Here is a 55,622-nt window from a genome sequence, read left to right as displayed (position 1 = left end):
TTCGCCTCACCCGGCTGGGGGACGTCCTGCGGGTGGAGGTCGGCGACGGCGACCCGAGCCCGCCGCGCGTCCTGCGCGCGGAGGTCAGCGACGTCGGGCACCGCGGCATGTTCTTCGTGGAACGGATCGCCACCCGATGGGGCGTGAGTCCCCGGGCGGAAGGAGCAGAAGGAAAGGTCGTCTGGGCGGAGGTCGACCTCACACCCGCACCGGGCCGAGCACAGTAGGACGAATGACCACGAAGGCAGAGCAGACCACATGAAATCCCCCGACGAACCGCAGGGGTCCACCCCTTCGCCGCTCGGCCCGCAGTGGGAGATGAACATCTCCGAGGAACGTCGCGGCGACGTGCGCGTGGTCTCCGTGTCCGGCGCGACCGACTACCACACCGCGCCCCGCCTCGGCGCCTATCTCGCCCAGCGCTTCGCCGACCCGGAGGTCCGGCACGTCGTCCTGGAGATGAGCGGCGTCGAGTTCTGCGACTCCAGCGGCATCGGCGCCCTGGTCATGGCCTACAAGCAGAGCCGGTCCGCCGACGCGACCTTCCGCGTCGCCCGCGTCCACCCCAACGTCCGCCGCATCCTCGAACTGGCCCAACTGACCTCGATCCTCCCCATCTACCCGACCGTAGAAGCCGCCCTGACCCCGTAGGCCACGGCGCCTGATCCGAACTTCGCCCCCTCCACACACGCCGTAACCGCCTGGCGCGACGCCGGCGAGCCTCCCGAGCGCGAATTCACCGTCCACATCAGGCCGGACGAACAGACCGTCCGCCTCGACGCCCCAGGTCGGCAAGCCATCTGGAACCTACCGGCCACTCGGGTGACCTGACTCGCGCCATAGCAGGGGCGGTGACCTCCCGCTGAACTGGCCGGGGGTGCTCAGCGGCCTTCGGCCTTGGCGAAGTCGTCCAGGGCCTCGGTGTCGGAGTAGGTGGCGGTGACGAACTCGGCGACCCACTGCTCGATGTCGTCGAAGCCGCTCTCGGCCACCAGCCGGCTCGCCGCGGCGGCGGCGTCGAACGGAGTGCGGCGGAGGGTGACCGCGCCAATGCCGGAGTCCAGCAGGGCCCAGTGGGCGCCCGAGGTCCCGTACGGCATGCCGACCGACCCGGGGTTGACCACGAGCCTGCGGTCCACCAGCCGGACGAACGGCATATGGGTGTTGCCCAGCACCACGGTGTCGGCGGTGACGCCGTCGAGCACCTCGGCCCACCGGGCGAGCGCGCTGTCCACGAGGATCATCTCGTCGTCCCGGCGCGGCGTGGCGTGGACGAAGAGGGTGGTGCCGAGCCTGCCGAGGTCCAGCACCTGCCGGTCGGGAAGGGCGGCCAGCAGGTCGACCTGGTCCGGGCGAAGCCGCTCGCCTGCCCATCGGGAGATCTCGTACTCGCACGGCCCGCCCCTGGCGACCTCGACCAGCTCGCGGTCGGCGTTGCCGTTGACCCACAGCACGCGTTCGCCGAGGCCGGTCAGCAGATCGAGCGTCTCCACAGGCTGGGGGCCCGCGGCGATGTCCCCGGTGAGGACGAGCAGGTCGGCCGCCGCCACGTCGGGGTCGGCGAGCACCGCTTCGAGGGCCGGCAGCACGCCGTGGATGTCGGAAAGTACGGCTATTCGCATGCCTCCCACCCTGCACGGCCGCCCCCCGCCACGCTACGGCGTTCGCGATGCGCGATCGAATGCCGGTCGAGAACCGTAGGATCCGGCCTGACCGCAACAGGCCCACGCACGGAGGTGGGGACCATGTCACTGCCGACGCGTAGGCATCAGCGTGGAGTCCGCGGGCATCAGAGCTGGCGGCGCAGGGTCCACAACAGCCAGTTGCCGGCGGCCGCGCACGTGGCCACATCCCAGCCCTGACCACCGAACTCGGAGAGCAGCGCGACCACCTCGTCGTGGCTGCCGGCCAGGACGCGCTCGTTTCCCCCGGGCATGTTGACCCGGATGGCCTCCTGGTCCCACAACCACTCGACGATGGCGAACTCGTAAGTGAAGATCACTGCCCCCGCTCCGCTCGACCGCATCAGGAACTTAGCACGCGACGACGATTCGCGATCACCACCGCGGTCGGCATCACATGGATGATCAGCGGTAGAGCCCGACCAGGCGGGAGTGCGGCGCGGGACCGAGGGCGGGCGGTCAGAAGAACGGGGGGAAGGCGTGGCCGCGTTGGAGGCGGAGGCGGTTGAGTTGTTGCTGGATCAGCTCGCGGACCTGGTCGGTGAGGTTGAAGACGAGCATGGGGTCGTCGGCCTCTTCGGGGTCCAACGTGTCGGTGCGGATCGGTTCGCCGAACTCGATCATCCACTTGGACGGCAGGGGGACGAGGCCCAGGGGGCCGAGCCAGGGGAAGAGCGGGGTGATGGGGAGGTACGGGAGGCCGAACAGGCGGGCGAGGGAGCGCAGGTCGCCGATCTTGGGATAGATCTCCTCGGCGCCGACGATCGCGCACGGGATGATGGGCACGCCGGCGCGGATCGCGGAGGCCACGAAACCGCCCCTGCCGAAGCGCTGTAGCTTGTACCGCTCGGAGAACGGCTTGCCGACGCCTTTGAAGCCCTCGGGGAAGACGCCGACGAGTTCGCCCTTGCGCATCAGCCGGTCGGCGTCCTCGGGGCAGGCGAGGGTGTGGCCGGACTTGCGGGACAGATGGGCGAGGACGGGGAGCTGGTAGACGAGGTCGGCGCCGAGCAGCCGGAGCGGCCGGTGGGCGGGGTGCTCGTCGTGCAGCGCGACCTGGAGCATGAGGGCGTCGACGGGGATCGTGCCGGAGTGGTTGGCGACGACCAGGGCCCCGGCCTCGTCTGGGACGTTCGCGAGGCCGATGGTCTGGACGCGAAACCAGTGCCGGTACAGGGGGCGGATCAGCTCCAGGAGCACCTTGTCGTTGAGCTCGGGGTCGAAGCCGAACTCGTCGACCTCGTACTCGCCGGCGAGGCGCCTGCGCAGGAAGTCCAGGAACTCGGTGAGACGGTCCTCGACGTTCTTGGGCGCGCCGTCCTCCGTGCCGCGCCGCGCGGACGTGATCGGGATGACCCGCGCGGTCTCGCCCTCTTCGTCGTGAAAGTCTGAGAATGCGTCTGTCTGCTTCACTGTTTCCCGCCCCCACCGAGCACTGTTCCCAACCAGTCGATCACAGGGAGTGGCGTGCCGCCAAACAGGCCACGCGAGTGGAGGAAATCCGCGAACGCGGTCGCGGTGGTGAACTTCGGCCGCCATTCGAGCTCGGCGACGATCTTGTCGCTGTCGACGGCGCGCCCGTAGCTCATCAGGGCGAGCTGCTCGGGAGAGAAGTCGACGCGCCCGGCGCGCCGGGCGAGCTCGCCGAGGACGCGGAAGGCGGGGGACGGGACGGGGACGGTGGGCCGGCCGCTTCTGCGCACGCACTGCGACAGGAGCATGACGCCCTCCCCGGCGACGTTGTACGTGCCGGGGTGGTCCTCGACGGCCATGCGGCGCAGGACCTCGACCCCGTCGTCCTCGTGGACGAACTGCAGGCGCGGGTCGAAACCGAAGACGGTCGGGACGACGGGCTGGGTGAAATACCGCGTCAGCGGCGAGTCCACCCCCGGGCCCATGAAGTTGGCGAAGCGCAGCGTCGAGACCGTGATGTCGGGGCGCCGCCGGGCGAAGCCGCGGACGTACGCCTCGACCTCCGAGGCGTCCTTGGCGTACCCGGAGACGGGGACCTCGACCGGCTCGGCGTCCTCGGTGAAGACCGCCGGGTCGTGCGACGAGGAGCCGTACACCGCCGTCGTGGACCGGACCACCACGCGGCGTACCGTGGCGGACCGCTGGCACGCCCCGAGCAACTGCATGGTGCCGATGACGTTGTGCTCCTTCATCGAGGACCGGCCGGTGGTCTTCGAAGGAGCGCTGACGAGGCTCATGTGGACGACGGAGTCGACGTCGGCCGCGGCGATCACGCGCGCGATGTCAGGGCTGCGCAGATCGACGCGGACGAACTCGGTGCGGCCGAGCGCGGGGCCGCCGCCGCCCCGCGTGAGCGATGGCGGCGGCACGGTGTCCACACCAATGACCCGGTCGATCTCCGGATCGGCTGCGAGGGCGCTCGCCACGCGCGCGCCGATGTGCCGGGAGACCCCCGTGACGAGCACTGTGTGGGTCATCGGCGCCTCGCAGGATCACGTGCTGTGGGTACCGCTCTGCTCGGGTGCTCGCCGGGCGCCTCGTCGCACCCGGCCCGCCGCTCCGCGTCGTCGGTCCGCGCTGCTACTTCTTGTTACGCCGCTGGATGCGGGTCTTCTTGAGAAGCTTGCGGTGCTTCTTCTTCGCCATGCGCTTACGACGCTTCTTGATCACAGAGCCCACGGGACCCCCAGGTGAAGGTAGGTTTTGTCAAATCAGCGAGTGCCGTCCGGCGAGTGACGCACCGCCCGGAGTCATGGGGACACGCCGCTCTCACGGCACGCCCGCAACCCGGATCGGTGCTTCGCCATGAAGCACACCGACTCAACAGCCTACCGGCGATTCGCGGTCGCTCGCTCCCTGGGGGGAACGGCGCTCCCTGGGGGGATCCCGCGTACCACTCCAGGGGACGCCCGCGACCGGCCACGATGCGGGCGGCGAGCCGCCCGCCACGCTCCGGTTGGGGTGTTCGCCCCCTGGCAACCTGATGCGCTCGTTATCTAACGGTTGCCGGCCAATAACCGCCGATGTCGCTACTGGTCAGTTCAACCCGCTTCGATGAACGCATCCCTCAGGTAGTCGTGCACCGCCTGCTCGGGCACCCTGAAGGATCGCCCGACCCGGATGGCCGGTAACTCCCCCGAGTGCACGAGCCGGTACACCGTCATCTTGGACACCCGCATGACGGTGGCAACCTCTGCCACCGTCAGGAACTTCACCTCGCTGAGAGGTCTTTCGCCTGCAGCCATCGGACGCCTCTTCCGCACGTGTTTCCGGGTTATCCCCACTGGTGCCATTGCTCACGCACGTGTACTGCTGTCAGCGTAGAGCGCGCCTCGGATCGCGCAAACCCCCTATTCCACCAGTCAGAGGAGACGCCTGCCACCAGAATGGGAAAAGTCGCTGGCCAGCAGCCAGGCCGAGCCCTGTTCCCGATCTTGCGAACGGTCTGACCACGTCTCATTAGAGCCACCCGGGATCAGAAAAAAGTTGGCAAACGGTCGATGCCGAGCTCAGATGGCACGTTGGAAACGGACGTTAGGGCACGACCGGATTACGCGACAGGCGCCTCACATGCCACTCGTGACCCTTGAGACCAAGTAGTCGGTCATCGGACCGTAATGGCGCGGCAACACGTTGTCGTCAAGGGGGACGGTCACCGAGATCTTCCCCTCGGCCTCTCCGACGAAGAGCCCGGGGTCGTTGCTGTCGGCGAACCCGACGGTCTCGATGCCCGCCTCCCCGGCCGCGCCCGCCCAGCCGTGGTCGGCGATCACCAGGTCCGGCCGCTCCTCCCCGGCCTCGTCCAGCTCGGCCAGCATCGCCTGCATCGGGGCGGGGTCGTGGGTGTGGACGAGGGCGCCGCCGTCGTCCAGCATCGCCACATCGTCCAGGTACCGGATGCGGCGCCTGCGGCCCAGGCCGCCGTGGGTGAACGCCCGCGTCTCGCCCGGGGTGAGCAGCCGCGCGCCGTGCCGCCGGGCGAGGCGCGCGAGGGCGAGGTGGGTGGTGAGCAGGCCGGTCGGGTGGCCGGTCGCGATGAGGATGCGAGGGTTCTCGCGCTTCAGCGCGGCGGCGATCCGGTCGCCCATGGCGTCCAGGGCGTCGATGGTGCGGTCCGGGTCGATCGTGTCCTGGCCCGTGCGGAACCCCGGGTCGGGGACGACGCCCGCGGACTTGGCCATCAGCGCGAGGATGTCCCGGAAGGTCCAGTCGCCCTCCATGCTGAGGCCGAACATGTAGTGGGGGTCGCGTACGGCGAGGGAACGATAGTGGTCAAGGTTGTTCTCCCGGCTGGTCGCCACGTCGCCGGCGATCCTCGTCCGGACGAGATGCTCGCGCAGCTCTTCCCGCGAAGGAGGGGTCGCGGTCTCCATCGTTCACTCCGTCCACTCGGCAGGTCGTGCGACCCTCGCGCGACCTTCACAACGCCACGCACGGGCGGCCACCTCGCCGTGCGGGATCAGGGCTGGGGGTCCAGCCCGTGAAAAGGGAAGATCGCCTTCCGCGTCGCCATGATCGCCCGGTCTATGGAGTCACCCGGGTCGTAACCTCGCGACAGATCCTGAAATTCCGGGTTCCGTCCGTCGGTCATGGTGAGCGGGGGCACCTCTCCCGTGCGTTCGCTGACGAACGCGCGCCAGCTCGGCGGCGTCTCGGTGGCCGGGTCGATCGGCGCGCCCGCCGCCTCGGCGATCAGGTGCGTCCACGCCCGCGGCACCACCCGGACCAGCTCGTACCCGCCGCCGCCCGTGGCCAGCCACCGGCCGCCCGCGGTCTCGTGCGCCAGCGCGTGCAGCGCGGCGTACGCCCGGCGCTGGCCGTCCAGGCTCAGCATGAGGTGCGCCAGCGGGTCCAGGGCGTGGCTGTCGCAGCCGTGCTGGGTGACCAGCACCTCCGGCTGGAACTCGCGCAGCAGCGGCGGGACCACGGCCTGGAAGGCGCGCAGCCACCCGGCGTCCCCGCATCCGGCCGGCAGGGCGACGTTGACCGCGGTGCCCTCGGCGCCGGTCTCGCCGGGGAAGCCGGTGCCGGGGAACAGGGTCTGCGGGTTCTCGTGCAGGCTGATCGTCAGCACGCGCGGGTCGTCGTAGAACATCGACTGGACGCCGTCGCCGTGGTGGACGTCCACGTCCACGTACGCGACGCGCCGCGCCCCCTGCGCGAGCATCCAGGCGATGCCCAGCGCCGGGTCGTTGTACACGCAGAAGCCGCTGGCCAGGCCCGGCATCGCGTGGTGCAGGCCACCGGCGACGTTCAGCGCGTGCTCGGCCTCGCCCGTCCACACCGCGCGGGCGGCGGCCAGCGTGGCCCCCGCGACCAGCGCGGACGCCTCGTGCACGCCGGCGAAAGCGGGGTTGTCCGGGGTGCCGAGCCCGTGGAAGACGTCGGGCGCGCCGAAGACGGACACGCGTTTGACGGCGTCGATGTAGTCGCGCGTGTGCACCAGGGCGAGCTCGTCGTCGGTCGCCGGGGCGCACCCCGCGACGCGCACCTTGTCGAGCACCCCGAGGTCGCGGGCGAGCGCCATGGTCAGCTCGACGCGGATGGGGGCGAGCGGGTGCCCGGGGCCGAAGTCGTAGGAGATCAGCTCGTCGTCCCAGATCACCTGAACCGAACGGCTCACGCGTTCACCTCGCCCATGACGCATCGGCCATGCCCTCGGGGCCCTCGGGTCTCCGGGCCCGCCGGGGGGCGCCCTGGGAAGCCGGACGAACGGTCACACGAGGGGCGCGAGGTCACCGGCTCGCCGCGCACGCTCATGAAACCGACCGTACCGCACCGCTTACCGGCTTCCGGCGACGGCCACGGCCGAAGGGGCGTCCGGCGGCGCCGTAGGGGGCCTGTACGGGCAGGCAGCGGTCGCTCCGGGGTATGAGCGCCGACAGCGGTCGCTCCCGGGTACGGGCGGGCAGCCGTCGTCCAGGTCACGGGCGGACGGCGGTCACCCTGGGGTATGGACGGAGGTCACTCCAGGAGCGGGGACTCGCTGCCCGTCACTCCGCGCGCAGGGCGATCACCGGGTCCAGGCGGGCGGCCCTGCGCGCCGGCGCCACGCCGAAGAAGACGCCGACCCCGGCCGACACCCCGAAGGCCAGCGCGATCGACCACCACGTGATCGCGGCCGGCACCGGCGACAGCGCCTGGATCAGCAGGGAGCCGCCCACGCCGAGCAGGATGCCGATCACCCCGCCGATCGTGGTGAGCAGCACGGCCTCGATCAGGAACTGCCCCAGCACGTCGCGCCCGCGCGCGCCGAGCGCCTTGCGCAGCCCGATCTCGCGGGTGCGCTCGCGCACGCTGACCAGCATGATGTTCGAGACGCCGACCCCGCCGACGAGCAGCGAGATGCCCGCGATGGCCGCCAGCACGCCGGTGAGCATGCCGAGGACGCTGCCGATCGTGCCGAGCAACTGCGTCTGGGTGACGGCGCTGAACCGCTCGCCGGGGTAGCGCCCGCTCAGCCCGTCGACGACGCGCTGCCGCAGCGGCTCGATCTCGTCCGGGCCGGAGGCGCCGACCGCGATGCCGTTGATCCGCGACAGGCCGATGAGCCGCTGGGCCGTGGTGACCGGGATGTGCACCTCCTGGTCCCTGGCCACGCCGAACGTCGCGCCGACGGACTCGTACAGGCCGATGACGCGGAACCGCACGCCCGCGATCGTCACCTGGCGGCCGATCGGGTCGACGTCCCCGAAGAGCTTCTCCCCGACCTCCGCCCCGAGGACGGCCACCCTGCGCCGCGTGTCCACGTCGGTGCCGCTGAGGTACCGGCCCCGGCGCAGCGGCCGTTCGAAGATGTTGGGCATGTACTCGTCGGTGCCGGTGATCGTGGCGAACACCTCGGTACGTCCCACCCGTACGGACTCGCCGGAGTTGACGGCGACCGTCACCTTCGCCGGATCGCCGACGACGCGGCGGACGTACGCGACGTCGTTCAGGTCCAGGCGGCTCTGCGTGGGTGCCGCGCCGAGCCCGACCTGACCGGGGACGACCAGGATGATGTTGCTGCCCAGCCCCGCGATCTCCCCCTCGATGGCCTCCTTGGCGCCGGTGCCGATCGCGACGAGGATGACCACGGCCGACACGCCGATCACGACGCCGAACATCGTGAGCGCGCTGCGCAGCCGGTTGACACGCAGGGCCTCCAGCGCCATCCGGGACGCCTCGGCGGTCCTCACCGCGGGCCCGTCCCCGAGACGGTGTCCCGCTCGATGAGGCCGTCGCGGACGTGGATCTGACGGCGGGCCGCCTCGGCGACCTCCCGCTCGTGTGTGACGAGGACGACGGCGACGCCGCGGGCGGTGTTGAGGTCGGCGAGGATGCCCATCACCTCCTGGCCGTTGCGGGAGTCCAGGTTGCCGGTCGGCTCGTCCGCGAGCACGACCTTGGGGTCGCCGACCAGGGCCCGCGCGATGGCGACCCGCTGCTGCTCGCCGCCGGACATCTGGGACGGCCGGTGGTCCAGGCGGTGCGCGAGCCCGACCGCCTCCAGGGCCCTGCGGGCGCGCTCGCGCCGCTCGGCCCGTCCGACGCCCCGGTAGACCAGCGGCAGCGCCACGTTGTCCAGCGCGGAGGTGCGGCCGAGCAGGTGGAAGGACTGGAAGACGAAGCCGATGGCCTTGTTGCGCAGCTCGGCGAGCCCGGCGTCGTCGAGTGTGGAGACGTCGGCGCCGTCGACGCGCAGCGTGCCGGAGGTCGGCCGGTCGAGGCAGCCGAGCAAATGCATGAGCGTTGACTTGCCCGACCCGGAGGGCCCGACGATCGCGACGGACTCGCCGTGGTGGATGCGCAGGCTGACGCCGCGCAGCGCGTCCACCGACACCCCTTCCAGCCGGTAGGAGCGGGTCAGGTTCACGGCCTCGAACGCGGGGACGCCGGCCTCTTCGAAGATCATGAGAGCGGCTGGCCGGCGCGGACGGTGTCGGCGCCCTTGACGACGACGCGCTCGCCGACCGAGATGCCGTGCGCCACCTCGACCACGGCGTCGCCCTGGGCCCCCAGCTTGACCACGCGGCGCTCGGCGGTGCCGTCGCCGCGCACCACCCACAGGACGGTCTCCCGGCCGCTGGTGACCACGCTGGAGGCGGGGACGGCCACCGCGTCGGGCGAGTCGCGCACGGTGAGCCTGACGACCGCGCTCATGCCGGGCTTGGGCGCGGGCGCCGCTCCCCCGCCGTCGTACGTTCCCACGCCGAGCGCGAGCCGCACGGGATAGCTGACGCCGCCGGTCGTGCCCTCCTTCGGGGTGACGCCGACGCCGGTGACCCTGGCCTGGTAGGTGGCCCCGGAGACGGCGTCGAGCTCGACCTCGGCCTTGACGCCGGGGCCGACGAGCAGCACGTCGGTCTCGTCCACGTCGGCCGACAGGGAGAGCTTGGAGACGTCGGTGACGGTGACCAGGGCGTCGCCCGCCGAGACCGGGACGCCGGTGGCGATCGTGCCCCCGGACGCGGAGGACGCCGCGCCACCGCCGCCGGACCCGCCCGCCGCAGCGCCCGCCTGCCCGGCGAGGCCCGGGGGGAGCTGCCCGAGCAGCGCGCCGAGGTTCGCCGAGCCGCCGCCCGGCGGCCCGCCCAGCGTGACGACGCCGCCGAACGGCGCCTTGACCACGAGCCCGTCCACGGTCGCCTTCGCGGCCTTCGCCGCCGCCTTCGCCTGCGCCTTCGAGGCCGCCCGAAGTGAGGACATGGACGTGGCCAGCCCGCCGAGCCCCGCCCCGATCTGCCCGCTGACCTGCGACAGCGCCAGGTTCACCGAGCGGGTGAGGTTACGCGTGATCTGGTTCAGCGCGGCACTCTGCGCGCGGTGCTGGGTCTCGGCGGCGTCGATCGCGGTCACGAGCTGCGCGCGGACCCGCGCGTCCTCGATCTTCTTCGCGGCGGCCCGCGCCCTGGCGAACCCGCGGGCGACCTTGCGATCCAGGGACGCGGTGACGTTGGGAGCGGCCAGGCGGACGCCCGGCGCCGCGACGCCGCCCATGGACACGGGCTTGGACGCCTGCCGCTCTGCCTGGCGTGCCTGGGCGAGCTGGTCCTTGGCCTGCGGCGAGCTGATCCTGACCAGGAGCTGCCCCTTGGTCACCGTGTCGCCGTCCTGGACGTACAGCTTGGCCACCGTCCCCGCGGCCGGGGAGCGCAGGGTCGCCGTGGCGCGGGCGCCGACCGTGGCGGGGGCCTCGACGACCTCGCTGACCGGGGCGCGGGTGGCCTCCCCGATCTGCACCTTGGGCGCCTCGTCGGGAGAGCAGGCCGCGATGAGCAACACCGTGAGCCCGAGCAGAAGCGGGGGGATACCGCGACGAATCGTCACGCGGCCCATCGTAAGAGGGCGATCACCCGCCCCTCCGCCTGGTACCCCAGGGAAGTACGGACATCGTCAGGGCGTGGCCGCGACGCGGCGCAGGCGGCGGATCGCGGGGACCGACAGCAGCAGGACGCACCCCATGACCGAGACGATCGACGAGACCGCCAGCACCTCCCTGGCCCCCGCAAGCGAGGCGACCGGGCCGGCGAGGGACTGGCCGATCGGCACGGCGATGACCGACCCGGCGACCTCGTAGGCGTGGACGCGGTTCAGCACCCCCGGCGCGACCTGCGTCTGCACGCTGGTCATCCACATGACGCCCCAGAACGCCGACCCGGCGCCCGCGACGAGGTGCAGGGCCGCCATGAGCGGCAACGGCAGCACGAGGGTGATCGACAGCGGCTCCAGCGCGAAGAAGAACATCGCCAGCGCTCCGGCGGCGAGCGGCCGCTGCGGCCTGACACGCATGGCGACCAGGCCGCCGAGGATCGTCCCCGCGCCGAACGCCGAGGTGACGAACCCGTACCCGGTGGCTTGGTAGGCGTCGTTGATGATCACGGCGCCGAGCGGGAAGACCGGGCCGAAGACGGCGATGCCCATGACCGCCCAGATGACGATCACGCCCCACATCCACGTGCGCGAGCGGAACTCCCGCCATCCCACCTTGAGGTTCACCCAGATCGACCCCTCCTGGGCGGCCCGGGGGACGCCGCGCAGCCGCAGCAGCGCCAGGCAGGCGGCGCTCACGGCGAACCCGGCGGCGTCGATCAGGAACACCACGCCGACGTCGGCGTACGCGACGAGGAAGCCGGCGACCGACGGGCCGAGCAGGAGCATGAAGGACTCGGAGGTGCGCTGGGTGGCCACGGCGCGCTGCACGTCGGTGGCGATCTGCGGGATCAGGCTCGCCAGCCCCGGCTGGAACATCGCCGCGGCGGTGCCGTTGACGGCGGAGATCACCATGAGGTGCCACAGCGTGGGGGTGCCCGTGAGGAACAGGGTGGCCGTGACCGTCTGGGTGAGAACGCGGACGGCGTCGGCGCCGACCATCATGCGGCGCGGGGTGAACCGGTCGGCGAACACGCCGCCGAACAGGATGAACAGGGCCAGGGGGACGATGGACGCCGCCATCGTGAGACCGGCCCCGGTGGCGCCGTATCCGGCCTGGATCACGCCGAGGGACATCGCGACCGGCACCATCCCGGTGCCGAGCGTCGAGACCGACCGGGCGGTGAAGAACAGCCGGAAGTCCCGCGTCCAGACGGCGGGCCCGCCGCTCCGCTCGTCCTCGGGCTTCGGCGCCGTTTCGGACACCTCTGCCGCTTCAGCGCACTCCATCGCAATGCCCCCATATACGCCCGTTCCCGCGCGACGGACATGATGGCACTTTAATAGCAAGGTTTCCTAACGGTTTAGCAGGGGACCCGGTTCGACGGCATTGGTGACCACCCGTAGGTACATCGGCGGAATGTCGGGAACTAGGGTGTTCGCCGTATCAGGTACCTTCTCGCGCCGGGAGGCGGATCTCCTTGACGGCAGAACCCACGGACGAGCGATGGGCCGCGCTCAGGCGGTGCTTCGCGGAGATCGACGTCGACGGCGACGGCTACATCACCCACGCCGAGTTCAGCGAGCACTTCCCGAACCTGCCGGCCGAGGCGATCGGCGCGCTCGACCAGGCCGGTGACGCGGACGGCGACGGGCGGATCTCGTTCGAGGAGTTCGTCCGCCTGACGCCCTTCGGCTGAGCCCGACGCCCCGCGACTGAGTTCGACGCGCTTCGGGCCCAGACCTGACGCCCTGCGGCCGAGAGCGGCCGCTCGGCGGTCCCGAAGGGCCTCCCCGGCCGTCAGCCCGAGGCGAGCTGGCGGCTGCGGTCGCGCGCGGCCTCGATGGCGGCCAGGAAGGCCGCCCGGACGCTGTGCCGCTCCAGCTCGGCGATGGCCGAGATCGTCGTCCCGCCCGGCGAGGTGACCGCCTCGCGGAGGATCACCGGGTGCTCGCCCGAGTCGCGCAGCATGATCGCCGCGCCGACGATCGACTGGGTCACCATGTCGAGCGCGGCCGCCCGCGGCATGCCCAGCAGGATTCCGGCGTCGACCATGGCCTCGACCAGGTAGAAGAAGTACGCCGGGCCGCTGCCTGAGAGCGCGGTCGCGGCGTCCTGCTGGGACTCCGGGATACGCAGCACCTTGCCGACCGGCCTGAGCAGGTTCTCGGTCTGCTCCAGGTGGATCTCGGAGGCGTGCGCCCCGGCGGAGATGACGCTCATGGCCTCGTCCACCAGCACCGGGGTGTTCGACATGACCCGCACGACCGGGACCTCGTCGCCCAGCCGCGCCTCGACGAAGGACGTCGTGATGCCCGCCGCGACCGTGATGACCAGCTTGCCCGCGGGGACGTGGGAGGCGATCTCGTTCAGCAGGGCGCCCATGTCCTGCGGCTTGACCGCGAGGATGAGCGTGTCGGCGATCTTGGCGGCCTCGCTGTTGGGCACGACCCGCACGCCGTGGCGCTCGCGAAGGGCGGCGGCGCGCTCCTCGCGGCGGGCCGTGGCGATGATCTCGCCCGGCTCGACACCCGCGCGCAGCAGCCCGGACAGCAGGGCCTCGCCCATCTTGCCCGTACCGAGAATCGCGATCATCTCAAGGCACCTCGCGTAACGTCCGGAAACCCTCGCAGCCTACCGACTCCGGGGTGGTCCGGGCGCGACCGCGCACGCCCGCGCCATTCCCTGTGGGGAATTGTCGCCCCGCACCCCTTCTCGCAAGGTTTGGGGGTAAAGCGAACAGACGAGCGAGGAGACACAGTGCTCAACAAGACGGTGATCAACAAGACGGTGACCGACACCCATGCCCAGGACCTGGCCGCCCGCTACGTCGCCCTCTGGAACGAGCCGGACGCCGAGCTGCGCCGCAAGGCCGTCCAGGCGCTCTGGGCCGAGGACGGCGTCCACATCCTGCACCCGCCGCAGGAACTCCGCGAGGCCGCCGCCGAGCTGGGCTTCGGCGCCCCCACCCTGGAGGCCCACGGGTACGAGGCCCTGGAGCTCCGGGTGACCCGGGCCTACGAGGAGTTCGTCGCCCCCGGGCAGTACGTCTTCCGGCTGGGCGCGCCCGCCGTGGCGCTGCGCGACGTCGTGAAGCTCCACTGGGAGATGGTGCCCGCGGGCGGCGGCGAGGCGCTGGGCGGCGGCCTGGAGATTCTGGTCGTCGGGGAGGACGGCCGCATCACCGCCGACTACCAGTTCCCCGGGTGACCTCCCGACGACCGGCCATGGAGCGGACCAGGTCGGCGAGGTTGCCCGTGCGCCCGGCGAAGTGGCGGGCCAGGTGCCCGTACCAGCCCGGCCCGTACGGGACGCGGACGCGCACGCGCGCGCCGTGGGCGGCCTGCCGTTCCAGCGCGGGCGGGCGCACGCCGTGCCACATCTGGTACTCGAACGACCCGGGCTCGCGCTCGTTCAGCACGGCGAGCGCCGACGCCACCTCGATCAGCCGCCGGTCGTGCGTGGCCACCATGGGGTAGCCGCCGCCCTCCATCAGCACCTTCAGGCAGCGGACGTACGACCTGTCGACGTCGGCGGGCCGCCCGTAGGAGACCGACGCCGGCCCGCCCGGGGTGCCCGCGCACAGCCGTACGCGCGCGGCGGCGAGCGCCCGGCAGTGGTGCTCGGCTCCGCGCAGCGCGGCCTGGACTGCGGCGCCGGTCGAGGGGTGGTCCTCCACCAGGCAGGCGTGGACGCGCAGCGCGCGGTCGGCCAGGGCGGCGTTCTCGGTGTCGACGGTCACGGTGGCCCCAAGCTCGCCCGCGGCCGCGCAGACGCGCGCGGCGCAGTCCCGCGCGAGCCCCTCGTCCACGTGCAGGCCGAGCACCGAGAGCCGGACCGACAGGTCGGCGCCCTTGGCGGCCCCGCGCCGGTCTAGGGCGTCCAGGAGGGCCACGGCGGTGTCGGCCGCGCGGGCGGCCTGGGCCGGACCTCGCGCCTCCTCGCCGAGGTGGTCGAGCGTCACGAGGTAGCCGTCGGCGGTGAGGGCCGCGGCGGCGGAGGCGGCGTCCTCCACGCCCGTGCCCGCGACATAGCGGCTCATGACGCGCCGGGCGATCCCCGACGTGCGGACCATGCTCTCCACACGGTCGTTGCTCGAAGCGGCCAGCAGAACGCGACGCAACACCATTGGCACCCTTCCTGGCGGGACGGTTCGCGGGGCGAGATCTTCCCACCTTACGGCGGCCGGGGCGCCGATCTTGGGAGCCCGGACGACCATGTTGCGGTTTGACCTTGCCGCCACAGGTCCGAACCGGGGCGAGATCGGGTACGTCATAGGGATATGCGGATGATGACGGCGACTCTGGCGGCCGGATCCCTGCTGCTGACCGTGGGATGCGGCAATGTTCCGAACGATGTTCCGCGTGCCACTGCCATGAGCCCGAACCCCGACCACGCCGTGACGTCGACCATCGTGGCGACGGGCGGCACCTCCTCGCCCACGGCCCCGGCGACAGGCCCGTCGCCCACGAGGCCGAAGGGCCACACGATCAACACGCACAAGGTCCGGTGGGAGAAGGCGAAGCCCACCAGGGACGGACGCAAGATCAAGGTCATCTGGTGGTCGGGGGTCGAACCCTGCACCGTGCTCGACCACGTGAAGGTGCGGGAGACGTCCAAGCGCGTGACGATCACCCTCTACGAGGGCACCGCGGCGAACGCGCGCGACGTCGCCTGCATCGAGATCGCGCTGCAGAAGACCACCACGGTCAAGCTGAAGTCCCCCCTCGGTAAGCGCAAGATCGTGGACGGTGCGCGCTCATGACCGCGCCGCGCTCCCGAGCGGGCCGCTCCCTGACCGCGCCGCACTCCTGACCGCGCCGCACTCCTGACCGCGCCGCACTCCTGACCGCGCCGCACTCCTGACCGCGCCGCACTCCCTAGCGGGCCGCTCCTGACCAGGCCGTGTTCCTGACCCGGGCAGCCCGCCTGGGCGGACGTCCGGGGAACCGGCCGGTCGTCCCGCCCGTTCCCTGCTGTGTTACCTCCGGCAGGCTCCCCCACGTCACGGCGCTCGCCCCCGCCGCCCTCGCCGGACGGTCGCGCGCGGCCGGCCTCCGAACCCCCGGCGGCGCCGCACCGTCCGGGCATGATCCCAGCTCAGGGCCTGTCCGCCTTACCCTCCGACGCCCCCCTGAGTACGCGGAATACGGACGCCCCGCGTAGGGTTGAGCGCGGTAGACTCAACTCGCTTGACAAAGCGAAGAGCGAGACCCATGATTGAGTCACTCAGACTCAACTTTGACTACAAGGACGTACTCATGGCACGTGCGGTAGGTATCGACCTGGGGACGACCAACTCCGTCGTCTCGATTCTCGAGGGCGGTGAGCCCACGGTCATCGCCAACGCGCAGGGCTCGCGGACCACGCCGTCCGTCGTGGCCTTCGCCAAGAACGGCGAGGTGCTCGTCGGCGAGGTCGCCAAGCGGCAGGCCGTCACCAACGTCGACCGGACCATCCGCTCGGTCAAGCGGGAGATGGGCACGAACTGGTCCGTCGAGATCGACGGCAAGAAGTTCTCTCCCCAGCAGATCAGCGCGTTCGTGCTGCAGAAGCTCAAGACGGACGCCGAGGCCTACCTGGGCGAGAAGATCGCGGACGCCGTGATCACCGTCCCGGCGTACTTCAACGACGCGCAGCGCCAGGCCACCAAGGAGGCCGGCCAGATCGCGGGCCTCAACGTCCTGCGCATCATCAACGAGCCCACCTCGGCCGCTCTGGCCTACGGTCTCGACAAGGAGAAGGACCAGACCATCCTGGTCTTCGACCTCGGCGGCGGCACGTTCGACGTCTCGCTGCTCGACGTCGGCCAGGAGGACGGCCACGGCTTCGTCGAGGTCAAGGCCACCAGCGGTGACAACCACCTGGGCGGCGACGACTGGGACCAGCGCGTCGTCGACGAGCTGGTGACCCGCTTCAAGAACGCCCACGGCGTCGACCTGTCCAAGGACAAGATGGCGCTCCAGCGCCTGCGCGAGGCCGCCGAGAAGGCGAAGATCGAGCTGTCGGCGCAGACCGAGACCTCGGTCAACCTGCCCTACATCACCGCCTCCGCCGAGGGTCCGCTCCACCTTGAGGAGAAGCTGACCCGCTCGGAGTTCCAGCGCATCACCTCCGACCTGCTCGAGCGCTGCAAGGGCCCGTTCCACCAGGTCATCAAGGACGCCGGCATCAAGGTGTCCGACATCGCCCACGTCGTGCTGGTCGGCGGCTCCACCCGCATGCCGGCCGTGAGCGAGCTCGTCAAGGAGCTGACCGGCGGCAAGGAGCCCAACAAGGGCGTCAACCCCGACGAGGTCGTGGCGATCGGCGCCGCGCTCCAGGCGGGCGTGCTCAAGGGCGAGGTCAAGGACGTCCTCCTTCTGGACGTCACCCCGCTGAGCCTGGGCATCGAGACCAAGGGCGGCATCTTCACCAAGATCATCGAGCGGAACACCACGATCCCGACCAAGCGGTCGGAGGTCTTCACCACCGCCGAGGACAACCAGCCGTCCGTGCAGATCCAGGTCTTCCAGGGCGAGCGTGAGATCGCCGCCTACAACAAGAAGCTGGCCACCTTCGAGCTGACCGGCATCGCCCCGGCGCCGCGCGGCATCCCGCAGATCGAGGTCACCTTCGACATCGACGCCAACGGCATCGTCAACGTCGGCGCCAAGGACCTCGGCACCGGCAAGGAGCAGTCGATGACCATCACCGGCGGCTCCGCGCTGCCGAAGGAGGACATCGAGCGCATGATGCGCGAGGCCGACTCCTACGCCGAAGAGGACAAGAAGCGCCGCGACGAGGCCGAGACGCGCAACAACGCCGACGCGCTCGCCTACCAGACGGAGAAGTTCCTCCGCGAGAACGACGAGAAGATCCCGACCGAGGTCAAGACCGAGGTCGAGGAGTCGCTGGCGGAGCTGAAGAAGACGCTGGAGGGCACCGACTCCGCCGCGATCCGCGCGGCGGCCGAGAAGCTCGCCACCGTCAGCCAGAAGATGGGCTCGGCCATCTACGCCCAGTCCCAGGGCGCGGCCGAAGCTCCCGCCGACGCCGCCACCGGCGCGCCCGGCACGAAGTCCGACGACGACGTCGTCGAGGCCGAGATCGTCGACGACGAGCCGAAGCCGAAGCGGGAGGGCGGTGCCGCGTGACGTCCCCGAACTCTGGGAGCGAGCACGAGGGCTTGGTGATCCGCGACAACCGGCGCATCGATCCGAAGACCGGGGAGGTGCGTGAGGGGGCGGGGAAGACGGCCGACCGGTCGTCCCCCGCCGCCCCGGCCGAGGCCAAGCCGGACGAGGGCCTGGCCGCCGAGCTCGCGACACAGCTCGCCGAGCGCACGGCCGACCTCCAGCGGCTCCAGGCCGAGTACTCGAACTACCGCAAGCGCGTCGAGCGCGACCGGGTGACGGTCCGCGAGCAGGCGGTCGCCAACGTGCTGACCGAGCTGCTCCCGGTGCTCGACGACATCGGAAGGGCTCGTGACCACGGCGAGCTGACCGGCGGCTTCGCCAAGGTCAGCGAGGCGCTGGAGGCGGCGGTCGGCAAGCTCGGCCTGACCACCTACGGCACCAAGGGCGACCCGTTCGACCCCACCGTGCACGAGGCTCTGATCCACAGCTACTCGGCCGCCGTCAGCGAGCCGACCGCCGTCGAGATCCTCCAGCCCGGCTACCGCCTCGGCGAGCGCGTCCTGCGCCCGGCCAGGGTCGCGGTCGCCGAGCCCGAGGAGCCGGCGGGCGGTGCGTCCGATGCGGCCACGACGGGCGAGGCGGGCGAGGCCGCGGCCGACCCCGAGGACAATTGAACGACTATCCTTTTGGCCCACGAAGGAAGAGTTAGATGAGCACCAAGGACTACCTGGAGAAGGACTACTACGCGGTCCTTGGTGTGTCGAAGACCGCCACCGCCGACGAGATCAAGAAGGCGTACCGCAGGCTGGCGCGCAAGTACCACCCCGACGCCAACCAGGGCAGCACCGAGACCGAGGCGAAGTTCAAGCAGGTCTCGGAGGCGTACGACGTCCTGTCCGACACCAAGCGCCGCAAAGAGTACGACGAGGCGCGCACGCTGTTCGGATCGGGTCTCGGCGGGTACGCGGGGGGCGGCGCCCCCCGCGGCGGCGGTGGCGGGTTCCCGTTCGAGTTCGGCGACCTCTTCGGGGGCACCGCGCAGGGCGGTGGCGGCGGCGCGGGCGAGCGCATCGGCGACCTGTTCGGCGGTCTGTTCAACCGCGGCGGGCGCACCTCCGCCACGACGTCCCGTCCCCGCCGGGGGCAGGACATCGAGTCCGAGGTCACCATGACGTTCTCCGAGGCGGTCGAGGGCACCACGGTCGCGCTCCGGCTGACCAGTTCCTCGGCCTGCCCCGCGTGCAGCGGCACGGGCGCCAAGACCGGCACGACCCCCCGGGTCTGCCCGACCTGCGAGGGCACCGGCGCGGCCAGCCGCAATCTCGGCAACTTCGCCTTCTCCGAGCCGTGCCGCGACTGCAAGGGCCGCGGGCTGCTCATCGACGATCCCTGCCCGGTGTGCGAGGGCAGCGGGCGCGGCAAGAGCACGCGCACGCTCCAGGCGCGCATCCCCGCGGGCGTGGCCGACGGCCAGCGCATCCGGCTCAAGGCCAAGGGCGCGCCCGGCGAGAACGGCGGCCCGTCGGGCGACCTGTACGTCGCCATCCACGTCAAACCACACGCGATCTTCGGCCGCTCGGGCGACAACCTGACCATCACGGTCCCGGTGACGTTCACCGAGGCGGCCCTCGGCGCCGAGATCCGGGTGCCGACGCTCCACGGCCAGCCCGTCACGCTGCGCATCCCCGAGGGCACGCCCAACGGCCGCACGTTCCGCGTGCGCGGCCGGGGTGTCACCCGCAAGGACGGCAGCAAGGGTGATCTGCTGGTCACCGTGGAGGTCACGGTCCCGCAGGCGCTCGACGACAAGGAGAGGTCCGCGCTGGAGGAGTTCCGTTCGGTGTCCGACGGAGCAGACCCCCGCGCCGACCTGCTCAAACAGGCCAGTAGCGAGTAGCCCGAGAGGAGGCGACGCCGATGGACGCCAACTACTTCGACCTGTCCGACGACACCCCGGTGTACGTCATCTCGGTCGCCGCCCAGCTTTCCGGGCTGCACCCGCAGACCCTCCGGCAGTACGACCGTCTCGGCCTGGTCAGCCCAGGCCGTACGGCCGGCCGGGGCAGGCTCTACTCCACGCGCGACATCGTGATGCTGCGCGAGGTCCAGCGGCTCTCCCAGGAGGAGGGCATCAACCTGGCGGGCATCAAGCGCATATTGGCCCTGGAGACCGAGAACCTGCGCATGCGCGAGGAGCTCAGCCGGCTCAGGGGCGAGGTGGCGATGATCCGCGCGCTGATCCAGTACCAGCTACCGCCCGCTTAGACCCCGTGGACGGGGGCTCACGCCGGCGCCCGGGGCACGTTCAGGGGCCGTATTCAGGGGAACGTGTGGCGACGCCGCCATGCGAGGAAAGGCGAGATCGAGCGTGGACTACAAACTGACGCGAAAGAGCCAGGACGCCCTGTCGGGGGCCGTCCGCCGTGCCGCTGCGGAAGGCCATCCCGAGGTCGGGCCGGCACATTTGTTCACCAGCCTGCTCACCCAGACGGACGGCACCGCGGTCCACCTGCTGGAGGCGGTCGGCGCCGACTGGAAGAAGCTGCGCGCCGAGGCCGAACAGCAGCTCGAGCAGCTTCCCAAGGCCCAGGGCGCCACGGTCAGCGCCCCCTCGTCCTCGCGGCAGCTCCTGGTCGTCCTGAACACCGCCGCCGCGCGGGCCAAGCAGCTCGAGGACGAGTACGTCTCCACCGAGCACCTCCTGGTCGGCCTCGCCGCCGACGGCGGGCGCGTCGCCGACCTGCTCAAGGCGCAGGGCGCCAACGACAGGGCGCTGCTGGACGCGTTCGAGAAGGTCCGCGGCCACGCCCGCGTCACCAGCGAGAGCCCGGAGGACACCTACCGGGCCCTGGATAAGTACGGCGTCGACCTCACCGAGCTCGCGCGGGCCGGGCGTCTCGACCCGGTCATCGGCCGCGACAACGAGATCCGCCGCGTCGTCCAGGTGCTCAGCCGCCGCACCAAGAACAACCCCGTGCTGATCGGCGAGCCCGGCGTCGGCAAGACCGCCGTGGTCGACGGGCTGGCCCAGCGCATCGTCGCCGGAGACGTCCCCGAGAGCCTGCGCGGCAAGCGCCTGGTCTCGCTCGACCTCGGCGCGATGGTCGCGGGCGCCAAGTTCCGCGGCGAGTTCGAGGAGCGGCTCAAGGCCGTCCTGAACGAGATCAAAGAGAGCGACGGCCAGGTCGTCACCTTCATCGACGAGCTGCACACGATGGTCGGCGCGGGCGCGGCCGAGGGCGCGATGGACGCCGGCAACATGCTCAAGCCCATGCTGGCCCGGGGCGAGCTGCGCATGATCGGCGCGACCACCCTGGACGAGTACCGCGAGCGCATCGAGAAGGACCCCGCCCTGGAGCGGCGCTTCCAGCAGATCTACGTCGGCGAGCCCACCGTCGAGGACACGATCGCGATCCTGCGCGGGCTCAAGGGCCGGTACGAGGCCCACCACAAGGTGCAGATCTCCGACGGCGCCCTCGTCGCAGCGGCCACCCTCTCCGACCGTTACATCACCGCCCGCTTCCTGCCCGACAAGGCCATCGACCTGGTCGACGAGGCCGCGAGCCGCCTGCGCATGGAGATCGACTCCCGGCCCGTCGAGATCGACGAGCTCCAGCGGGCCGTCGACCGCCTCAAGATGGAGGAGCTCGCGCTCGCCAAGGAGACCGACGAGGCCAGCGTCCAGCGCCTGGAGCGGCTCCACAAGGAGCTGGGCGACCGCCAGGAGGACCTGGACGCGCTCGTCGTCCGCTGGCAGAAGGAGAAGTCCGGCCTGAACCGGGTCGGCGAGCTGAAGCAGCGCCTGGACGAGACCCGCTCGGCGGCCGAGCGCGCCCAGCGCGACGGCGACTTCGAGGCCGCGTCCCGGCTGATGTACGGCGACGTGCCGCGCCTGGAGAAGGAGCTCGAAGAGGCCACCGCCCAGGCCCAGCCCGAGGATCCGATGGTCAAGGAGGAGGTCGGGGCCGACGACATCGCCCAGGTCATCTCCTCCTGGACGGGCATCCCCGCCGGGCGCCTGCTGGAGGGCGAGACCGCCAAGCTGCTCCGCATGGAGGAAGAGCTCGGCCGCAGGCTCGTCGGGCAGCGCGAGGCCGTCCAGGCCGTGTCCGACGCCGTACGCCGCGCGCGGGCGGGCGTCTCCGACCCCGACCGGCCGACCGGCTCGTTCCTGTTCCTCGGCCCGACCGGCGTCGGCAAGACCGAGCTGGCGAAGGCCCTCGCCGAGTTCCTGTTCGACGACGAGCGCGCCATGACCCGCATCGACATGAGCGAGTACGGCGAGAAGCACAGCGTCGCCCGGCTCGTCGGCGCCCCGCCCGGGTACGTCGGCTACGAGGAGGGCGGCCAGCTCACCGAGGCGGTCCGCCGCAGGCCGTACACCGTCGTGCTGCTGGACGAGATCGAGAAGGCCCACCCCGAGGTCTTCGACATCCTGCTCCAGGTGCTGGACGACGGCCGGCTCACCGATGGCCAGGGCCGCACGGTCGACTTCCGCAACACCATCCTGATCCTCACGTCCAACATCGGGTCGCAGTACCTCGTCGACCTCACGCTGGACGGGCAGACCAGGCGGGACAAGGTCATGCAGGCGGTCAGGTCGTCGTTCAAGCCGGAGTTCCTGAACCGGCTCGACGACGTGATCCTGTTCGACGCGCTCGGCTCCGAGGAGCTGGCGCAGATCGTCGACCTCCAGGTGTCGAGGCTGGCACGGCGGCTGGCGGACCGGCGTCTGACGCTGTCCGTGACGCCCGAGGCCCGCGACTGGCTGGCGCTCACCGGCTACGACCCGCTGTACGGCGCCCGCCCGCTGCGGCGCCTCGTGCAGTCCGCCATCGGCGACAAGCTGGCCAAGAACCTGCTCGCCGGCCTCGTCCACGACGGCGACACCGTCACCGTCGACCTGGACGCCGACCACGACACCCTCACCGTCGAGTCGGCGAGCACCGCGAGCACGCCCTCGTGACGCGCTGACGGGCTCGCGCCCGTGTGAACCGAGCCCTCGCCGGATTCCCAGCGGGGGCTCTTTTCGCGCGGCCGGAGCCGGGCGGCCCGGTAAGGGAATCTCCAGGGTTGGGTCAACGAACCACTCGGCGAAACTCCGGCTGGATACCTTCGGTGCTCGACCGAGTACCACAGGTAGTCAAGGGAGCGTTCATGCGTACTTCATTCGCGATCAAGAGCGTAGTGGCTCTGGCCGTGGCCGCCGGGGCCGGATGCGCGGGGGCGGGGAGCGCGACGGCCGCCGTACCGTGCGGGGATGGCACCCTCACGCCTCTCACCTCGCCGACCACCGTGTACTGCGGACCGGAGACGGTCGCCACCGATACGGCCGAGGCCGTCACCGCGCTTCAGCCGCCGCGCCTCGCGAAGCGCACGCCCGAAGGCGACCTGGTCGTCGGCATCGAGCAGATCGGGCGGTCGCCGCGTCTGCTGTCGGGCACGACCGCGGTGATCGGCCTGGCCGACCTCCCCGCGGTCGCCCACGACACCGGTCTCCGCACACTCCCGCGCGGCCTGTCCGTCTCCGACCTCAGCCTGCGCCTGCCCGTCACCGTTCACCGCGGGAGCGGCCCCACGGCCTCCCCCTACCAGAATGGATCCGTGGCGGCCGGCCTGGCGGCATCGGACGTGCCCGACGGCCCCGGCCTTCCCCTTCAGCCTGTTCAGCCGGTTCCGCCCGTTCAGCCGCAGGTGACCGCCGAGGTCGAAGGCCTGCCCAAGCCCGCCGAGGCCGAGGGCGTCGTCAAGCCCGGCGAGGCCGCCGTCGACGCGGGGACCACGCCCCTGCCCGCCGTCGGGTCGGTCAAGGGTGGCCTGCGCGTCCGCTGACGACCGGCTGCCCGCGTCCGCTGACGACCGGCTTGCCGATCCCGTGGGAGGTACGGCCCGTGACACCGCGAAGGGGGTCACGGGCCGTCTCTGCGAACGGGCCTCGGACCTCGTCCCGCGTACCGGGCACAGAGCGTCGAAGGGGTCAGCAGGGGACGTCGAGGAGGGCGTCGAGGTCGTCCTCGGGTAGGCCGAGGTCGACGCGAATGCGGTACCGGGTGCGCAGGAGCGCGTCCCGGGTGCGGAGGGTCGCCTCCCGCGGACCGCACCCGTCGCCGGCGAGGACGCCGTCCGTCGCCCACTCGTGCGCCGCGGTGAGGTCACCGTAGGCCAGGAGCGTCTCGGCGACGTGCAGGGCCGTCATCGGGTCGACGCGGCCGTCCGCCTTGATCGACTCGACCAGCTCGCGCGCCTCGTCCGGACGGTCGAGCTCGAACAGGGTGTCGGCGATGCCGGCCCGGGGGTCGACGCTCACCTCGCCGCCGTCCTCCAGCGCCCGCTGGAAGCATTCGAGGGCCCTGGCCGGCTGCCCCGCCTGCCGCCATTCCTCCGCGGCCAGCACGAGGATCGCGGCACGGGACACGTCACCGGATCGGTAGCCGCGCGCCAGGTCATCGAGGCGCCCGGCCAGGGCTCCGTGGTCGTCGTCGAGGAGCGCCTGCTCCAGCAGACGATCAAGCTGCTCACGTGTCACATGTGCCACAGGACGAGATTACCGAGCGCCGCTCCACTGTGTGTGGACAACCGCGGGCATTGGTTCGGCCCCGATTCGCACACGTTTGACTACGCTCCGCGTGTCCCCCAGGACAAGCGGGCATATCGGCCATGCCTGGAACGTCACACACGCCGTTCGAAGGAGCTGCGATGGACATGTCCTGGCAGACGACCTTCGCCCTTGCCTGCGCCGCCGTGTTCGCCGCCGTCGTCCCCGGGACCCTGGGCTACACGACGGCACGGCTGGAGACCGCCGACCGCCAGCGCGCCGAACTGGCCCGCCTGCGCGTGGAGGTCCAGGCGTCCCAGCAGACCGTCCAGCGCCTCTCGGAGTCCTGCGCGCCCGGGGAGAACACGTCCTTGGGCTCTCCATCGGCACCCCCGAGCCGGTCGGGATCCTCAGGGTCGTCCGGGTCTTCGGACTCCCCGGATGGCGAGCACCTCCCTTAGGCGGGCGGCGAAGGCCCTGGGGTGCGACGTCAGGCCGTTGTGGCCTCCGGGGAAGGTCGCGACCTCGGTGCCGAGGAGACGGGCCAGTTCGGTGGCGCAGAGGTGGTCGAAGAAGCCCGGCGCGGTCGTACCGCCCGCGGCCGGGACCACGCGGGTCGCGGTGCCCTTGAGGGCCGCGATGGCGGGAACGTCCAGTTCGCAGTGCCGGGCCGCGGGGATGTCGTGGGTGAAGAAGAAGTGCATGTTGGCGATGCGCTGTTTGGACAGCGGCGCGGGAAGCTCGACGTCGGGCTCGCGGTCGGCGAACCCGGCGCCGGTGACCTCCGCCAGCATCTTGAACGCCGCCGCCCACCCCTCCTCGCGGTAGGTCTTCTCCAGCTCGCCGAAGGTGGCGTCCGCGCCGGCCCGCGCGGCCTCGGGCAGCAGGGACAGGGCGGGCGGCTCGTGCGCGACGAGCGTGCGGACCTGGCCGGGATGGCGCGCGGCCAGGACGAGGCCGACGAGCCCGCCATAACTGGAGCCGAGCAGCAGCGCGGGCTCGGAGGTCAACGCGGCCAGGAGGCGGTGGACGTCGTCGGCATGCGTCTCGACGGTCAGCGGCGCGTCCGGATCGTCGGGCGAGCTTCTGGACAGGCCGCGCCGGTCGTACGTCACGACGGTGTGTTCGCCAACGAGCCGCCCCACCAGGCCCTTCGTACGCTCGGCGTCGCCCTCGCCCCCCTGGAGCACGAGCAGCAGCGGACCCGAACCCTGGACCTCGTAGTAGATGCGGGCGCCGGGAACGGCCAGCACATCGCTTCTCATGGTGCTCATCGATCTTCCTCCCCCGCGGTGCCTACCCACCGCGCCCCCCTGGGACGCCGACGCATCCGTCCGGATGCATTCCCAAAGATACATCCTCCTGGATGCATCCACAAGTATGCATCCAGGAGGATGTATCGTGAGTCTCGTGAACGGAGTCGAGTTGTTCCTGCTCGGGCGCACGTTGATGAAGATCGGCGAAGACGCGATCCCCACCGAGGGCGTCGGAGAGTACGCGACCAGCGTCCGCACGGTGATCATCGTCCGCCTCGACATCGCGGAACATCCGGACAGCTCCGTGGGCGAGATAGCGGCGCGCACCGGCCTGCCGCAAAGCCGCGTGTCCGAGGCGGTCGCGCGGCTTCGCACCGCCGGCGTGGTCGAGACCACGACCGATCCCAAAGACCGCCGCCGCATGCTCGTCCGGCAGTCGCCAGAGATCTCCGCGAGGGCGGCCCAGATCGCGTCCAGCCCGATCGAGAACGCCCTCGCGGCGGCCCTCGGCACGCGGGACACCGAGCAGGTCGCGCGGGTCGTCGAGCTGCTCGAAGCCCTCGCTCGGCACCTCACGCCGGAGGCTCTCGCCCGCATGCGCCCGCCCCGGTGACCCGACCGCGAAGCGCGGGGTCACCCGCTCCGAAATGCCGGGCCGGCCGACCGCGACCCGAAGGTCATCCGACCCGGTCGGCGGCCCCTCGACGCGCGACCGTCGCGGCACGGTCGTGGACGCGCTCGCGGGCGTCCCGCTGGGCGCGCAGCTGGCTTGACAGGTACTCGCGGATCAACCGCTTGGCCTCCGCGATCAACGGCGCGTACCCGTTGGGGTCGCGCCGGAAGGCGAGCGCCAGCACCGCGCCCCCCGCCTCGACCGCGACCGTGAGGGTCAGGTCGAGATCCTCGCTGTCGGCCATGCCGAACTCCTGGAGCAGGAGGCCGCGCAACCGCCCGGCGATGACCGTGTTGTTCTCCGAGACCGAGTCGAGCAGGTTGAGATCGACCGCGTCACCGAAGCGGAGGGCCCCAAAGCCTGGAACGGTCCTGTGCATGTCGACGTACTCCTCGATGATGGCGTCCACCGCGTGCCACCAGTCGGGGTATTCGTCCACCATGAACCGGCGGCCGACCCGGGAGATGAACATCTCGACGTTGCGCTGGGTCAGCGCCTGGGTGATCGCCCGTTTGTCGGGGAAGAACTGGTAGACCGAGCCGATCGCGACATCGGCGCGGGCCGCGATGCGCGTCGTGGACAGGGCGTCGTAGCCGGCCTCGTCGAGCAGTTCGGCGCAGGCGTCCAACATTCGCTCGACCCGGCGGGCGCTACGACGTTGCGCGGGTTTGCGGCGCAGGGGGACCTGTTCGCCGTCACATTGGTCAGTAGAGAAGCCGGGCACACGTTCATCTTGCACTCTTCGCGCCGACGGGTCAGTCCTTCCCGGCCAGTCGTCCGAATTCGGAATGCATTACCCGACATCCGCTCAGGGCTCGGCGTCCAGCCCGGCGCAGTCCCGCAGCGCTTCCCAGCCCGTCACGGCCTGCTGCCTGGCGGCGCCGGTAAGGGGAATCGGAATTCCCCCCGTGATACGCGCCGGAGTCCATTGGTCCTTCAGGACCTTGCGACCGTTGATCGTCAGGGTGAGCACTCCGGTGCGCCCGGTCTCCGGACCGGAGTTGTAGAACACGAAGTTGCCCATGCCGTAGTTGACGTACTTGCCCCGGAGGTACCCGCTGCCGAGCAGGATGTGGGCGTGGCCGCCGACGATCACGTCCGCACCCGCGGCGATCAGCTTGGGGGCGAGGCCGAGCTGCGCGGGGTTCGGGCATTTCTGCAGCTCGGTGCCCCAGTGCAGGTGGACGATGACGGTGTCGGAGGTCTTGCGGGCCTGCCGGACGGCCTGGATCAGCCGCTGCTCGTTCTTCGCCGAGGCGAGCCCGCCCTTGGTGGAGGTGGCCGTCCAGGACTGGATCAACTGCTCGTCCAGCACCTGGGTCGCCCCGATGATCGCCACCCTGTTCCCGTTGACGGTCTTACGGAAGGGCTTGTACGCCTCCGCGGCGTTCTTCCCGATGCCGACGACGGGGAACTTCGCGCTGCGGATGGCCGCGAGGGAGTCGCGCAGCCCGCCTTCCATGTAGTCCATGCCGTGGTTGTTCGCCATGGACGCGACGTCGACGCCCGCCGCCTTCAGCGCGGTGAGCGCGGTGGCGGGCGCGCGGAAGGTGAACTGCTTGCCGGGGGCGGGAGTGCCCCCCTGGGTGATGGCGGTCTCCAGGTTGACCATCGCGAGGTCGGCGCGCCGCAGCACCGCGGAGATCGGGCCGAGGGCCGTGCGCGGGTTGGCGAGCCGGTTCCTGAGCATGCCCTCGAAGTGGACGTCACCGCCGAAGGAGATGGTGAACGGCTTGCGCCGGGGTTCGGCCGCCGTCTCCTGGGCCTGCGGCGTGGACGACGACGAATCGTCCTTGGGCGGAGGCGAGGCGGACTCCGCCGCCGAGCAGGCGACGATCGGCAGCCCGGCCACCACTGCGGCGAGCACCAGGCCGGCGCCACGCCCGGATCGCCCCGCGGGCACCCGGAAGGGACCGGTCACGTCACGGGCCCGGCGGGAGACGGGAGGAAGGTCGTGAGCGGGGGTGGCGGGGTCGGCGGGCTCTGTCGGGGGCGAGGCGGCGGAGTGACTTCTCATCGCTCCAAGAGCATGCCACCTCCGGGTCGTGGATGGACACCGCCACCCCAGAACGAAATTCACCTGACTTGGATGCTTCCTTTACTTGAATCATTCAGGTTTAGCACCTAAGGTGCAGGTCGTGGGGGATGTGGACCGACTCCGTGACGCCGGGCTGCGGGTGACCGCCGCCCGGGTCGCGATCATGCACGTGGTACGGGAGGGTGACCACCCTGATGTGGACACCATCTATCGCGCCGTGCGCGACCGGGTCGGCCAGGTGTCCCTCCAGGCCATCTACGACGGGCTGCACGCGCTCCACGGCGTCGGGATCCTTCGCAAGGTAGAGCCCATGGGCAGCCCGGCCCGCTACGAGGCCAGGGTGGGAGACAACCACCATCACCTGGTCTGCCGTAGATGCGGCACGGTGGCCGACGTCGACTGCGCGACCGGGGCGGCCCCCTGCCTCGATCCCGTGGACGCCGCCGGCTTCATCGTCGACGAGGCCGATGTCATCTATTGGGGCATCTGCCCCTCTTGTCAATCTCGAACCGCCTGATCCCTTGCCCCCCACGCACCGGCTCACGCACGCACACGGAGTCAAGGGCGTGAGCCGTACTCCATCAACGTCGATCCGGAGGACCGCGCGATGACCGAACGGCCTTTTACAACGACGGACGCGGGCATTCCCGCGCCGAGCGACGAGTTCTCGCTCTCCGTCGGCCCGAACGGCCCCCTCTTGCTCCAGGACCACTACGTCATCCAGAAGATGGCGCAGTTCAACCGTGAGCGGGTCCCCGAGCGCGTCGTTCACGCCAAGGGCGGCGGCGCCTACGGCGTCCTGCGGATCACCGAGGACGTGAGCCAGTACACCAAGGCCAGCCTGTTCCAGAAGGGCAAGGAGACCGACCTCTTCCTGCGCTTCTCGTCGGTCGCCGGCGAGCTCGGCAGCCCGGACACCCAGCGCGACCCCCGCGGGTTCGCGATCAAGTTCTACACCGAAGAGGGCAACTACGACCTCGTCGGCAACAACACGCCGATCTTCTTCATCCGGGACCCCTCGAAGTTCTCCGACTTCATCCACAGCCAGAAGCGCCGCGCGGACACCAACCTGCGCGACCACAACATGCAGTGGGACTTCTGGACGCTCTCGCCCGAGTCGGCCCACCAGGTCACCTTCCTGATGACCGACCGCGGAACGCCGAAGAGCTGGCGTCACATGCACGGCTTCGGCTCCCACACGTTCCTGTGGTACAACGCGGCGGGCGAGAAGTTCTGGGTGAAGTACCACTTCAAGACCGACCAGGGCATCGAGAACTTCACCGACGCCGAGGCCGGAGCGGTCATCGCGCAGGACGCCGACCACCACATCCGCGACCTGCACACCGCGATCAGGAACGGCGACCACCCGTCTTGGACGGTGAACGTGCAGATCATGCCGTTCGCCGCCGCGGCCGACTACCGCTTCAACCCGTTCGACCTGACCAAGGTGTGGCCGCACGCCGACTACCCCGAGATCACGATCGGCAGGCTCACCCTCGACCGCAACCCGGAGAACTACTTCGCCGAGGTCGAGCAGGCCGCCTTCGAGCCGGCCAACCTCGTGCCCGGCATCGGCGCCTCCCCGGACAAGATGCTCCAGGGCCGCCTGTTCTCCTACCCGGACACCCACCGGTACCGCATCGGGGCGAACTACCTGCAGCTCCCGGTGAACCGGCCGAAGGCGCCCGTCCGCAGCTACAACAAGGACGGCGCGATGCGCTACAGCAACCCGGGCGACCCGGTGTACGCGCCGAACACCGCCGGCGGCCCCGCGGCCGACCCGGCGTTCTTCGCGGGCGAGAGCTACCAGGTCGCGGGTGAGATCATCCGCAGCGCCTACCAGAGGCACGCGGAGGACGACGACTTCGTCCAGCCGCGCGCCCTGTGGGAGAACGTCCTGTCCGACACCGACCGCGAGCACCTCGTGAGCAACATCGTCGGCCACGCCTCCGCCCCGGAGGTCACCGCCGACATGAAGAAGCGCGTCGTGGAGTACTGGACCAACGTCCACAAGGACCTCGGACAGGGCGTCGCCAACGGCCTCGGCGTCGCCTGGCGCTGACCCGGACGCGGGCTCCTCGCAGTGGCCCGGGCGGTGCTCGCCCGCCTGGGCCACTTCCTTGTCCCCGTCCGTACCGGTAAAGATGGAGTCAGCCCCCGAACCCAGGAGGTCCGGCTCGTGCGTACGGCTCACCGAACCTGCCCGTTGTGCGAGGCCGTCTGCGGTCTCACGCTCACGCTGGACGAGGCCGACCGGGTGGTGGGCGTGCGCGGCGACCGGGACGACCCGTTCAGCAAGGGATACATCTGCCCGAAGGGCGCGAGCCTCGGCCGCCTGGACGACGACCCCGACCGCCTGACCGCGCCCATGGTGCGCGGCGAGGACGGCGAGTGGCGCGAGGTGGGCTGGAGGGAGGCGTTCGAGACGGTCGAGCGCGGCCTGTCCGCCGTCCCGGGCCCCGGCCGCGCGATCTACCTGGGCAACCCCAACGCCCACACCATGGCGGGGGCGCTGTACGGCGGCCCGCTCGTCCGCTCGCTGGGCACCCGGCAGGTGTACTCGGCGAGCACGGCCGACCAGATGCCCAAGCACGTGGCGGCGGGCCTGATGTTCGGCGACCCGCTGACGATCGCGGTCCCCGACCTCGACCGCACCGACTACCTGCTGATGCTGGGCGCCAACCCCCTGGAGTCCAACGGCTCGCTGTGCACCGCCCCCGACTTCCCTGGCCGGCTGAAGGCGCTGCGCCGGCGTGGCGGGCGCCTGGTCGTCGTCGACCCGCGCCGCACGCGGACGGCGGCGCTGGCGGACGAGCACGTGTTCGTCCGCCCGGGCGCCGACGCGTACCTGCTGATGGGCATCGCGCGCACGCTGATCGAGGAGAAGCTCACGAACGTGCGCGTCCCGGTCACCGGGCTGGAACGGCTGGAGGCCGCGGTCGCCGAGTTCACCCCCGAGCTGTGCGCCGAGGCGTGCGGCGTGCCCGCCGAGTTGGTCAGGCGGCTGGCGGGCGAGCTGGCCGCCGCGCCGGCGGCCGCCGTGTACGGGCGCCTCGGGACGTGCACGGTCGAGTTCGGGACGCTCGCGCAGTGGCTGGTGGACGTCCTCAATGTGCTCACCGGCAACCTGGACCGGCCGGGCGGCGCGATGTTCCCCCGCCCCGCGACCGCGGGCCCGCGCCGCACCCGGCCGTACACGACCGGCCGCTGGCACAGCCGGGTGCGCGGCCTGCCGGAGGTCAACGGCGAGCTGCCCGTGGCGACGCTCGCCGACGAGATCGAGACACCCGGCGAGGGGCGGATCCGCGCGCTCATCACGGTCGCGGGCAACCCCGTGCTGTCGTCCCCGAACGGCGCCCGGCTGGACGCGGCGCTCGGCGACCTGGAGTTCATGGTCAGCGTCGACCCCTACCTCAACGAGACCACCCGCCACGCCCACGTCGTCCTGCCGCCGCCCCGGGTGGCGCAGGCGGGGCACTACGACTTCGCGCTGCTCGGCTTCGCCGTGCGCGACTACACGCGGTACTCGCCTCCGGTGACGCCCCTGCCGGACGGGCGCCCGTCCGAGCCCGAGATCCTCGCGCGGCTGGCGATGATCGCCGCCGGGCAGGGCGCGGACGCCGATCCGGCGGGGCTCGACGAGCTGATCCTCGACCAGGTGCTTCGCAAGGCGACGGGCACGCCCGGGTCACCGGTCGAGGGGCGCGACCCCGCCGAGCTGCGCGCCATGCTGCACGGCGCCACCATGCCCGAGGTGCGCCTGGACGCGATGCTGCGGCTCGGCCCGTACGGCGAGTGGGGCGGCGGCGGAAACCTGTCGCTGGCCACGCTGCTGGCGAACCCGCACGGACTCGACCTCGGACCGCTGGAGCCGCGCCTGCCGGACGCGCTGTGCACGGCGTCCGGGACCGTCGAGCTCGCCCCCGAGGCGATCGTCGCCGACCTCCCCCGCATGCGCGAGCGGGCCGGGAGGCGCGCCGAGGGGTTCGTGCTCATCGGACGGCGGCACCTGCGCTCGAACAACAGCTGGATGCACAACGTGGCCCCGCTGGTCGGCGGCACGAACCGCTGTACGCTGCAGATCAACCCCCGGGACGCCGCCGAGCTCGGGCTGCAGGACGAGGCGGTGGTCCGCTCGGCGACCGGCGAGCTGACCGTCCGGCTGGAGCCGACCGACGCGATCATGCGCGGCGTGGTCAGCCTGCCCCACGGCTGGGGCCACGCGGGCACGGCGCAGCTCGTCGCGGCCGTGAACGCCGGGGTGAACGCCAACACGCTGACCGACGAGTCGATCGTCGACCCCCTGTCCGGGAACGCGGTGTTCAACGGCGTCCCGGTCACGCTCACGCCCGCCTGAGAGTCCCCTGGGAGCCCCGAGAACGGCGAGGCTGGGCGGTTTCAGGCGCTTGGCGGTAATAGGCTGTGGCGCGTGACCACCGTGCCCGATAAGGAACGTCTGCTGGCCCAGGTCGGTTTCGCCGTGGAAATCGACAAATTGAAGCGTGTGCTCCGCCGTAACACGCTGATGGACGGCTCCCGCAGGGAGAACGACGCCGAGCACTCCTGGTACCTGGGGATGCTGGCCATGGTCCTCGCCGAGCACGCTCCCCCGGGCACCGACCTCGACCGCGTCACGGCCATGCTGCTCGTGCACGACATCGTCGAGATCGACGCCGGCGACACGTTCGTCTACGACGTGACGGCGGCGGAGGTGCAGGAGAAGGCCGAGCGCGCCGCGGCGGACCGCATCTTCGGCCTGCTCCCCGCGGACCAGACGGTCACGCTGCGCGCTCTGTGGGACGAGTTCGAGGAGCGCGTCACGCCCGAGGCGAGGTTCGCCAAGGCCCTCGACCGGCTCGCGCCGATGCTGGCCAACCACCACAACGAGGGCGGAAGCTGGGCGCGTCACGGGGTCACGATCGAACAGGTCATGGAGAAAGTCGAGATCATCCGGGAGGGATCGCCGGCGCTGGGCGACTACGCGACGGAGATCGTGGAGCTTTCGGCGGCCCGTGGCCACCTGGCTCGCGGCCGCGCGTAGCAGCCTTCGCGGTGTTCCCTCCGGCTCTTGGGGGTACGTCCCCAAGGGCGAGAGGGGGCGAAAGTGGAGGAAACTTCGAAGTCCATCAACTCGCGACGCCGCCGCACGATCCGGGAAACTTTGGGACTCGGGCCACTATCGTTGCCGGTGAAGATCACCGAGCGCCTGGAGCACGTCAAGGCGGGCGACCAGGTGATCGTGCGGCTGGCGAGAACCGTACGCAAACGGCTTCCCCTGGGGAGCCAGGTGAGAGACCTGCTCCACGGCGTTCCCACCGGTCATCCCCTGCACCCCCCGCTCGCGACCGTCAGCCTGGGCTGCTGGACGGCGACGGCGGTCCTGGACGCCATCGACGCCGACCCCCGCGCCTCGCAGGCCGTGCTCGCCACCGGCATCGCCGGGGCCATCCCCACCGCGGCGGCCGGGATCACCGACTGGTCGGTCCTGCACCTCGAACAGCAGCGGGTGGGGCTCGTCCACGCGCTGGTCAACCTGACCGCGCTCGGCCTGTACTCGGGGTCGCTGATGCTGCGGCTGGCGGGCAGGCAGCGCGCCGGCAAGGCGCTGGCGTTCGCGGGGTTCGGCGCGGCGAGCGTCGGCGGCTACCTCGGCGGGCATCTCGCCTACCGGATGGCCGCCGGGCCGACGCACGCGGAGCCCACGACGCACCTCGTCCCCCTCGGCTGGCACGACCTGTGCCGCCTGTGGGACCTGCCGGACGGGCGCCCGGTGCCGCGGCGGCTCGGCTACATCCAGCTCTTCGTGCTGCGGCACGGTTCCACGGTGAAGGTCCTCGCCGACCGGTGCTCGCACCTGGCGGGGCCGCTGCACCAGGGGCGGCTCAAGCTGGAGGGCAACGAGGCGTGCGTGGTGTGCCCGTGGCACGGCAGCACCTTCCGGCTGGAGGACGGCGCGGTCGTCCACGGGCCGGCGACCTCCCCGCAGCCGTCTTTCGAGGTCAACGTGCGCGGGGACGGGCTCGTCCAGGTCCGCCCGCGGCCGTTCTGAGGTCCGTCCGCGAGGGGTCCGCCCGTTCTGGACGTCACCGCGAGGTCCCGGTCACTCCTCGTCGTCCAGCTCGCTCCGGTCGGAGGCGGGGTGCTCCACGAGGGCCAGGATGCGGCTCGCCATGAAGCGTGCCGTGCGCACGGGCGTGCCGCTCCTGGTGACCTCGCTGACCTCGACGAGGCCCCGGCGGGTCGCGACGTCGACGCGGCGGCCGGCCTTCGTCGCCACGACCTCGTACGTGCGGGGCGTACCACCCGCGTCTATGACGATCTCGACCCGGTCACCCTTCATATCCGGGTAAATACCCACTTGCCCGTGGGGCTATCCGTACACCAGTTTGACAATCGCGACGATGCCGACGCACACGATCACGGCCCTCAGCACCCGCGGCGGCAGCCGGCGCCCCACCCGCGCCCCGACGAATCCGCCGACCAGCGAGCCCAGGGCGACCAGCAGCGCCGCCCACAGGTCCACCTCGGCGACGATCAGGAACAGCACGGCCGCCGTGAGGTTGACCACCAGGGACAGCAGGTTCTTGGCGGCGTTCACCCGCTGGAGGTGGTCGTCCAGGAAGATGCCGAGCAGGCCGATCAGGATCACCCCCTGCGCCGCGCCGAAGTAGCCGCCGTAGACCCCCGCCGCGAACACCCCGAGCCACAGCCACGGCCCGCCGTGCGGGTGCGGTTCGTCCTGGCGGGCGGACAGCCACGCCTGCACCCGGGGCTGCAACACCACCATCACGCAGGCGAGCGCGATCAGGACCGGGACGATCACCTGGAACGCCTTGGCCGGCAGGGACAGAAGCAGGAGGCCGCCCACCACGGAGCCGAGCAGCGAGCCCGCGCCGAGCTTCAGCAGCCGCTCCCGCTGGCCCTTCAGCTCCTCGCGGTAGCCGAGCACGCCGGTCACCCCACCCGCCACCAGGCCGACGGTGTTGGACACGTTCGCGACGATCGGCGGGTATCCGAGCGCGAGCATCGTCGGAAACGTGATCAACGATCCCGAGCCCACGACCGCGTTGATCGCTCCCGCCGCGAGCCCGGCCGCGAGGATCGCGACCACCTCCCACGGTGTCAAAGCCCCACCTTTCGTACGACTTCGCCCGATGGTAGGCGGCCATCTGCGCCGAGCACGCGCGAGGGTGCCCCGCGACCTCGGCCGGCAACAAGAGCCCAGGCTACGGGGGGCGGGGGGACGCGCGGATCAGCGGGCCGGGGGGCCGTCCTGGGGGCGGGTCTCCTGCGGACGGGCGAACAGGCCGCCCAGGCCCTCCAGGGCCTTGCCCATCTCTGAGGGGACGATCCACACCTTGTTCGCGTCGCCCTTGGCGATCTCCGGAAGCGTCTGCAGGTACTGGTAGGCGAGGAGGTTCTGGTCGGGGTTGCCCTCGTGGATGGCGCGGAACACCATGGCGATGGCGTCGGCCTGGCCCTTGGCCCGCATGGCCTGGGCCTCGGCGTCCGCCTGGGCGCGCAGCACCGCGGCCTCCGCCTCGCCCCTGGCCTTCAGGACGGCGGCCTGGCGCTCGCCCTCGGCGGTCAGGATCGCCGACTGCTTCTGGCCCTCCGCCGACAGGATGGACGCGCGCTTGTCGCGGTCGGCGCGCATCTGCTTCTCCATCGAGTCCTGGATCGAGGCCGGCGGGTCGATCGCCTTCAACTCGACCCGGTTGACCCGGATGCCCCACTTGCCGGTGGCCTCGTCCAGCACGCCGCGCAGCTCGGAGTTGATCTCCTCGCGGGAGGTCAGCGCGCGCTCCAGGTCCATGCCGCCGACGACGTTGCGGAGCGTGGTGACGGTGAGCTGCTCGACGCCGGTCAGGAAGTTCGCGATCTCGTACGTCGCGGCCTTGGCGTCGGTCACCTGGAAGTAGATCACCGTGTCGATCGACACCACCAGGTTGTCCGAGGTGATCACCGGCTGCGGCGGGAAGGAGACGACCTGCTCGCGCAGGTCTACCGTCGTCTTCACCATGTCGACGAACGGCACGACGATGTTCAGGCCGGGGGTCAGCGTGCGGTGGTAGCGCCCGAGCCGCTCGACGATGTACGCCTGCGCCTGCGGGACGATGCGGATGGTCCGATATAACGCGAAACCGGCGACGGCCACCACGACCATGGCGACGACGAGCTGGGTCATGACGCTCCCTTGTTCGGGCGCTTTTCTTCGTTCGCGTGGATCAGCCCGGGAGGGCTCGGGCGTACCAGCGGCCCTCGGAGCTTCTCTCCAGACTTAGGGGGACGCCGAAGGTGCGGCTGAGGTTGTCGGCGGTCATGACGTATTCGATCGGACCCTGGGCCACCACGGAGCCGTGGCGCAGCAGCAGCACGTGCGTGAAGCCGCTCGGCACCTCCTCGACGTGGTGCGTGACCAGCACCATCGTGGGGGCCGTGGCGTCGTACGCGAGCGCGGACAGGCGGCGTACGAGGTCTTCGCGCCCGCCGAGGTCGAGCCCGGCGGCCGGCTCGTCGAGGAGCAGCAGCTCGGGATCGGGCATCAGGGCGCGCGCGATCTGGACGCGCTTGCGCTCGCCCTCCGACAGCGTGCCGAACTTCCGCCGGATCAGATGAGCGCACCCGAGCTGGTCGATGAGCTCGACCGCGCGGGTCACGTCCCCCGAGTCGTACTCCTCGTTCCACCGGCCGAGGATCGCGTACGAGGCGGTGAGGACGAGGTCGATGACCTTCTCCTCGGCGGGAACCTTCTCGGCGATCGCCGCGCTGGCGAGGCCGATGCGGGGCCGCAGGTCGAAGACGTCCGTCTGGCCGAGCCGCTCGCCGAGGATCTCGACCGAGCCTTCGCTGGGGTACAGGAGCGCCGCCGCCACCTGGAGCAGCGTCGTCTTGCCCGCTCCGTTGGGGCCGATGACGACCCAGCGCTCGTCCTCCTCGACGGTCCAGTCGATGCCCCGCAACAGGGCCGCGCCATCTCTGCGGACGGCGACGTCCTGGAGCCGAAGCACCTGACCACCCATCGCCAATACCTCCCTGACATCTGATCCGGGCCGGTCCGGGCAACCCCGGGACGACCCGGCTTCACCGGGCGAGTAGCCCCCGCCCGATGTCTCCGGACCAAACCTATTGCAGCATCAACGCATATCGTGGATCGGTGCACCCCGATTCACCGATCTCCGCCACCTTGGTCGCATGGGGCAACGCTTGGCTTGCCGGACATGTCGGTCTTGATGAAGCCGTGGACCGGCTGGAGCGCGCCGCGGGTCCCCACGTCGTCGCCGCCGACGGGGACGAGACCCCCCTGCGCGTCTTCCTCGCCGAGCAACGTGTCGACGGCCTGACCGGTCTGCGCCTTTCGCTCCCCTCCGCGGGCGACCCGCTCGGTCTGACCGGGCCTCCCCCCTTCACCATGGCCGCCGTCGACGCCGGTGAGGCGGTCACGGCCGTGCTCTCCGGACGCTGCCTCGGCCTGATCCCGTCCATCGACCGCCGCGGCTCGTCCTACTCCGGGATCCGCTGGACGGCCATGGACGCCTCCGCCATCCCGCCCGACGTCCCGAGCCTGGCCGAGGCCGAGCACGCGCTCACCATGGCCATGCGCTCGGCGACCGACGCTCTGCTCACGGTCGACGGCCCGGACATTGGCCAGCCCTCGATCGCCCACGCCGACGACGGCCTCGCCCCCGGGTACCCCGCCCGGGCCCACCGCGTCGCCGCCCTGACCGCGCGGCTCGCCTCGGTGCTGCGTCTGGCCGACGAGCGCGGGCTCACGTCGGGGCAGATCGCGGTGCGCGGCGAGGCGCTGCGCGATCTGGACCGCGCGGTGCGGCGGGCGCGGGTGGCCGCGCACAACGCGATCATCGAGAGCCGGCAGGCCCCGGGCGGGCTGAGGACGCCTCCGGGCCCACGCTCCTGACGGGCCGAGGCACGCGGTCGTAAGCCCGCCGCAGAGGGTCGTGATCTCAGGGCTCAGGCCAGACCGTGACGCACGGCGTACAGCGCCGCCTGGGTGCGGTCCTGGACGCCGAGCTTCATCAGCACGTTCGAGACGTGGGTCTTGACGGTCTTCTCGGCGACGACGAGCTCGCGGGCGATCTCGCGGTTCGACCGGCCCGAGGCGATCAGCGCCAGCACCTCCCGCTCGCGCTCGGTCAGCACGGCGATCGGCGCGGGACCGTCCGTCGCCGCCGCGTCGGGGCCGGCGAGCATGGCCTCGGCCGCCTCGGGCGCGAGCAGCACCTGGCCGCCGTGCACCGCGCGGATGGCCTGCACCAGCGCGGCCGGGTCCACGTCCTTGTACAGGAATCCCGAGGCCCCCGAGCGCATCGCCGGCGCGACGTCCCCCCGGTCGCTCACCGACGTCAGCACGATGACCCGCACGCTCAGGCCCCGCTCCGACAGCAGGCGCAGGGCGCCCAGCCCGTCCAGGACGGGCATCTTCAGGTCGAGCAGCAGCACGTCCGGGGCCAGCGAGGCGGACAGCTCCACGGCCTCGGCCCCGTCGCACGCCTCGCCGACCACGTCGAGGTCGTCCTGCAGGTCGAGGAACGTGCGCAGGCCCTGGCGCACGACCGGGTGGTCGTCGGCGATGAGGACGCGGACCACCGCGCTCACGCGGGCACCTCCAGGAAGACCGTGGTGCCCGCCCCCGGCTCGGAGGCCACGCGCAGCGACCCGCCCGCGCCCTCGGCCCGGTCGCGCATCGAGACCAGGCCGAGGCCCCGGGACGTCGGGCCGTCCACCTCGAAGCCGTCCCCGTCGTCGCTGATTTCGAGCGTGAGGCGCGATCCGGGCACGCTCAGGCGTACCGCTATGGAGGAGGCCCGCGCGTGCCTGAGGGCGTTGTGGACGGCTTCCTGGGCCACGCGCAGCACCGTGACCTCCGTCGCGGGCGTCAGGTCGCACGCGTCCCCGTCCTCAGGGGAGTCGAAGGTGATCCTCTCCGAGTAGAGGCGGTCCAGCAGGGAGACGTGCTTGCGCAACGTCTCGACCAGCCCGTGCCGGTCCAGCTCGGCCGGGCGCAGCTCGACGATCACGGCCCTGAGCTCGGCCAGCGCCTCCCCCGCCAGCCGCTGCACCCGGTCGATCTCGGTCAGGGCCCGCTCGGGGTCGGCCCGGACGAGGGACGCCGCCGCCTGGGCCGTGAGCCGCAGCGAGAACAGCTTCTGCGTCACCGCGTCGTGGAGCTCGCGGGCCATGCGGGTGCGCTCCTCCACGACGGTCAGCTCGCGTCCCCGCTCGTACAGGCGGGCGTTGGTCAGGGCGATGGCGGCGTGCGCGGCGAACAGCGTGAGCAGGTCCTGGTCGGCCAGGGTGAACCCGCCCGGCGTGCGCTTGTTGGACAGGAAGATGATGCCGAGCACCTGGTCGGCGTCGCGGATGGGCACGCCGATGAAGTCCTTGAGCACCGGGTGGGCGCTCGGCCACCACTCGAAGCGCGGGTCCTCGCGGATGTCGGGCAGGCGCACCGGCGCGGCGTCCCTGAGCATCGCGGCGAGCATGCCGTGCTGACGGGGCAACGGGCCGATCGCGTCCCACTGCTTGTCGCTGACGCCCTCGGCGACGAACTCGGCGAACGAGCCGTCGTCGTCCGGCACGCCGAGCGCGGCGTACCGGGCGTCGAGCAGCGTGCGGGCCGAGCGGACGATGACCTGCAGCACCTCGCGGACCGACAGGTGCCGGGTCACGGCCAGCACCGCGGAGCTGACCGCGTGCAGCACGGCGTCCCGGTCGCCGCCCGTCAGGTCCCGGTCGTCCCTCGCCAAGTCCCGGTCGCCGCCGGGTTCGGATGTCACGCCCACACTGTAGGCGCGGCGGCGGGGACGAGGGCTCCGCCGATGGTCCTAGGCCCATCAGCGCAGGCCGGAGCCGGTCCCGGGCCCGATGCCCACTCCGCCGCGCGCTCCTACCGTCGGGGCATGGCTGACGAAACCCCCACCACCACCACCCCGGCGGACGCCGCTTCCGGGCGGCGGCGCACCGCGCTCGTCACCGGCGCTTCCCGCGGCCTCGGGCTCGCCCTCGCGCGGGCCCTGTCGGCGCGGGGCTGGAATCTGATCATCACCGCGCGCGGCGCCGCCGACCTGGAGAAGGCCGCGTGGGAGACCGGCGCGACGGCCGTCCCCGGCGACGTCGCCGACCCCGCGCACCGGGCGAACCTGGCGCGGGTGGCCAACGACCTGGGCAGCCTGGACCTGCTGGTAAACAACGCGGGAACGCTCGGGGCCGTCCCCCTGCCCCCGCTCGCGTCCTACCCCCTCGACACCCTCGCCGACGCACTGCGCGCCAACGTGATCGCCCCGCTCGCGCTGATCCAGGCGACGCTGCGCGGGCTGCGCGAGCGCGGCGGCGCCGTCGTCAACATCACCTCGGACGCGGCGGTCGAGGCGTACGAGGGCTGGGGCGGCTACGGCCTCACCAAGGCGGCGCTCGACCAGCTCTCGCGCGTGCTGGCGGCCGAGGAGCCGGGCATCGCCGTGTGGTCGGTCGACCCGGGCGAGATGCGCACCCGCATGCTGGCCGACGCCGTCGGCGAGGAGGAGGCGGCCGGCGCGGCCGATCCTGACGCGGTGGCGCCGTTCATCGTCGACCTGGTCGAGCGGCGGCCCGCGAGCGGACGGGTGAGCCGATGATCACCTTCGACCTGCCCCGGGCCCGGGAGGCCCACGAGCCGCCGGAGGCGCGCGGGCTCGCCCGCGACCACGTACGGCTGATGGTCTCCGTCACGGACTCCGGCTCGATCACCCACCACAGCTTCACCGAGCTGCCGGACCTACTGCGGCCCGGAGACGTGCTGGTGGTCAACGACTCGATCACGCTGCCCGCCGCCGTCCCGCTGGACCGGCTCGCCGTCCACTTCTCCACCGCCCGCGAGGACGGCACGTGGCTGGTGGAGCTGCGCCGCCGTACGGGCACCACGACGGCGCCGTACCCGGGAGGCGCGCCCGGCGAGTGGCTGCCGCTGCCGGGGGGCGCCACGCTGCGGCTGCTGGAGCGCGAGACGCCGCGCCTCTGGCGGGCTGCCCTGGACCGGGACGTGCCCGGCTATCTGCGGCAATATGGAGTTCCAATCCGGTACTCCTACGTGGAGCATGACTGGCCGCTGTCGGCGTACCAGACGGTGTTCGGAGTACGGCCCGGCAGCGCCGAGATGCCGAGCGCCGGGCGGCCGTTCAGCCACGAGCTGGTGACCGCGCTGGTCAGCCGGGGGATCCTGATCGCGCCGATCACCCTGCACACCGGCGTCGCCTCGCCGGAGAAGGACGAGCCGCCCTACCCGGAGCGGTTCGCGGTCCCCGCGCACACCGCCCGTCTGGTGAACCAGGCCGAGGGACGGGTGATCGCGGTCGGCACGACGGTGGTACGGGCGCTGGAGACGGCGGCGCTGGGGGTGCGGGGACCGGGCAGGGTGCGGGCGGCGGAGGGCTTCACCTCGCACGTCGTCACCCCGGCGCAGGGCGTCAGGGCGGTGGACGGGCTGGTCACCGGGCTGCACGAGCCGCGTTCCAGCCATCTGATGATGCTCTCGGCCATCGCGGGCGAGGAACTGGTCGCCCGGTCGTACGAGGAAGCGCTGCGCGAAGGATACCTATGGCATGAATTCGGGGACCTTCATCTGATCATGCATGAGTAAATATCCAATAAAGTGACATACAAGGACGTTCCAAGTCCGAAGTTCGATGCTCTACACGTCGTTCAGTCACACAACGGGAGAACACTCCATGCGTCGGCACCTCTCCGCTCTCGCCGCACTCACCGTCGCCGGAACCCTGGTAGGCGCCTCGCTCGCCGCCCCGGCCACCGCGGCGATCTCGGCCGCGTCGGCCCCCGCGAGCGCCGCCCATGTGGCCGTCAAGCCGCAGTCCCCGCTGACCACCAAGGTGGTCTGGAACAAGGCGGTCCGCGTCGGCGGCACGATCACCTACACGCTGAAGAGCACCAACAAGGGCGAGTGGGCGACCGACCTCGCCGGGCTCTTCGCCACCCTTCCCAAGGGGGCGAGCAAGGTCCGCGTCGTGAGCAAGTCGAAGGCGTTCTGCGAGCTTTCCGGCCGCGACCTGTTCTGCATCTACGACACCCTCGACCCGGGCAAGTCCGCCGGACTCAAGGTGAAGGTGTGGCTGAAGAAGAGCACCCGTGGCACGGCGGTCGCGGAGTTCGGCCACTTCTCCATCGACGTCCCCGCCGGCGTCGACGTCACCAACGAGGAGGAGCTCAACAAGCTCGACATCCAGAACGAGGTCCTCTGGAAGTCGTTCAAGACCAAGATCGTGCGCTGATCGCGGGCTCACGTCCTGGACGAGCGCGCGACGAAGCGGGTGTGCGCCTTCATGGGGGCGGTGACGCCCGCGGGTCGTGACGAGGCGGCCACCGTACGCACGGTGGCCGCCTCGTCGTTATTCTGTTCCGTTACTCAGAGATATCGCTGTCCGCTTCTGAGTAATAAAATGCGGATAAATTGTAAAGAAGTCGTACTCGCGCGTGGATCATGATAGAAACGGTGCCGTTTACGCGGGCTTTCCGCCCGAGGCACCCGTTCCCCGGGAACTTCGGCGCTCCCGCACCCGGGCTTCTCGCGTCCCAGGCGGCGACCCCGTTCCGCCGCCGGGAACGGCTCCTCTCCCGCCCGGAAACCCACGTTCCACACGCCGGGGAACCTCCGCGTCCCCCGGCACACGGGACCACGCGGCCTCGCGTCACGGGAACGTTCCCATGACGCGCGCGCGGTCCTCGTCTGTCCCCCACTATCTGGAGATCCGCATGCGCCACCCGATCGCCAAGATCGCGACCGCGGCCGTGGCCGTCCCGATGACGGGCGCCCTGTTGCTCGCCGCCACCCCCGCCTCAGCGGCGCCGGTCGGCCCCGCGACCCGCGCGAGCAGCGTGACGACCACCTCGCCCCTGACAGCCGTCTCGACCGGCACCGCCACCACCACGACGAAGGCGGCCGACGACGACGCGTACTCCACCTTCTCCGTGCAGGTCACCGGGCCGAAGAAGGCCAAGCCGGGCGGGGAGATCACCTACCGCATCAAGGGCCTCAACAAGGGCCCGTGGACGGCCGACGACTACTATTTCGGCGGCACCCTGCCCAAGGGCATCCGCGGCACGGTGTACTTCGACGGGCCGAAGGGGACCAAGTGCGGCTTCTTCCCCGACGGCTTCTGGTGCTGGCCGCCGTACGTCCTTGAGAAGGGCGAGGACAGCTGGCTGACCATCACCGTCCGGCTCAAGAAGGGCACCAAGGGCACGGTGGCCGCGAAGCTCGGCGTCAACAGCTGGGACTGGCCGACCGGCTCGGAGAACCTGAGTCGCGAGGAACTGAAGAAGATCGGCATCAAGAGCTGGTACTTCACCAAGTCCGTGAAGACCAAGATCGTCGGCTGACCGCGCGGAGGGTCGTCCGCCCGCGAACGGCCGGGCGACCCTCCGCCGCGGCGGATCCCCGAGACCAGGCCGTCGGAGCCCCACACTCCTCCGGCCGGCACCACCGGCCGAGCGTCACGCCGCCACGGCGGAGCCCGGCACTCCTCCGGCCGCGCGTCACGCCGCCACGAGCACGTCGTGCCGCCTCGGCGAGTCACCGGACACCGTGGCGTGCGCGATGCCCGCCAGCGACCGCCGGGAGACCCCGCTCCCCCGCCCGTAGGCGATCACCGGGAACATCGTCACCTCGATCACCAGCCCGCGCGCCGCGATCACCCGTCCCAGGGACGCCAGCAGCGTGTCGTCGCCCACGAACGCCGGCCCCGTCGCCGGGTCCTGGTCGCCGTCGCGGAAACGCAGCCGGATCGGCCGGATCGGCGCGCCCGCGTCGATCGCCGCCTGGAACATCGCCGGACGGAACGCCCCCATACCCCGGCCGCACGTCGTCGTGCCCTCGGGGAAGACGGCGACGTCGTGCCCCTCGGCGAGCGCGTCCGCGACGTCCCGCACGGTGCCGGGGAGCGTCGAGAGCCGCTCCCGGTCGATGAAGATCGCGCCGCCGCCCGCGACCAGCGAGCCGATCACCGGCCACCGGGCGATGTCGCTCTTGGCCAGGGGCTTGCACGGCATGATCGCCGCGAGCACCAGCGGATCCAGCCACGAGACGTGGTTGGCCACCAGCAGCGTGCCCCCCGGGACCGTCCCCTCGACGGGCGCCGGCACCGGCAGCACGGCCGAGCCGCCCAGCACCGAGAACCCCTGCACGACCTCCAGGCGGATGCCGAGCACCCGCAGCAGCAAGCGGGCCCAGCTCATCGTCATCTCACTGCGCCGCTTCGCGTCGAACCCGCGGGCGGCGAACGACCACGGGACGCCCGCGACCACCACCGCCACGGCCCCGAGCACGCGGAGCACCCGCCGGACGCGGCCCGTCGTCCTCACCGGAGCCGTCACGCAGGCGCCGACCGTGCACGACGCCACAGGAAGCCAGGTCATTCGGTCACCCCCAGGAAGTGCCGCAGGTAGCGGACGTCGACGTTGGCCAGCGAGAGCAGGACGAAGAAGTCCGCCGTGCCGAACTCCGGGTCGTGGGCCGGGGCGCCGGAGATCCACGCGCCGAGCCGCAGGTAGCCGCGCAGCAGCGGCGGGATCACGAACCGGTCCGGACGCACCACGCCCTCACCGGACCACGGCCGGTGCGGCGTCACGCGGTACTCGTCCGGTCCGAGCGGGATCTTGTCCAGCACCCCGGCGGCCGTCGTCCCGCCGTCGTCCAGCGGGATCGAGCAGCAGCCGCCCAGCCAGGTGAAGCCGCCGCTGACCATGTAGTGGGCGATTCCCGCCCACATCAGGCCGATCACCGCGCCGCCGCGATGCGCGGGGTGGACGCACGTACGCCCGACCTCCACCATGCCGCCCCGGATGCCGGAAAGCGCCGACAGGTCGAACTCGCCGTCGGAGTAGAGCCGGTCGGAACGCCCCGGCGCCAGCATCCGGTACGTGCCGACCACCGCGTCGCCCTCCCGCACCAGCAGGTGGTCGCAGTAGGCGTCGAACCTGTCCACGTCCAGCCCGGAGATCGGCGAGTCCAGCCGGGCTCCCATCTCCTCGGCGAACACCTCGTAGCGCAGCCGCTGCGCCGCGCGCAGGTCGGCGGCCGTCCTGGCCAGCCCCACCGTGTAACGTCCGCGCGCGTCGGTCAGCCCCCGATCGGGGAGCCTCGGGACTCCGGCGATCCCGTTCGGCCCGGAAAGATCGGGAAGACCGGCGGGGGCGGCGGCTGTGGGGGGATCAGCGGGCACGGCGGCCTGGGCGACAGAGCCGCTCCCGCCGTGGACACGGTCGGTGAAGACCTGGGTCATGGCATGCCTCCTCGTGTGGCACACCCATGAAGACATGGGGAGATGACCATCTCCCGTCCGTATGGTGAACCGCTTACGCGTTCACTCTGAGCGGTCGGTAGCGTTGTGCCCGATGAAGCAGCGCACGCTTTTGATCACACTCACCGGCCCCGACCGGCCCGGGGTGACGTCCCGCTTGTTCAGCACGCTGGCGTCCTTCCCGGTGAACGTCGTCGACGTCGAACAGGTCGTCATCCGTGGCCGCCTGGTCCTCGGCGTGCTCGTCATGTACGCCGGCGGGCCCCCCACGGGAACCGGCGGCACTATCGGCGCCATGTGGGCGGCCGTCGAGCGCGTGGCCGAAGACCTCGGCATGGAGGTCGAGCTCGCCACCGGCACCGACACCAAGGAGAAGCGCCGCAGAGGGCGCCTCCACGTCACCGTCCTCGGCAACCCGATGCAGCCCGCCGCCCTGGCCGGCATCGCGGGCCGCATCGCCGCCGCCGGGGCCAACATCGACCGCATCGAGCGGCTGGCGCACCTGCCGGTCACGTGCATCGAGCTGGAGGTCTCCGGGGCCGATCCGCTGGCCCTGCGCACCGCGCTCGCGGCCGAGGCCGTCCTCCAGCAGGTCGACGTCGCCGTGCAGCGCTCCGGCCTCCTCCGGCGCAGCAAGCGGCTCATCGTCATGGACGTCGACTCCACCCTGATCCAGGGCGAGGTCATCGAGCTGCTCGCCGGCCACGCCGGCTGCATGGACGAGGTCGAGAAGATCACCTCGGCGGCGATGCGCGGCGAGCTCGACTTCGCCGCCTCCCTGCGCGAGCGGGTGGCGCTGCTGGAAGGGCTGTCCGCCGACGTGTTCGAGCGCGTCCGCGAGGAGGTCGTCCTCACCCCGGGCGCGCGCACCCTGGTACGCACGCTCAAGCGCCTGGACTACCGCTTCGCGATCGTGAGCGGAGGCTTCACCCAGATCACCGACGCTCTGGTGGAGGACCTCGGCATCGACTACTCCGCCGCCAACACCCTGGAAGTGGTGAACGGCAAGCTCACCGGCCGTGTCGTCGGCGAGATCGTCGACCGTCCGGGCAAGGCTCGTGCCCTGGAGCGGTTCGCGCGGCAGGCGGGCATCCCCATCAGCCAGACGGTCGCCATCGGCGACGGCGCCAACGACCTCGACATGATCGCCGCGGCCGGCCTCGGCATCGCCTTCAACGCCAAGCCCGTGCTGCGGCAGGCCGCCGACGCCGCGGTCAACGTCCCCTACCTCGACACGATCCTCTACCTGCTCGGCATCTCCCGCGAGGAGGTCGAGGCCGCCGACGCCGAAGACGGCCTGACGCCGCCCGCGACCGGCAGCCCGCTCCACTGACCGCGTTCCCAGGTTCCCGGGCGCGCCACCCGCGCCCGGACGCCTCACGGCGCTCGTCCACGCCCGCCCGGCGCCTTTCCGTGCCCGCCCGGTTTCGCACCTGCCCGGTTTTCGTACCGGCTCGGCGCCCTTCCGGTCCGCGCTTCAGTCGTCCTTCGGCGTCCAGCGGCTGATCATCCGCGCGTCCCCCGGGCCGAGCCCCGCCCAGCCGCCCGTCTCCAGCACCGCGAACGCCCCCGGCGGGAAACCCTCGTCGTCCCGCGACAGGCTCAGGTTCATGATCAGCTCGTGCACGCCCGGGTTGTGGCCGACCAGCAGCAGGGTCGAGACGTCGTCGTCGGTGCGCCCGATCAGTTCGAGCAGCTCGTCCGGGTACGCCTCGTAGATCTCGCTCTCCAGGTGCAGCGGAGCGGCCGGCGCGAGGTCTGCCAGGGCCAGCTCGGCGGTCTGCCGCGTCCGCAGGGACGGCGAGCACAGCACCAGATCGGGAGACAGGCCCATCCTCTTCAGGGTCTGCCCGATACGCCCGGCGTCGCGCTCACCGCGATCGGTGAGCGGACGTTCCCGGTCGGCCAGCCCGGGGACGTGCGCGGCCTTGGCGTGTCTCAGGACGATCAGCGTGTTCATCCCCTCAACTATCCCATTACACGCGTACGGCTACCGCCCTCCACGGGCGGTAGCCGTACGTTTCGCGTCCCAGGGCCTCACACGAAGGCCCGGCAGTGGACTAGCTGGACACCTTCTCGGTCTCGACCCGCGGGGTCGGGTCGTCGTTCGCCGGGGCGATGCTCGTCGAGCGCCGCTTGGAGACCAGGACCGCGCCGACGACGACCACCACCGCGACCACCGTGACGCCGACGCGCAGCACCGCGTTGCCGGCGTAGGTCACGACGGCCGGGGCGATGAGCAGGGCCACCAGGTTCATGACCTTGATCAGCGGGTTGATCGCCGGGCCCGCGGTGTCCTTGAACGGGTCGCCGACCGTGTCGCCGATGACCGTGGCCGAGTGCGCCTCCGAGCCCTTGCCGCCGTGGTGGCCGTCCTCGACCAGCTTCTTGGCGTTGTCCCAGGCGCCACCGGAGTTGGCCAGGAACACCGCCATCAGCGTGCCCGCGGCGATGGCGCCCGCGAGGTAGGCGCCGAGCGGGGCGTACCCGAGGGCGAAACCGACCGCGATCGGCGTCATGACGGCCAGCAGACCCGGCGTCGCAAGCTCACGCAGCGAGTCCCGGGTGCAGATGTCCACCACGCGGCCATAGTCGGGCAGCTCGGTGCCGGACATGATGCCCGGCTTGGTGCGGAACTGCTCGCGCACCTCGAACACCACGCGCCCGGCCGCGCGGCCCACCGCGCTGATCGCCAGACCGGAGAAGAAGAACACGACCGCCGCACCGATGATGAGGCCGACGAGCACATTCGGCGCGTCCACGCTCAGGCTGAACGAGCTGAACGAGCCCAGGGCCTCCTTCACCCCGGCGGACGCGGTCGCCAGCTTCAGTTCGACCGCCGTACGGAACGACCCGAACAGCGCCGTCGCGGCGAGCACCGCCGTCGCGATCGCGATGCCCTTGGTGATGGCCTTGGTGGTGTTGCCGACCGCGTCCAGGGAGGTGAGGATCTGCGCGCCCTCGCCCTCGACGTCGCCCGACATCTCGGCGATGCCCTGGGCGTTGTCGGAGACCGGGCCGAAGGTGTCCATCGAGACGATGACGCCGACCGTGGTCAGCAGGCCCGTACCGGCCAGGGCGACGGCGAACAGCGCCACCGTCACGTTGCCGAAGCCCAGCAGGAACGCGCCATAGACGGCGCCGCCGATGAGCAGCGCGGAGTAGACCGCGGACTCCAGGCCGACCGCGATGCCGGACAGGATGACGGTCGCCGGGCCGGTCAGCGAGCTCTCGCCGATCTCCCTCACGGGACGGCGGTTGGTCTCGGTGAAGTAGCCGGTGAGCACCTGGATCGCGCTCGCCAGCACCAGGCCGACCAGCACCGCGCCGATCGCGATCAGACGCGGGTCGGCGTCGAGCTGCGCCACGCCGGCGCTCACACCGCTGAGCTCGGAGAACGTGGCGGGGAGGTAGGCGAAGGCCGCCACCGCCACCAGGACCGCCGAGATGATCGCGGAGATGAAGAAACCGCGGTTGATCGCGGCCATGCCGGAGCGGTCGCCATTGCGCGGGGCGGTGGCGAAGATGCCGATGATGGCGGTGAGCACGCCGATCATGGGAACGATCAGCGGGAACACCAGGCCCTCGGTGCCGAAGGCGGCCTTGCCCAGGATCAGGCTGGCGACCAGCATGACCGCGTAGGACTCGAACAGGTCGGCCGCCATGCCGGCGCAGTCGCCGACGTTGTCGCCCACGTTGTCGGCGATGGTGGCCGCGTTGCGGGGGTCGTCCTCGGGGATGCCCTGCTCGACCTTGCCCACCAGGTCGGCGCCCACGTCGGCGGCCTTGGTGAAGATGCCGCCGCCGACTCGCATGAACATCGCGAGCAGCGCCGCGCCGAAGCCGAAGCCTTCCAGGACGCTCGGCGCGTCGCCCTTGTAGATGAAGACCACGATCGCCGCGCCCAGCAGGCCGAGGCCCACCGTGAACATGCCCGCGACGCCGCCGGTGCGGAAGGCGATGCGCATCGCCGGCTTCTCGCCGGCCTCACGGGCGGCGGCGGCGACGCGGACGTTGCCCCGCACCGCCAGCCACATGCCCATGAAACCGGTCAGCGCGGAGAACACCGCGCCGACCACGAAGAAGACCGAGCGCCCGATGGCCACACCGGTCGACTCCGACGGCAGCAACAACAGTAGGAACGGGATGAGAACGACAAAGACGGCAAGCGTTCGGAACTGCCGCGTGAGATACGCGGCCGCGCCTTCCTGCACCGCGCGCGCGATGTTCTGCATGCGCTCGGTGCCCTGACCGGCGCTGAGCACCTCGCGGACGAGGCCGCCCGCGACGGCCAGCGCGATCAGCGCCACCGCGGCCACCACGATCACGATCGTGAGATGGGAACCGCTAAGAGATACCGCTGCGGCGTCGTCAGCGGCGAGATAGAGCCTAGACATCCGTCCTCCTCGGCCAGACGGGTAGGTCCAAGCTCAGACCGCGCTGCGGAATGAGTCGGGGGGCGGCGCGCATCCGAGCTGGATTGGCAGTGCCGCTTCCGGTAACGTCCGCAGACCTCCCGCAGGGCATCGTCGATCTGCGGGGACATAAACCTTGGCCGGTGCGGGGAGTCTACGCAGGCACGCGCCAGATATGAAGCCTCTTCGGCCAGCTAATTAGGGGTCCGTCCAGTAAGCGGCGCGCCTTTGCCCCGCAAGGACACGGTTTTCCAGGCATGATGCCGGGCGACGTCCGGATTACGGACGGGGAATTATTGCCATAGCTTTGTGTCCATAACTACGGAGACATACCCGCGCGCCCCGGCTCCCCGAGCCCCCGACCGGCGTCTCGCACCCTCTCAGAGGGAACGCCAGGCGTCCCGCCCGTCCGTTTCCCAAGCCCCGGGGCCCTTCTCTTCACATCGCCGTCACGAAACCGCCACGGACCTTTCTCTCCCCCGTCACCCCCTCCAGGCGCTTTCCTCCCGGAACCATTCCCGAGGACGGAACCTTTCCCCGGCTCTTGGACCGAACGCATTCCCGGACGGGCGTCCGGCAGCGAGGCACCGTGGGGTTGAGCCCCGGCCCGCGGCGGCATGTGTCATCTGCCGGGCTCACGAGCCGACTCAGGATCATGGTGCGGTTCTGTTCACCGGGAGGTTCGGCCGTGTTCTTCTGGGGCTCATACGGGCCGCCGATGCTGCTGGCAGCCGCTTCGAAGCCGCGGCCGTTCCCGAGGGCGCACCGGTCAGGGACGGGCGACGGCGACCGTCCGCCGTCATGTACGGCGGTTCACCCGCCTGCCGATCTGGACGCCGGCAGGCCGAATTCGGCGCGTGGCGGATGGCACTCACGTCCGGCGCGGACCGCTCCACACTCACGCACGGCCTCCGCCGGAGCGCTCGGACACCAGGTCCGAGACGCTCGGAGGTTTCGGAATCGCTTCGATTCCCATCGATCTCGCCGACACCCGTTCGCGCCGACGTCGTACACACACCTCGGCGTCGCAGTCGCCTCGGCCCACGCGGGGTTCGGTGACGCACGCGGTTTCGGGAACGCGTACGGCCGACCCTGCGAGGCGTCAGCCGGTGGCCGCGAAGCCGGTGGCGGCGGCGGGCCAGCTCATCCTGATCCGCAGCCCCTTGGCGCTCGGGAACACCTCGACGTCATCGGCCAGCGCGGCGATGACGGCGATGCCGAACCCGGACATCAGCGTATCGGCGGGAAGCAGACTGGCCAGCTCGGTGCCGTTGACGGCGACCGGCGGCCCGTCCTCGTCCTTGTACGCCTGTTCGAGATCGTCGCTCGGCGCGGAGTCGGTGACGGTGACCTCGAAGCGTCCCGACTCATCGCACAGCTCGATGCGGATCGGCTCGCCGGGGCAGTGAACGCGATGCGCCTCCACTGCCCGTGAGCATGCCTCACCCACGGCGAGCCGCACTTCGTCCAGCAGCGCCTCCGCCACCCCGGTACGCCGGGCGATCGCGGTGGCGACCAGCCGCGCGGTGCGCACATGAGCCGGTAGCGCGCTGAACGTCAGCTCGACGGTGGCCATGACTACTTGTCTCGGCCGTGAGCTTCCTTGGCCTCTTCGACCGAGGCGTAAATCCCGAAGACCTTCGTCAGACCGGTGATCCGGAAGATCTTGAGGATGCGCTCCTGCGTGCAGACGAGCTCCAGGGAGCCGTCGTGCGCCCGAACGCGCTTGAGCCCGCCGACCAGGACACCAAGACCCGTGGAGTCGAGGAAGTCCACCTTCTCCATGTTGACGAGGAGGTGGAAGTTGCCCTTGTTGACCAGGTCGATCAGCAGCTCACGCAGCCTCGGCGCGGTATAGACGTCGATCTCACCCTCGACTTCCACGATGGTGAGTCTGTCTTCAGTGTGGTGGTCCAACTTCAGATCCACAGATCCTCCAGCGCCTTGCCTGCTGAGTCCACGACGAGGGGTCTGACATGCTGGGACCCCAGGTCCCAGCGCGCAATACCCTGACGCGCGGCATTCAACCACGCCCCGTCTTCGTGTCTATACGAAATCACGACTCCGGGCGACTCTCCCCCAAGATGCCAAACTGGAAACCAGTGACTGCGACTACTTCACCCTCACGGCGACCAGGCCCGATCCTCACGCGCCTGCTCGCGGCACCCGCACGCCGGGAGCGTGTCACCCATGTGGAGCACGTTCCCGCACGTCAGGCGGGTCATGTGCATTGGCCGGACTGGGTTGGGGAGCCCCTCGTCAGCCGTATGAGAAATCTGGGCGTGGACGGCCTCTGGGAGCACCAGGCGATGGCCGCCGACCTGGTACATCGTGGCCAAAACGTGATCATTGCCACAGGTACGGCTTCGGGAAAATCTTTTGCTTACCTGGTGCCGGCCGTGTCGGAGATCCTCTCCGGAGGCACCGTCCTCTACCTGACGCCGACCAAGGCCCTCGCCGCCGACCAGCTTCGGTCGCTCAGGCGGCTGGAGCTCGAACAGGTGCGGGCGGCGACCTACGACGGGGACACCCCGCCCGACGAGCGCCAGTGGGTGCGGCGGCACGCCAACTACGTGCTGACCAACCCCGACATGCTCCACCGGTCGATGCTGCCCCACCATTCGGCGTGGACGTCCTTCTGGCGGCGGCTGAAGGTGGTCGTCGTGGACGAGTGCCACGGCTATCGCGGCGTCTTCGGATCGCACGTGGCCCAGATCCTTCGCCGCCTGCGCCGGATATGCGCCAAGTACGGCTCGCGTCCGGTATTCATCCTCGTCTCGGCCACGGTCAGCGACCCCGCAGTCGCCGCGATGCGCCTGACAGGGCTTGAGATGGCCGAGGTGACCTCGGACGCGTCTCCCCGGGGTTCCACCACCTTCGCGCTGTGGGAGCCGCCCCTGACCGATCTGCGGGGCGAGGGGGGCGCCCCCGTCCGGCGCACTGTGACGGCCGAGACCGCCGACCTGCTGACCGACCTGGTGATCGACGACGTGCGTACGCTCGCCTTCGTCCGATCGCGCCGCGCCGCCGAGACGGTCTCGCTCATCGCGCGCGGCAACCTGGAGGAGATCTCCCCCGAGCTTCCGGCCAAGGTCGCCGCGTACCGCGCCGGGTACCTCGCCGAGGACCGGCGATTGTTGGAGAAAGCTTTACGGTCGGGGGCCGTCACGGGCCTGGCGACCACCAACGCGCTGGAACTCGGCATCGACGTCTCGGGCCTGGACGCCGTGCTGATCGCGGGCTGGCCCGGCACCAGGGCGTCGTTGTGGCAGCAGGCGGGCCGCGCCGGCCGTGACGGCCAGGACGCGCTCGCCGTGCTCATCGCCCGTGACGACCCGCTCGACACCTACCTCGTCCACCACCCCGAAGCCCTCTTCGGGCGACCGGTCGAGGCGATCGTGCTGGACCCGGACAACCCGTACGTCCTCGGGCCGCACCTGTGCGCGGCGGCGGCCGAGGTGCCGCTGACCGAGGCAGACCTGCCGGTGTTCGGCCCCTCGGCGGAGGAGGTCCTGGAAGACCTCGTCCGGCGCGGGCTGCTGCGCAGGCGTGCCCAGGGCTGGTTCTGGACCCGCCGTGACCGCGCGGCCAACCTCGCCGACATCCGGGGCTCGGGCGGTCCGCCGGTGCACGTCGTGGAGTCGTCCACGGGACGGCTGCTCGGCACGGTGGACGAGCCGTCCGCCCACACCGCCGTCCACACGGGAGCGGTGTACCTCCACCAGGGGGACACCTACCTCGTCGACCTGCTCGACCTGGACGCGAGCGTCGCCCTCGTCTCCGAAGCCACGCCCGACTACTCCACCTTCGCCAGGGATGTCACGGACATCTCCGTGCTGGAGTCCCTGCGGTCGCACCCCTTCGGGCCCGGTGAGCTGCACTTCGGCACCGTGGAGGTGACCCGGCAGGTGGTCTCGTTCCTCAAGCGCCGCGCGCAGAGCGGCGAAGTGCTCGGCGAGGAGCCTTTGGACCTTCCGCCGCGCACCCTGCGGACGCGGGCCGTGTGGTGGACGCTGCCGCCCGAGGCCGTGGCCCCGCTTCTGGCGGCCGGGTACGACCTCGGCGGTTCCGCGCACGCCGCCGAGCACGCCTCCATCGGCCTGCTCCCGCTCTTCGCCACCTGCGACCGCTGGGACATCGGCGGCGTTTCCACGGAAGTACACCTCGACACCGGCCTGCTCACGGTCTTCGTGTACGACGGCCACGAAGGCGGCGCCGGCTTCGCCGAACGCGGCTACGCCCGCGCCCACGACTGGCTCACCGCCACCCGCGAGGCCATCGCCTCCTGCGAATGCGAACGAGGCTGCCCGTCCTGCATCCAGTCCCCCAAGTGCGGCAACGGCAACGACCCCTTGGACAAACAAGGCGCCCTAACCCTCCTCCGAATCCTCCTGGCCCCACCCGGACCACAGGACCACCACTCCCAGCAAGCCCGGTGATCCGGGACGTCGCCGCCACCCACCCCAGCACGCCGACCCGAACCCAATCGGCCACCACCCCGGCTGGAGGCGGGACGGGTCAGCGAGGGCCGGCTCGGGACGTTGCCGTGATCGATCGCCGACCCACCCAAGGGAGCTTCAACGGGATGATCACGCTGACGTCCACGACTCCGGCATCAACGACACACCTCCTCAGACTGGCGCCGTTGGCATGCGCGATATCGCCCGCCAGGCGGCAGGCCCGTTCAGGAGCGGCGAGCGCCTGCCCCGCCCCCGCCAGCGCGCTGAGGTCGGCCGCTGACTGCGCTCGGTCCCGCCCCACCCGCGCCACCCCCGCCAGCAGCATCACCCCGGCCAGCAACCAAACCAGCGCCATAGGCCCGAGCACCCAGACGGTGGCCGACCCGCGATCCCCGGCCACACCCCTCAACGAGACCCGCCGCGTCCCCGATCCCCTGCCCGAGCCTCTGCGCACGCGGCCCACCACGAACACCACCGCCTTCTCACCAGACCTTCAGGACCCTCCACACGCTTCACCGGAACCGGAGAGCATCACCTTTTACGGGAGGGTCGTAGGGTCGTCCGCACCCGGCTCTGTGGCGGATACCGCCGACGCGCTCACTGAGATCGGGGGTACGGCGATGGCCCAGCCTGGCCGTATCGAGGCCGAGACGGTGACGCGACTCGTCCTTGACTGACGGACCACCGAGACGGTCGCCTCGGGAGGCCCGGCCCGTGCGGCGGCGTGGCGCACGGCCTCCAGCGGCTCACCCCTCGCGGCGGCTCTCGCCCCCGTACGGGCGGCGTCGACACACTCCATCTGGGCGCCGAC

57 protein-coding genes (2 of these 57 only partly in view) are annotated in these 55,622 nt (G+C 71.2%); 25 read left to right on the top strand and 32 right to left on the bottom strand.

Annotated features, from left to right (window positions below; translation table 11 throughout):
* Both DQ384_RS16685 and DQ384_RS16680 read left to right on the top strand, forming a co-directional pair.
* A protein-coding gene (locus DQ384_RS16685; protein WP_114029724.1) for an ATP-binding protein crosses the window boundary here: on the top strand, positions 1-227 show its 3' portion. It extends 184 nt beyond the left edge of the window; only the last 227 of its 411 coding nucleotides appear in the window; its start codon lies beyond the left edge, outside the window; the stop codon is at positions 225-227.
* A gap of 31 nt (positions 228-258) precedes the next feature.
* The gene (locus DQ384_RS16680; protein WP_114029723.1) at positions 259-651 is read left to right on the top strand and encodes an STAS domain-containing protein; all 393 of its coding nucleotides are present in this window, start codon (positions 259-261) and stop codon (positions 649-651) included.
* A gap of 230 nt (positions 652-881) precedes the next feature.
* Here DQ384_RS16680 and DQ384_RS16675 read toward each other — a convergent pair whose 3' ends face one another.
* From DQ384_RS16675 to DQ384_RS16620, 12 genes are all read right to left on the bottom strand, one after another.
* Positions 882-1,622 carry a metallophosphoesterase family protein gene (locus DQ384_RS16675; protein WP_114029722.1) on the bottom strand — a complete coding sequence of 247 codons (741 nt, stop codon included), beginning with the start codon at positions 1,620-1,622 and terminating at the stop codon, positions 882-884.
* Positions 1,623-1,789: 167 nt separating this feature from the next.
* Entirely contained in the window at positions 1,790-2,002 is a 213-nt protein-coding gene (locus DQ384_RS16670; RefSeq protein ID WP_245966535.1) for a hypothetical protein, read from the bottom strand.
* Between the two features lie 139 nt (positions 2,003-2,141).
* The gene (locus tag DQ384_RS16665; protein ID WP_181871250.1) at positions 2,142-3,095 is read right to left on the bottom strand and encodes a lysophospholipid acyltransferase family protein; all 954 of its coding nucleotides are present in this window, start codon (positions 3,093-3,095) and stop codon (positions 2,142-2,144) included.
* On the bottom strand, positions 3,092-4,132 hold the full coding sequence (locus DQ384_RS16660) for an NAD-dependent epimerase/dehydratase family protein (RefSeq protein ID WP_114029720.1): 1,041 nt from the start codon (positions 4,130-4,132) through the stop codon (positions 3,092-3,094). Before DQ384_RS16660 ends, DQ384_RS16665 begins: the two co-directional genes overlap by 4 nt.
* 103 nt (positions 4,133-4,235) lie before the next feature.
* Entirely contained in the window at positions 4,236-4,334 is a 99-nt protein-coding gene (locus DQ384_RS16655; RefSeq protein ID WP_018654693.1) for a 30S ribosomal protein bS22, read from the bottom strand.
* 362 nt (positions 4,335-4,696) lie between these two features.
* Positions 4,697-4,900 carry a helix-turn-helix domain-containing protein gene (locus tag DQ384_RS16650; protein WP_114029719.1) on the bottom strand — a complete coding sequence of 68 codons (204 nt, stop codon included), beginning with the start codon at positions 4,898-4,900 and terminating at the stop codon, positions 4,697-4,699.
* 321 nt (positions 4,901-5,221) lie between these two features.
* On the bottom strand, positions 5,222-6,028 hold the full coding sequence (locus DQ384_RS16645) for a phosphatase (protein ID WP_114029718.1): 807 nt from the start codon (positions 6,026-6,028) through the stop codon (positions 5,222-5,224).
* An 86-nt stretch (positions 6,029-6,114) separates the two neighbouring features.
* Positions 6,115-7,302: an acetoin utilization protein AcuC gene (locus tag DQ384_RS16640; RefSeq protein ID WP_181871249.1), complete on the bottom strand. Its 1,188-nt coding sequence runs from the start codon at positions 7,300-7,302 to the stop codon at positions 6,115-6,117.
* Positions 7,303-7,648: 346 nt separating this feature from the next.
* Entirely contained in the window at positions 7,649-8,833 is a 1,185-nt protein-coding gene (locus DQ384_RS16635; RefSeq protein WP_114029716.1) for an ABC transporter permease, read from the bottom strand.
* Positions 8,830-9,549, bottom strand: a complete 720-nt coding sequence (locus DQ384_RS16630; protein ID WP_114029715.1) for an ABC transporter ATP-binding protein — start codon at positions 9,547-9,549, stop codon at positions 8,830-8,832. The genes DQ384_RS16635 and DQ384_RS16630 overlap by 4 nt, the downstream gene beginning before the upstream one ends.
* A complete protein-coding gene (locus tag DQ384_RS16625) occupies positions 9,546-10,964 on the bottom strand; it encodes an efflux RND transporter periplasmic adaptor subunit (protein WP_114029714.1) in 1,419 nt (472 codons plus the stop codon). Before DQ384_RS16625 ends, DQ384_RS16630 begins: the two co-directional genes overlap by 4 nt.
* A 66-nt stretch (positions 10,965-11,030) precedes the next feature.
* A complete protein-coding gene (locus DQ384_RS16620; protein WP_245966534.1) occupies positions 11,031-12,272 on the bottom strand; it encodes an MFS transporter in 1,242 nt (413 codons plus the stop codon).
* A gap of 215 nt (positions 12,273-12,487) precedes the next feature.
* Here DQ384_RS16620 and DQ384_RS16615 point away from each other — a divergent pair, with 215 nt between their 5' ends.
* Entirely contained in the window at positions 12,488-12,706 is a 219-nt protein-coding gene (locus tag DQ384_RS16615) for an EF-hand domain-containing protein (protein WP_114029712.1), read from the top strand.
* 101 nt (positions 12,707-12,807) lie between these two features.
* Here DQ384_RS16615 and proC read toward each other — a convergent pair whose 3' ends face one another.
* Positions 12,808-13,602: a pyrroline-5-carboxylate reductase gene (proC, locus tag DQ384_RS16610; RefSeq protein WP_114029711.1), complete on the bottom strand. Its 795-nt coding sequence runs from the start codon at positions 13,600-13,602 to the stop codon at positions 12,808-12,810.
* A gap of 165 nt (positions 13,603-13,767) precedes the next feature.
* Between proC and DQ384_RS16605 the strand changes: the two genes are divergently transcribed.
* Positions 13,768-14,217 (top strand): hypothetical protein, encoded by a 450-nt coding sequence (locus DQ384_RS16605; RefSeq protein ID WP_245966533.1) that lies wholly within the window; start codon positions 13,768-13,770, stop codon positions 14,215-14,217.
* Here DQ384_RS16605 and DQ384_RS16600 read toward each other — a convergent pair.
* Positions 14,189-15,136, bottom strand: coding sequence for a proline dehydrogenase family protein (locus DQ384_RS16600; RefSeq protein ID WP_245966532.1), 948 nt, complete (start codon positions 15,134-15,136; stop codon positions 14,189-14,191). The two genes, DQ384_RS16605 and DQ384_RS16600, sit on opposite strands and share 29 nt — an antisense overlap.
* Before the next feature lie 159 nt (positions 15,137-15,295).
* On the opposite strand from DQ384_RS16600, the gene DQ384_RS16595 reads away from it, so the two are divergent.
* The 7 genes from DQ384_RS16595 to DQ384_RS16565 all read left to right on the top strand — a co-directional run bounded on the left by DQ384_RS16595 (position 15,296) and on the right by DQ384_RS16565 (position 23,957).
* Positions 15,296-15,772, top strand: a complete 477-nt coding sequence (locus tag DQ384_RS16595; protein ID WP_245966531.1) for a hypothetical protein — start codon at positions 15,296-15,298, stop codon at positions 15,770-15,772.
* Between the two features lie 496 nt (positions 15,773-16,268).
* Positions 16,269-18,143 carry a molecular chaperone DnaK gene (gene dnaK, locus DQ384_RS16590; RefSeq protein WP_114029710.1) on the top strand — a complete coding sequence of 625 codons (1,875 nt, stop codon included), beginning with the start codon at positions 16,269-16,271 and terminating at the stop codon, positions 18,141-18,143.
* Complete coding sequence (grpE, locus tag DQ384_RS16585) at positions 18,140-18,799, top strand: nucleotide exchange factor GrpE (RefSeq protein WP_114029709.1); 660 nt, start codon at positions 18,140-18,142, stop codon at positions 18,797-18,799. The genes dnaK and grpE overlap by 4 nt, the downstream gene beginning before the upstream one ends.
* Before the next feature lie 35 nt (positions 18,800-18,834).
* The gene (dnaJ, locus tag DQ384_RS16580) at positions 18,835-20,022 is read left to right on the top strand and encodes a molecular chaperone DnaJ (protein ID WP_114029708.1); all 1,188 of its coding nucleotides are present in this window, start codon (positions 18,835-18,837) and stop codon (positions 20,020-20,022) included.
* A 20-nt stretch (positions 20,023-20,042) separates the two neighbouring features.
* A complete protein-coding gene (locus tag DQ384_RS16575; protein WP_114029707.1) occupies positions 20,043-20,390 on the top strand; it encodes a heat shock protein transcriptional repressor HspR in 348 nt (115 codons plus the stop codon).
* A gap of 103 nt (positions 20,391-20,493) precedes the next feature.
* Positions 20,494-23,091, top strand: a complete 2,598-nt coding sequence (gene clpB, locus DQ384_RS16570; RefSeq protein ID WP_114029706.1) for an ATP-dependent chaperone ClpB — start codon at positions 20,494-20,496, stop codon at positions 23,089-23,091.
* A gap of 191 nt (positions 23,092-23,282) precedes the next feature.
* On the top strand, positions 23,283-23,957 hold the full coding sequence (locus DQ384_RS16565) for a hypothetical protein (protein WP_147268803.1): 675 nt from the start codon (positions 23,283-23,285) through the stop codon (positions 23,955-23,957).
* A 145-nt stretch (positions 23,958-24,102) separates the two neighbouring features.
* Here DQ384_RS16565 and DQ384_RS16560 read toward each other — a convergent pair whose 3' ends face one another.
* On the bottom strand, positions 24,103-24,660 hold the full coding sequence (locus tag DQ384_RS16560; RefSeq protein WP_245966530.1) for a tetratricopeptide repeat protein: 558 nt from the start codon (positions 24,658-24,660) through the stop codon (positions 24,103-24,105).
* Between the two features lie 161 nt (positions 24,661-24,821).
* Between DQ384_RS16560 and DQ384_RS40450 the strand changes: the two genes are divergently transcribed.
* Positions 24,822-25,121, top strand: a complete 300-nt coding sequence (locus DQ384_RS40450; RefSeq protein ID WP_147268802.1) for a hypothetical protein — start codon at positions 24,822-24,824, stop codon at positions 25,119-25,121.
* On the opposite strand, the gene DQ384_RS16555 is transcribed toward DQ384_RS40450, so the two are convergent.
* Complete coding sequence (locus DQ384_RS16555) at positions 25,071-25,934, bottom strand: alpha/beta fold hydrolase (RefSeq protein ID WP_181871248.1); 864 nt, start codon at positions 25,932-25,934, stop codon at positions 25,071-25,073. The genes DQ384_RS40450 and DQ384_RS16555 overlap by 51 nt on opposite strands.
* 127 nt (positions 25,935-26,061) lie before the next feature.
* Here DQ384_RS16555 and DQ384_RS16550 point away from each other — a divergent pair, with 127 nt between their 5' ends.
* Complete coding sequence (locus DQ384_RS16550) at positions 26,062-26,529, top strand: MarR family winged helix-turn-helix transcriptional regulator (protein WP_245966529.1); 468 nt, start codon at positions 26,062-26,064, stop codon at positions 26,527-26,529.
* A gap of 64 nt (positions 26,530-26,593) precedes the next feature.
* Here the strand turns inward: DQ384_RS16550 and DQ384_RS16545 are convergent, their stop codons facing one another.
* Complete coding sequence (locus DQ384_RS16545) at positions 26,594-27,220, bottom strand: TetR/AcrR family transcriptional regulator (RefSeq protein ID WP_114029703.1); 627 nt, start codon at positions 27,218-27,220, stop codon at positions 26,594-26,596.
* Positions 27,221-27,397: 177 nt separating this feature from the next.
* Positions 27,398-28,606: a CapA family protein gene (locus DQ384_RS16540; RefSeq protein WP_114029702.1), complete on the bottom strand. Its 1,209-nt coding sequence runs from the start codon at positions 28,604-28,606 to the stop codon at positions 27,398-27,400.
* 112 nt (positions 28,607-28,718) lie between these two features.
* Between DQ384_RS16540 and DQ384_RS16535 the strand changes: the two genes are divergently transcribed.
* From DQ384_RS16535 to DQ384_RS16515, 5 genes are all read left to right on the top strand, one after another.
* Positions 28,719-29,144 carry a Fur family transcriptional regulator gene (locus DQ384_RS16535; protein WP_425451457.1) on the top strand — a complete coding sequence of 142 codons (426 nt, stop codon included), beginning with the start codon at positions 28,719-28,721 and terminating at the stop codon, positions 29,142-29,144.
* Positions 29,145-29,234: 90 nt separating this feature from the next.
* On the top strand, positions 29,235-30,689 hold the full coding sequence (locus DQ384_RS16530; protein WP_114029701.1) for a catalase: 1,455 nt from the start codon (positions 29,235-29,237) through the stop codon (positions 30,687-30,689).
* Positions 30,690-30,806: 117 nt separating this feature from the next.
* Positions 30,807-32,984: a molybdopterin-dependent oxidoreductase gene (locus tag DQ384_RS16525; RefSeq protein ID WP_114029700.1), complete on the top strand. Its 2,178-nt coding sequence runs from the start codon at positions 30,807-30,809 to the stop codon at positions 32,982-32,984.
* Positions 32,985-33,056: 72 nt separating this feature from the next.
* The gene (locus tag DQ384_RS16520; RefSeq protein WP_114029699.1) at positions 33,057-33,668 is read left to right on the top strand and encodes an HD domain-containing protein; all 612 of its coding nucleotides are present in this window, start codon (positions 33,057-33,059) and stop codon (positions 33,666-33,668) included.
* Between the two features lie 147 nt (positions 33,669-33,815).
* On the top strand, positions 33,816-34,676 hold the full coding sequence (locus tag DQ384_RS16515; protein WP_245966528.1) for a Rieske (2Fe-2S) protein: 861 nt from the start codon (positions 33,816-33,818) through the stop codon (positions 34,674-34,676).
* Positions 34,677-34,727: 51 nt separating this feature from the next.
* Here the strand turns inward: DQ384_RS16515 and DQ384_RS16510 are convergent, their stop codons facing one another.
* From DQ384_RS16510 to DQ384_RS16495, 4 genes are all read right to left on the bottom strand, one after another.
* The gene (locus tag DQ384_RS16510) at positions 34,728-34,967 is read right to left on the bottom strand and encodes a hypothetical protein (protein WP_114029698.1); all 240 of its coding nucleotides are present in this window, start codon (positions 34,965-34,967) and stop codon (positions 34,728-34,730) included.
* Between the two features lie 30 nt (positions 34,968-34,997).
* Positions 34,998-35,753 (bottom strand): sulfite exporter TauE/SafE family protein, encoded by a 756-nt coding sequence (locus tag DQ384_RS16505; RefSeq protein ID WP_114029697.1) that lies wholly within the window; start codon positions 35,751-35,753, stop codon positions 34,998-35,000.
* 126 nt (positions 35,754-35,879) lie between these two features.
* The gene (locus tag DQ384_RS16500; protein ID WP_114029696.1) at positions 35,880-36,815 is read right to left on the bottom strand and encodes an SPFH domain-containing protein; all 936 of its coding nucleotides are present in this window, start codon (positions 36,813-36,815) and stop codon (positions 35,880-35,882) included.
* Positions 36,816-36,855: 40 nt separating this feature from the next.
* Entirely contained in the window at positions 36,856-37,650 is a 795-nt protein-coding gene (locus DQ384_RS16495; protein WP_114029695.1) for an ABC transporter ATP-binding protein, read from the bottom strand.
* A gap of 218 nt (positions 37,651-37,868) precedes the next feature.
* On the opposite strand from DQ384_RS16495, the gene DQ384_RS16490 reads away from it, so the two are divergent.
* The gene (locus tag DQ384_RS16490; protein WP_245966527.1) at positions 37,869-38,546 is read left to right on the top strand and encodes a hypothetical protein; all 678 of its coding nucleotides are present in this window, start codon (positions 37,869-37,871) and stop codon (positions 38,544-38,546) included.
* Between the two features lie 53 nt (positions 38,547-38,599).
* On the opposite strand, the gene DQ384_RS16485 is transcribed toward DQ384_RS16490, so the two are convergent.
* Complete coding sequence (locus tag DQ384_RS16485; protein ID WP_114029786.1) at positions 38,600-39,235, bottom strand: response regulator; 636 nt, start codon at positions 39,233-39,235, stop codon at positions 38,600-38,602.
* A 5-nt stretch (positions 39,236-39,240) separates the two neighbouring features.
* Positions 39,241-40,425 carry a GAF domain-containing sensor histidine kinase gene (locus DQ384_RS16480; RefSeq protein WP_245966526.1) on the bottom strand — a complete coding sequence of 395 codons (1,185 nt, stop codon included), beginning with the start codon at positions 40,423-40,425 and terminating at the stop codon, positions 39,241-39,243.
* A 123-nt stretch (positions 40,426-40,548) separates the two neighbouring features.
* Between DQ384_RS16480 and DQ384_RS16475 the strand changes: the two genes are divergently transcribed.
* The 4 genes from DQ384_RS16475 (at position 40,549) to DQ384_RS16460 (ending at position 44,017) form a co-directional block, all read left to right on the top strand.
* On the top strand, positions 40,549-41,262 hold the full coding sequence (locus DQ384_RS16475; protein ID WP_114029693.1) for an SDR family NAD(P)-dependent oxidoreductase: 714 nt from the start codon (positions 40,549-40,551) through the stop codon (positions 41,260-41,262).
* On the top strand, positions 41,259-42,263 hold the full coding sequence (locus tag DQ384_RS16470; RefSeq protein ID WP_114029692.1) for an S-adenosylmethionine:tRNA ribosyltransferase-isomerase: 1,005 nt from the start codon (positions 41,259-41,261) through the stop codon (positions 42,261-42,263). Before DQ384_RS16475 ends, DQ384_RS16470 begins: the two co-directional genes overlap by 4 nt.
* Before the next feature lie 88 nt (positions 42,264-42,351).
* On the top strand, positions 42,352-42,909 hold the full coding sequence (locus tag DQ384_RS16465; protein WP_181871247.1) for a DUF11 domain-containing protein: 558 nt from the start codon (positions 42,352-42,354) through the stop codon (positions 42,907-42,909).
* Positions 42,910-43,342: 433 nt separating this feature from the next.
* The gene (locus tag DQ384_RS16460; protein WP_114029690.1) at positions 43,343-44,017 is read left to right on the top strand and encodes a hypothetical protein; all 675 of its coding nucleotides are present in this window, start codon (positions 43,343-43,345) and stop codon (positions 44,015-44,017) included.
* 156 nt (positions 44,018-44,173) lie between these two features.
* Here the strand turns inward: DQ384_RS16460 and DQ384_RS16455 are convergent, their stop codons facing one another.
* Positions 44,174-45,052, bottom strand: coding sequence for a lysophospholipid acyltransferase family protein (locus DQ384_RS16455; protein WP_114029689.1), 879 nt, complete (start codon positions 45,050-45,052; stop codon positions 44,174-44,176).
* Positions 45,049-45,918 (bottom strand): GNAT family N-acetyltransferase, encoded by an 870-nt coding sequence (locus DQ384_RS16450; protein ID WP_114029688.1) that lies wholly within the window; start codon positions 45,916-45,918, stop codon positions 45,049-45,051. Before DQ384_RS16450 ends, DQ384_RS16455 begins: the two co-directional genes overlap by 4 nt.
* A gap of 112 nt (positions 45,919-46,030) precedes the next feature.
* Between DQ384_RS16450 and serB the strand changes: the two genes are divergently transcribed.
* Positions 46,031-47,269 (top strand): phosphoserine phosphatase SerB, encoded by a 1,239-nt coding sequence (serB, locus tag DQ384_RS16445; RefSeq protein ID WP_114029687.1) that lies wholly within the window; start codon positions 46,031-46,033, stop codon positions 47,267-47,269.
* Between the two features lie 144 nt (positions 47,270-47,413).
* Here serB and DQ384_RS16440 read toward each other — a convergent pair whose 3' ends face one another.
* The 4 genes from DQ384_RS16440 to DQ384_RS16425 all read right to left on the bottom strand — a co-directional run bounded on the left by DQ384_RS16440 (position 47,414) and on the right by DQ384_RS16425 (position 52,280).
* Positions 47,414-47,896, bottom strand: a complete 483-nt coding sequence (locus DQ384_RS16440) for a SixA phosphatase family protein (protein ID WP_114029686.1) — start codon at positions 47,894-47,896, stop codon at positions 47,414-47,416.
* Between the two features lie 100 nt (positions 47,897-47,996).
* Positions 47,997-50,333 (bottom strand): sodium-translocating pyrophosphatase, encoded by a 2,337-nt coding sequence (locus tag DQ384_RS16435; protein WP_114029685.1) that lies wholly within the window; start codon positions 50,331-50,333, stop codon positions 47,997-47,999.
* Between the two features lie 1,120 nt (positions 50,334-51,453).
* Positions 51,454-51,927 (bottom strand): ATP-binding protein, encoded by a 474-nt coding sequence (locus DQ384_RS16430; RefSeq protein WP_114029684.1) that lies wholly within the window; start codon positions 51,925-51,927, stop codon positions 51,454-51,456.
* Between the two features lie 2 nt (positions 51,928-51,929).
* On the bottom strand, positions 51,930-52,280 hold the full coding sequence (locus DQ384_RS16425) for an STAS domain-containing protein (protein ID WP_114029683.1): 351 nt from the start codon (positions 52,278-52,280) through the stop codon (positions 51,930-51,932).
* 155 nt (positions 52,281-52,435) lie between these two features.
* On the opposite strand from DQ384_RS16425, the gene DQ384_RS16420 reads away from it, so the two are divergent.
* Entirely contained in the window at positions 52,436-54,790 is a 2,355-nt protein-coding gene (locus DQ384_RS16420) for a DEAD/DEAH box helicase (RefSeq protein ID WP_114029682.1), read from the top strand.
* A gap of 79 nt (positions 54,791-54,869) precedes the next feature.
* Here DQ384_RS16420 and DQ384_RS44170 read toward each other — a convergent pair whose 3' ends face one another.
* Together DQ384_RS44170 and DQ384_RS42915 are read right to left on the bottom strand one after the other, a co-directional pair.
* Positions 54,870-55,211: an Rv3654c family TadE-like protein gene (locus DQ384_RS44170; protein WP_425451456.1), complete on the bottom strand. Its 342-nt coding sequence runs from the start codon at positions 55,209-55,211 to the stop codon at positions 54,870-54,872.
* Between the two features lie 138 nt (positions 55,212-55,349).
* Positions 55,350-55,622: the 3' portion of a TadE family type IV pilus minor pilin gene (locus tag DQ384_RS42915; protein WP_245966543.1), read on the bottom strand. It continues 63 nt past the right edge of the window; the window shows 273 of its 336 coding nt (coding positions 64-336); its start codon lies off the right edge, out of view; it ends in the stop codon at positions 55,350-55,352.

Origin of the sequence: Sphaerisporangium album, from assembly GCF_003323745.1 — a bacterium.
GTDB classification, from domain to species: Bacteria; Actinomycetota; Actinomycetes; order Streptosporangiales; family Streptosporangiaceae; genus Sphaerisporangium; species Sphaerisporangium album.
This window is presented reverse-complemented; position numbering and strand designations above follow the sequence as displayed.

What these genes read in the sequence shown, in the direction of transcription:
- DQ384_RS16675 (WP_114029722.1), bottom strand. Translation starts at nt 1,622, where the DNA reads ATGCGAATAGCCGTACTTTCCGACATCCACGGCGTGCTGCCGGCCCTC.
- DQ384_RS40450 (WP_147268802.1), top strand. Translation starts at nt 24,822, where the DNA reads ATGGACATGTCCTGGCAGACGACCTTCGCCCTTGCCTGCGCCGCCGTG.
- DQ384_RS16530 (WP_114029701.1), top strand. Translation starts at nt 29,235, where the DNA reads ATGACCGAACGGCCTTTTACAACGACGGACGCGGGCATTCCCGCGCCG.
- DQ384_RS16680 (WP_114029723.1), top strand. Translation starts at nt 259, where the DNA reads ATGAAATCCCCCGACGAACCGCAGGGGTCCACCCCTTCGCCGCTCGGC.
- DQ384_RS16650 (WP_114029719.1), bottom strand. Translation starts at nt 4,900, where the DNA reads ATGGCTGCAGGCGAAAGACCTCTCAGCGAGGTGAAGTTCCTGACGGTG.
- DQ384_RS16455 (WP_114029689.1), bottom strand. Translation starts at nt 45,052, where the DNA reads ATGACCTGGCTTCCTGTGGCGTCGTGCACGGTCGGCGCCTGCGTGACG.
- DQ384_RS16600 (WP_245966532.1), bottom strand. Translation starts at nt 15,136, where the DNA reads ATGGTGTTGCGTCGCGTTCTGCTGGCCGCTTCGAGCAACGACCGTGTG.
- DQ384_RS16630 (WP_114029715.1), bottom strand. Translation starts at nt 9,549, where the DNA reads ATGATCTTCGAAGAGGCCGGCGTCCCCGCGTTCGAGGCCGTGAACCTG.
- DQ384_RS16545 (WP_114029703.1), bottom strand. Translation starts at nt 27,220, where the DNA reads ATGTTGGACGCCTGCGCCGAACTGCTCGACGAGGCCGGCTACGACGCC.
- DQ384_RS16465 (WP_181871247.1), top strand. Translation starts at nt 42,352, where the DNA reads ATGCGTCGGCACCTCTCCGCTCTCGCCGCACTCACCGTCGCCGGAACC.
- DQ384_RS16475 (WP_114029693.1), top strand. Translation starts at nt 40,549, where the DNA reads ATGGCTGACGAAACCCCCACCACCACCACCCCGGCGGACGCCGCTTCC.
- DQ384_RS16510 (WP_114029698.1), bottom strand. Translation starts at nt 34,967, where the DNA reads ATGAAGGGTGACCGGGTCGAGATCGTCATAGACGCGGGTGGTACGCCC.
- DQ384_RS16565 (WP_147268803.1), top strand. Translation starts at nt 23,283, where the DNA reads ATGCGTACTTCATTCGCGATCAAGAGCGTAGTGGCTCTGGCCGTGGCC.
- DQ384_RS16450 (WP_114029688.1), bottom strand. Translation starts at nt 45,918, where the DNA reads ATGACCCAGGTCTTCACCGACCGTGTCCACGGCGGGAGCGGCTCTGTC.
- dnaJ (WP_114029708.1), top strand. Translation starts at nt 18,835, where the DNA reads ATGAGCACCAAGGACTACCTGGAGAAGGACTACTACGCGGTCCTTGGT.
- DQ384_RS16460 (WP_114029690.1), top strand. Translation starts at nt 43,343, where the DNA reads ATGACGCGCGCGCGGTCCTCGTCTGTCCCCCACTATCTGGAGATCCGC.
- DQ384_RS16660 (WP_114029720.1), bottom strand. Translation starts at nt 4,132, where the DNA reads ATGACCCACACAGTGCTCGTCACGGGGGTCTCCCGGCACATCGGCGCG.
- DQ384_RS16555 (WP_181871248.1), bottom strand. Translation starts at nt 25,934, where the DNA reads ATGAGCACCATGAGAAGCGATGTGCTGGCCGTTCCCGGCGCCCGCATC.
- serB (WP_114029687.1), top strand. Translation starts at nt 46,031, where the DNA reads ATGAAGCAGCGCACGCTTTTGATCACACTCACCGGCCCCGACCGGCCC.
- DQ384_RS16500 (WP_114029696.1), bottom strand. Translation starts at nt 36,815, where the DNA reads ATGACCCAGCTCGTCGTCGCCATGGTCGTGGTGGCCGTCGCCGGTTTC.
- DQ384_RS16540 (WP_114029702.1), bottom strand. Translation starts at nt 28,606, where the DNA reads ATGAGAAGTCACTCCGCCGCCTCGCCCCCGACAGAGCCCGCCGACCCC.
- DQ384_RS16420 (WP_114029682.1), top strand. Translation starts at nt 52,436, where the DNA reads ATGCCAAACTGGAAACCAGTGACTGCGACTACTTCACCCTCACGGCGA.
- proC (WP_114029711.1), bottom strand. Translation starts at nt 13,602, where the DNA reads ATGATCGCGATTCTCGGTACGGGCAAGATGGGCGAGGCCCTGCTGTCC.
- DQ384_RS16575 (WP_114029707.1), top strand. Translation starts at nt 20,043, where the DNA reads ATGGACGCCAACTACTTCGACCTGTCCGACGACACCCCGGTGTACGTC.
- DQ384_RS16595 (WP_245966531.1), top strand. Translation starts at nt 15,296, where the DNA reads ATGATGACGGCGACTCTGGCGGCCGGATCCCTGCTGCTGACCGTGGGA.
- DQ384_RS16495 (WP_114029695.1), bottom strand. Translation starts at nt 37,650, where the DNA reads ATGGGTGGTCAGGTGCTTCGGCTCCAGGACGTCGCCGTCCGCAGAGAT.
- DQ384_RS16645 (WP_114029718.1), bottom strand. Translation starts at nt 6,028, where the DNA reads ATGGAGACCGCGACCCCTCCTTCGCGGGAAGAGCTGCGCGAGCATCTC.
- DQ384_RS16640 (WP_181871249.1), bottom strand. Translation starts at nt 7,302, where the DNA reads ATGCGTCATGGGCGAGGTGAACGCGTGAGCCGTTCGGTTCAGGTGATC.
- DQ384_RS16430 (WP_114029684.1), bottom strand. Translation starts at nt 51,927, where the DNA reads ATGGCCACCGTCGAGCTGACGTTCAGCGCGCTACCGGCTCATGTGCGC.
- dnaK (WP_114029710.1), top strand. Translation starts at nt 16,269, where the DNA reads ATGGCACGTGCGGTAGGTATCGACCTGGGGACGACCAACTCCGTCGTC.
- DQ384_RS16440 (WP_114029686.1), bottom strand. Translation starts at nt 47,896, where the DNA reads ATGAACACGCTGATCGTCCTGAGACACGCCAAGGCCGCGCACGTCCCC.
- DQ384_RS16435 (WP_114029685.1), bottom strand. Translation starts at nt 50,333, where the DNA reads ATGTCTAGGCTCTATCTCGCCGCTGACGACGCCGCAGCGGTATCTCTT.
- DQ384_RS16470 (WP_114029692.1), top strand. Translation starts at nt 41,259, where the DNA reads ATGATCACCTTCGACCTGCCCCGGGCCCGGGAGGCCCACGAGCCGCCG.